At 70.2% G+C, this 57,118-nt stretch carries 47 protein-coding genes and 2 tRNA genes (1 of these 49 running past the window's edge); 30 read left to right on the top strand and 19 right to left on the bottom strand.

Annotated elements, in window-relative coordinates; all coding sequences use genetic code 11:
- Positions 1 to 233 precede the first annotated feature (233 nt).
- The 3 genes from ACIBUY_RS09460 (at position 234) to ACIBUY_RS09450 (ending at position 3,915) form a co-directional block, all read left to right on the top strand.
- Positions 234 to 704 (top strand): NUDIX hydrolase, encoded by a 471-nt coding sequence (locus tag ACIBUY_RS09460; RefSeq protein ID WP_399152254.1) that lies wholly within the window; start codon positions 234 to 236, stop codon positions 702 to 704.
- A 210-nt stretch (positions 705 to 914) separates the two neighbouring features.
- Positions 915 to 2,681 carry a TIGR03767 family metallophosphoesterase gene (locus ACIBUY_RS09455; RefSeq protein WP_399152253.1) on the top strand — a complete coding sequence of 589 codons (1,767 nt, stop codon included), beginning with the start codon at positions 915 to 917 and terminating at the stop codon, positions 2,679 to 2,681.
- Between the two features lie 94 nt (positions 2,682 to 2,775).
- Positions 2,776 to 3,915 (top strand): serine hydrolase domain-containing protein, encoded by a 1,140-nt coding sequence (locus tag ACIBUY_RS09450; protein WP_399152252.1) that lies wholly within the window; start codon positions 2,776 to 2,778, stop codon positions 3,913 to 3,915.
- 118 nt (positions 3,916 to 4,033) lie between these two features.
- Here the strand turns inward: ACIBUY_RS09450 and ACIBUY_RS09445 are convergent, their stop codons facing one another.
- Both ACIBUY_RS09445 and pepN read right to left on the bottom strand, forming a co-directional pair.
- Positions 4,034 to 5,113 carry a hypothetical protein gene (locus ACIBUY_RS09445; RefSeq protein ID WP_399152251.1) on the bottom strand — a complete coding sequence of 360 codons (1,080 nt, stop codon included), beginning with the start codon at positions 5,111 to 5,113 and terminating at the stop codon, positions 4,034 to 4,036.
- Positions 5,114 to 5,313: 200 nt separating this feature from the next.
- Positions 5,314 to 7,893, bottom strand: a complete 2,580-nt coding sequence (gene pepN, locus ACIBUY_RS09440; protein ID WP_399152250.1) for an aminopeptidase N — start codon at positions 7,891 to 7,893, stop codon at positions 5,314 to 5,316.
- A 183-nt stretch (positions 7,894 to 8,076) separates the two neighbouring features.
- Here pepN and ACIBUY_RS09435 point away from each other — a divergent pair, with 183 nt between their 5' ends.
- A complete protein-coding gene (locus ACIBUY_RS09435) occupies positions 8,077 to 8,718 on the top strand; it encodes a DsbA family protein (protein ID WP_365568684.1) in 642 nt (213 codons plus the stop codon).
- A gap of 8 nt (positions 8,719 to 8,726) precedes the next feature.
- Here the strand turns inward: ACIBUY_RS09435 and ACIBUY_RS09430 are convergent, their stop codons facing one another.
- The 4 genes from ACIBUY_RS09430 to ACIBUY_RS09415 form a co-directional block, all read right to left on the bottom strand.
- Positions 8,727 to 8,942 (bottom strand): hypothetical protein, encoded by a 216-nt coding sequence (locus ACIBUY_RS09430; RefSeq protein WP_365568681.1) that lies wholly within the window; start codon positions 8,940 to 8,942, stop codon positions 8,727 to 8,729.
- 148 nt (positions 8,943 to 9,090) lie between these two features.
- Positions 9,091 to 9,732 carry a superoxide dismutase gene (locus ACIBUY_RS09425; protein WP_365568678.1) on the bottom strand — a complete coding sequence of 214 codons (642 nt, stop codon included), beginning with the start codon at positions 9,730 to 9,732 and terminating at the stop codon, positions 9,091 to 9,093.
- A 153-nt stretch (positions 9,733 to 9,885) separates the two neighbouring features.
- Positions 9,886 to 11,301, bottom strand: a complete 1,416-nt coding sequence (locus ACIBUY_RS09420; RefSeq protein WP_365568675.1) for an amino acid permease — start codon at positions 11,299 to 11,301, stop codon at positions 9,886 to 9,888.
- 131 nt (positions 11,302 to 11,432) lie between these two features.
- Entirely contained in the window at positions 11,433 to 12,821 is a 1,389-nt protein-coding gene (locus tag ACIBUY_RS09415) for an amino acid permease (RefSeq protein WP_365568672.1), read from the bottom strand.
- A 279-nt stretch (positions 12,822 to 13,100) separates the two neighbouring features.
- Between ACIBUY_RS09415 and ACIBUY_RS09410 the strand changes: the two genes are divergently transcribed.
- A complete protein-coding gene (locus ACIBUY_RS09410; protein ID WP_365568669.1) occupies positions 13,101 to 13,697 on the top strand; it encodes a biotin transporter BioY in 597 nt (198 codons plus the stop codon).
- Between the two features lie 25 nt (positions 13,698 to 13,722).
- Here the strand turns inward: ACIBUY_RS09410 and ACIBUY_RS09405 are convergent, their stop codons facing one another.
- Together ACIBUY_RS09405 and ACIBUY_RS09400 are read right to left on the bottom strand one after the other, a co-directional pair.
- On the bottom strand, positions 13,723 to 15,051 hold the full coding sequence (locus tag ACIBUY_RS09405) for an FAD-binding oxidoreductase (protein ID WP_399152249.1): 1,329 nt from the start codon (positions 15,049 to 15,051) through the stop codon (positions 13,723 to 13,725).
- A 36-nt stretch (positions 15,052 to 15,087) separates the two neighbouring features.
- Positions 15,088 to 15,723: an LPXTG cell wall anchor domain-containing protein gene (locus ACIBUY_RS09400; RefSeq protein ID WP_399152248.1), complete on the bottom strand. Its 636-nt coding sequence runs from the start codon at positions 15,721 to 15,723 to the stop codon at positions 15,088 to 15,090.
- A 303-nt stretch (positions 15,724 to 16,026) separates the two neighbouring features.
- Here ACIBUY_RS09400 and ACIBUY_RS09395 point away from each other — a divergent pair, with 303 nt between their 5' ends.
- Positions 16,027 to 17,613: a serine/threonine-protein kinase gene (locus ACIBUY_RS09395; protein ID WP_399152247.1), complete on the top strand. Its 1,587-nt coding sequence runs from the start codon at positions 16,027 to 16,029 to the stop codon at positions 17,611 to 17,613.
- Between the two features lie 94 nt (positions 17,614 to 17,707).
- On the opposite strand, the gene ACIBUY_RS09390 is transcribed toward ACIBUY_RS09395, so the two are convergent.
- Positions 17,708 to 19,141 (bottom strand): amino acid permease, encoded by a 1,434-nt coding sequence (locus tag ACIBUY_RS09390; protein WP_365568657.1) that lies wholly within the window; start codon positions 19,139 to 19,141, stop codon positions 17,708 to 17,710.
- A 175-nt stretch (positions 19,142 to 19,316) separates the two neighbouring features.
- Between ACIBUY_RS09390 and ACIBUY_RS09385 the strand changes: the two genes are divergently transcribed.
- Both ACIBUY_RS09385 and ACIBUY_RS09380 read left to right on the top strand, forming a co-directional pair.
- Positions 19,317 to 19,802, top strand: a complete 486-nt coding sequence (locus tag ACIBUY_RS09385; RefSeq protein WP_365568654.1) for a ribose-5-phosphate isomerase — start codon at positions 19,317 to 19,319, stop codon at positions 19,800 to 19,802.
- A gap of 122 nt (positions 19,803 to 19,924) precedes the next feature.
- Positions 19,925 to 20,752 (top strand): Fpg/Nei family DNA glycosylase, encoded by an 828-nt coding sequence (locus tag ACIBUY_RS09380; RefSeq protein WP_399152246.1) that lies wholly within the window; start codon positions 19,925 to 19,927, stop codon positions 20,750 to 20,752.
- 1 nt (position 20,753) lies between these two features.
- Here ACIBUY_RS09380 and ACIBUY_RS09375 read toward each other — a convergent pair whose 3' ends face one another.
- The gene (locus ACIBUY_RS09375; protein ID WP_365568648.1) at positions 20,754 to 21,983 is read right to left on the bottom strand and encodes a GNAT family N-acetyltransferase; all 1,230 of its coding nucleotides are present in this window, start codon (positions 21,981 to 21,983) and stop codon (positions 20,754 to 20,756) included.
- 139 nt (positions 21,984 to 22,122) lie between these two features.
- Here ACIBUY_RS09375 and ACIBUY_RS09370 point away from each other — a divergent pair, with 139 nt between their 5' ends.
- Positions 22,123 to 23,295, top strand: coding sequence for a PP2C family protein-serine/threonine phosphatase (locus ACIBUY_RS09370; RefSeq protein ID WP_365568645.1), 1,173 nt, complete (start codon positions 22,123 to 22,125; stop codon positions 23,293 to 23,295).
- Between the two features lie 94 nt (positions 23,296 to 23,389).
- Here ACIBUY_RS09370 and ACIBUY_RS09365 read toward each other — a convergent pair whose 3' ends face one another.
- The gene (locus tag ACIBUY_RS09365; protein WP_365568642.1) at positions 23,390 to 24,547 is read right to left on the bottom strand and encodes a cation:proton antiporter; all 1,158 of its coding nucleotides are present in this window, start codon (positions 24,545 to 24,547) and stop codon (positions 23,390 to 23,392) included.
- Between the two features lie 224 nt (positions 24,548 to 24,771).
- Between ACIBUY_RS09365 and ACIBUY_RS09360 the strand changes: the two genes are divergently transcribed.
- Genes ACIBUY_RS09360 through ACIBUY_RS09350 form a run of 3 tightly spaced genes read left to right on the top strand, consistent with a single transcriptional unit; the run spans position 24,772 to position 28,489 of the window.
- Positions 24,772 to 25,572, top strand: a complete 801-nt coding sequence (locus ACIBUY_RS09360; protein ID WP_399152245.1) for an ABC transporter ATP-binding protein — start codon at positions 24,772 to 24,774, stop codon at positions 25,570 to 25,572.
- Positions 25,572 to 28,025 carry an FtsX-like permease family protein gene (locus tag ACIBUY_RS09355; protein ID WP_399152244.1) on the top strand — a complete coding sequence of 818 codons (2,454 nt, stop codon included), beginning with the start codon at positions 25,572 to 25,574 and terminating at the stop codon, positions 28,023 to 28,025. Before ACIBUY_RS09360 ends, ACIBUY_RS09355 begins: the two co-directional genes overlap by 1 nt.
- Positions 28,026 to 28,048: 23 nt before the next feature.
- Positions 28,049 to 28,489, top strand: coding sequence for an HD domain-containing protein (locus ACIBUY_RS09350; RefSeq protein ID WP_365568634.1), 441 nt, complete (start codon positions 28,049 to 28,051; stop codon positions 28,487 to 28,489).
- Positions 28,490 to 28,497: 8 nt separating this feature from the next.
- On the opposite strand, the gene ACIBUY_RS09345 is transcribed toward ACIBUY_RS09350, so the two are convergent.
- Positions 28,498 to 29,664, bottom strand: coding sequence for an acyltransferase family protein (locus ACIBUY_RS09345; RefSeq protein WP_399152243.1), 1,167 nt, complete (start codon positions 29,662 to 29,664; stop codon positions 28,498 to 28,500).
- Between the two features lie 624 nt (positions 29,665 to 30,288).
- On the opposite strand from ACIBUY_RS09345, the gene ACIBUY_RS09340 reads away from it, so the two are divergent.
- Positions 30,289 to 30,483: a hypothetical protein gene (locus ACIBUY_RS09340; RefSeq protein WP_207822950.1), complete on the top strand. Its 195-nt coding sequence runs from the start codon at positions 30,289 to 30,291 to the stop codon at positions 30,481 to 30,483.
- A 90-nt stretch (positions 30,484 to 30,573) separates the two neighbouring features.
- Here the strand turns inward: ACIBUY_RS09340 and ACIBUY_RS09335 are convergent.
- Positions 30,574 to 30,644 (bottom strand) — tRNA-Gly (locus ACIBUY_RS09335).
- A 164-nt stretch (positions 30,645 to 30,808) separates the two neighbouring features.
- Here ACIBUY_RS09335 and ACIBUY_RS09330 point away from each other — a divergent pair.
- The 5 genes from ACIBUY_RS09330 to clpX all read left to right on the top strand — a co-directional run bounded on the left by ACIBUY_RS09330 (position 30,809) and on the right by clpX (position 35,452).
- Positions 30,809 to 30,885, top strand: a tRNA-Pro gene (locus tag ACIBUY_RS09330).
- Positions 30,886 to 31,036: 151 nt separating this feature from the next.
- On the top strand, positions 31,037 to 32,422 hold the full coding sequence (gene tig, locus ACIBUY_RS09325; RefSeq protein WP_365568627.1) for a trigger factor: 1,386 nt from the start codon (positions 31,037 to 31,039) through the stop codon (positions 32,420 to 32,422).
- Between the two features lie 264 nt (positions 32,423 to 32,686).
- On the top strand, positions 32,687 to 33,292 hold the full coding sequence (locus ACIBUY_RS09320) for an ATP-dependent Clp protease proteolytic subunit (protein ID WP_365568735.1): 606 nt from the start codon (positions 32,687 to 32,689) through the stop codon (positions 33,290 to 33,292).
- Between the two features lie 58 nt (positions 33,293 to 33,350).
- Positions 33,351 to 34,010 (top strand): ATP-dependent Clp protease proteolytic subunit, encoded by a 660-nt coding sequence (locus ACIBUY_RS09315; protein ID WP_365568624.1) that lies wholly within the window; start codon positions 33,351 to 33,353, stop codon positions 34,008 to 34,010.
- A 155-nt stretch (positions 34,011 to 34,165) separates the two neighbouring features.
- A complete protein-coding gene (gene clpX / locus ACIBUY_RS09310; protein ID WP_365568621.1) occupies positions 34,166 to 35,452 on the top strand; it encodes an ATP-dependent Clp protease ATP-binding subunit ClpX in 1,287 nt (428 codons plus the stop codon).
- Between the two features lie 73 nt (positions 35,453 to 35,525).
- On the opposite strand, the gene ACIBUY_RS09305 is transcribed toward clpX, so the two are convergent.
- On the bottom strand, positions 35,526 to 36,512 hold the full coding sequence (locus ACIBUY_RS09305) for a hypothetical protein (RefSeq protein ID WP_399152242.1): 987 nt from the start codon (positions 36,510 to 36,512) through the stop codon (positions 35,526 to 35,528).
- A 115-nt stretch (positions 36,513 to 36,627) separates the two neighbouring features.
- Between ACIBUY_RS09305 and ACIBUY_RS09300 the strand changes: the two genes are divergently transcribed.
- On the top strand, positions 36,628 to 39,249 hold the full coding sequence (locus ACIBUY_RS09300; RefSeq protein ID WP_365568615.1) for a valine--tRNA ligase: 2,622 nt from the start codon (positions 36,628 to 36,630) through the stop codon (positions 39,247 to 39,249).
- Between the two features lie 73 nt (positions 39,250 to 39,322).
- Here the strand turns inward: ACIBUY_RS09300 and ACIBUY_RS09295 are convergent, their stop codons facing one another.
- The 4 genes from ACIBUY_RS09295 to ACIBUY_RS09280 form a co-directional block, all read right to left on the bottom strand.
- Positions 39,323 to 39,484 (bottom strand): peptidase, encoded by a 162-nt coding sequence (locus ACIBUY_RS09295; RefSeq protein ID WP_365568612.1) that lies wholly within the window; start codon positions 39,482 to 39,484, stop codon positions 39,323 to 39,325.
- Positions 39,485 to 39,512: 28 nt separating this feature from the next.
- Positions 39,513 to 40,556 (bottom strand): glycosyltransferase, encoded by a 1,044-nt coding sequence (locus tag ACIBUY_RS09290; RefSeq protein ID WP_399152241.1) that lies wholly within the window; start codon positions 40,554 to 40,556, stop codon positions 39,513 to 39,515.
- A gap of 185 nt (positions 40,557 to 40,741) precedes the next feature.
- On the bottom strand, positions 40,742 to 41,455 hold the full coding sequence (locus tag ACIBUY_RS09285) for a winged helix-turn-helix domain-containing protein (protein WP_365568606.1): 714 nt from the start codon (positions 41,453 to 41,455) through the stop codon (positions 40,742 to 40,744).
- A complete protein-coding gene (locus ACIBUY_RS09280) occupies positions 41,452 to 42,015 on the bottom strand; it encodes a hypothetical protein (RefSeq protein ID WP_399152240.1) in 564 nt (187 codons plus the stop codon). Before ACIBUY_RS09280 ends, ACIBUY_RS09285 begins: the two co-directional genes overlap by 4 nt.
- A gap of 201 nt (positions 42,016 to 42,216) precedes the next feature.
- On the opposite strand from ACIBUY_RS09280, the gene ACIBUY_RS09275 reads away from it, so the two are divergent.
- Complete coding sequence (locus tag ACIBUY_RS09275; protein ID WP_399152239.1) at positions 42,217 to 43,407, top strand: sensor histidine kinase; 1,191 nt, start codon at positions 42,217 to 42,219, stop codon at positions 43,405 to 43,407.
- Between the two features lie 63 nt (positions 43,408 to 43,470).
- Here ACIBUY_RS09275 and ACIBUY_RS09270 read toward each other — a convergent pair whose 3' ends face one another.
- Positions 43,471 to 44,481 (bottom strand): rod shape-determining protein, encoded by a 1,011-nt coding sequence (locus tag ACIBUY_RS09270; protein WP_365568598.1) that lies wholly within the window; start codon positions 44,479 to 44,481, stop codon positions 43,471 to 43,473.
- A 133-nt stretch (positions 44,482 to 44,614) separates the two neighbouring features.
- Here ACIBUY_RS09270 and ACIBUY_RS09265 point away from each other — a divergent pair, with 133 nt between their 5' ends.
- The 10 genes from ACIBUY_RS09265 to ACIBUY_RS09220 all read left to right on the top strand — a co-directional run.
- Positions 44,615 to 46,147 carry a folylpolyglutamate synthase/dihydrofolate synthase family protein gene (locus tag ACIBUY_RS09265; RefSeq protein ID WP_365568595.1) on the top strand — a complete coding sequence of 511 codons (1,533 nt, stop codon included), beginning with the start codon at positions 44,615 to 44,617 and terminating at the stop codon, positions 46,145 to 46,147.
- Positions 46,148 to 46,153: 6 nt separating this feature from the next.
- Entirely contained in the window at positions 46,154 to 46,498 is a 345-nt protein-coding gene (locus ACIBUY_RS09260) for a DUF4233 domain-containing protein (RefSeq protein ID WP_399152238.1), read from the top strand.
- 152 nt (positions 46,499 to 46,650) lie between these two features.
- The gene (ndk, locus tag ACIBUY_RS09255) at positions 46,651 to 47,067 is read left to right on the top strand and encodes a nucleoside-diphosphate kinase (RefSeq protein ID WP_365568589.1); all 417 of its coding nucleotides are present in this window, start codon (positions 46,651 to 46,653) and stop codon (positions 47,065 to 47,067) included.
- 306 nt (positions 47,068 to 47,373) lie between these two features.
- A complete protein-coding gene (locus ACIBUY_RS09250) occupies positions 47,374 to 48,393 on the top strand; it encodes a rod shape-determining protein (RefSeq protein WP_018531437.1) in 1,020 nt (339 codons plus the stop codon).
- A gap of 155 nt (positions 48,394 to 48,548) precedes the next feature.
- Positions 48,549 to 49,499, top strand: coding sequence for a rod shape-determining protein MreC (gene mreC, locus ACIBUY_RS09245; RefSeq protein ID WP_365568586.1), 951 nt, complete (start codon positions 48,549 to 48,551; stop codon positions 49,497 to 49,499).
- A gap of 17 nt (positions 49,500 to 49,516) precedes the next feature.
- On the top strand, positions 49,517 to 50,197 hold the full coding sequence (gene mreD, locus ACIBUY_RS09240; RefSeq protein ID WP_365568584.1) for a rod shape-determining protein MreD: 681 nt from the start codon (positions 49,517 to 49,519) through the stop codon (positions 50,195 to 50,197).
- A 119-nt stretch (positions 50,198 to 50,316) separates the two neighbouring features.
- The gene (gene mrdA, locus ACIBUY_RS09235; protein ID WP_365568582.1) at positions 50,317 to 52,497 is read left to right on the top strand and encodes a penicillin-binding protein 2; all 2,181 of its coding nucleotides are present in this window, start codon (positions 50,317 to 50,319) and stop codon (positions 52,495 to 52,497) included.
- Positions 52,498 to 52,500: 3 nt separating this feature from the next.
- Positions 52,501 to 53,700: a rod shape-determining protein RodA gene (gene rodA, locus ACIBUY_RS09230; RefSeq protein ID WP_365568580.1), complete on the top strand. Its 1,200-nt coding sequence runs from the start codon at positions 52,501 to 52,503 to the stop codon at positions 53,698 to 53,700.
- Positions 53,701 to 53,759: 59 nt separating this feature from the next.
- On the top strand, positions 53,760 to 55,283 hold the full coding sequence (locus ACIBUY_RS09225; RefSeq protein WP_399152237.1) for a CHAD domain-containing protein: 1,524 nt from the start codon (positions 53,760 to 53,762) through the stop codon (positions 55,281 to 55,283).
- Between the two features lie 84 nt (positions 55,284 to 55,367).
- A protein-coding gene (locus ACIBUY_RS09220) for a TIGR03960 family B12-binding radical SAM protein (protein ID WP_365568574.1) crosses the window boundary here: on the top strand, positions 55,368 to 57,118 show its 5' portion. The gene runs 175 nt beyond the window's last position; 1,751 of the gene's 1,926 nt are visible here — the first part of the coding sequence; it begins with the start codon at positions 55,368 to 55,370; the stop codon falls past the right edge of the window.

Genomic DNA, 57,118 nt, shown 5'->3' with positions numbered 1-57,118 from the left:
TGGGGGTGTTTCGAAAGGGCTCCGGATTTCGGTGCCGGATGACCGCTCAGCTTTACGTAAGTGACCACAGTTTGGGGAGAGTTGTCCGAGGCGGGATCAGGCCGTGGCGTACTTCCGCCACCCGCCATCCGGCGCGAACGGGATCTAACCAGGGTTTATCGGACGGGTTCTTGAACTTCTCGTGGTTGCTCGTGGTTGCTCCGTGGTGAAGCTGTTTGCCGTAACGTCAGGGAATGCACAAAGAGCTGCGGGTGGCGGCCTACGCCGTGTGCGTGCGGGACGGGCAGGTGCTGCTCGCCCGGTGGGTCGCCGGGGACGGGACGAAGCGCTGGACGCTGCCCGGCGGCGGCATGGACCACGGCGAGGACCCGTACGACACCGTCATCCGCGAGGTCGACGAGGAGACGGGATACACCGTCGAGCCCACCGCCCTGCTCGGCGTGCACTCCGTCCTGCGCCGCTACCCCCGCAAGCTCGGCAAGGTCGCCGACTTCCACGGACTGCGCATCGTCTACGAGGGCCTCATCACCGCGGGCACCCTGCGCCACGAACAGGACGGCTCGACGGACATGGCCGCCTGGCACGCACTCGACGCGGTCGCCGACCTGCCGCGCGTCGAACTCGTCGACGTGGGACTGCGCCTGTGGCGCGAACGCCCGCCCCAAGGGCACGTCGACAAGGGGCTTTCGTTCCCCGAAAGGTGAACACAGAGTGACGGGCACCTCGCGGTTCTCCTCCTCGCACATGACAACCCGGACCCGCCGGTGATCCACGTACGGTGATCGGCGTTGCACGTTGCGTCGCCGTTCACGCGCAGGTCATCCCCGATGCCAACGATCCAGTACGGAAGGGCAGTTCGTCGCCGAGCCGCCCGCCGTCACTGTCGACGCGTTCGCACCCGGGGAGACCGCGCCATGTCGCGCATACGTTCCGTCACCAACGCCGCCGCTGGACTCGACCGCCGTACGCTCCTGGCCGCGACCGGCGCGGCGACGCTGACCGCCGGCCTCGGCTACGCCCTCGGCCGCAGCGGGCCGGCCGCCGCCGCGGACCCCGCCGCCGTCCCCGCCACCCGGATCCGCTCCCGCGGGGCGCCCGCGGCACCGCTCGCCCCCTACACCCGCGGCACCACCCTCGCCTCGGTCGCCGCCGCCCGCAGCCGTGACGGATACCGCCGCCTCGGCGACGGGCCCGGCTGGCGGCGCGTCGTCCGCGCCGACCTCGCGGCGCCCCGCTCGGGCCGCGCGGCGCGCCGCACCGCGCTCGCCGCGTTCGTCCAGTTCACCGACCTGCACCTGGTCGACGTCCAACACCCGCTCCGCTACGAGTACTTGAGGTCACGGACCGCCAGCGCCTGGCGCCCCCAGGAGGCGCTGTCCGTCGCGGGCGCCGTCTCCCTCGTGGAGCGCGTCAACGCCCTGCGCGGCGCCCCCGTCACCGCCTCCCCCCTCCACTTCGTCATGACGACGGGCGACAACACCGACAACAACGCCCGCTCCGAACTCGACTGGTTCCTCAAGACGATGAGCGGCGGCCGCATCACCCCCAACACCGGCGACCCGCGCCACTACGAAGGCGTACAGAACAGCGGCCTGCCCCTGTACTGGCACCCGGACGCGGCCCTGCGCGACGCCGACAAGCAGAAGCGTCACTTCCCCCGCATCCCCGGCTTCCTCGAGGCGGCGATCCGCGAACTGCGCAGCCCCGGCCTGAACCTGCCCTGGTACTCCACCGTCGGCAACCACGACTTCCTGCCCGGCGGCTGCTACGCCCCCGGTGACTCCTACTTCGCCGAATTCGCCGTGGGCGGAAGGAAGTTGATGGAACTCCCCGCCGCTGACGCGAAGCAGATCTGGGCCAACGTGCAGAGCGGCGGCGACCCCAGGGGCACGGCCTTCAAGGAACTCCTGCGCGCCCAGGCCCGGCACCTGCGCGCGGTCACGCCCGACGAGGCCCGCGCCCCGTTCACCCCCGCCGAGTACCTCGCCGCCCACCTCGACCCGGCGCACACAGGGCCGGGCCCCGTCGGCCACGGCTACACGCAGACCAACCTGGCCTCGCTCACCCAGTACTACGCCTTCCGCATCTCCGGCGATGTCCTCGGCATCAGCCTCGACACCACCGACCCCGGCGGCCACTACGAGGGATCGATCGGATCAAGCCAACTCGCCTGGCTCACACGCCAGTTGAAGTCCGCGGCGCGCAACGGCGACCACGTCATCGTCTTCTCGCACCACACCAGCACATCCATGCGCAACCTGCGCGAGGACCCGAACCACCCCGGCGAACGCCGCCACGGCGGCAAGGAACTCGCCGCCCTCCTCGCCCGCCACCGCCCGGTCCTGGCCTGGGTCAACGGCCACAGCCACCGCAACGAGATCACCGCACACCCCGGCTCGGACGGCTCGCGCGGCTACTGGGAGATCAACACCGCCTCTCACGTCGACTTCCCGCAACTGGCCCGCATCATCGAGATCGCCGACAACCACGACGGCACGCTCTCCCTGTTCACCACCCTCGTCGAATCGGCGGCCCCGCACGCCACGGACTTCACCGACCTCACGCAGACGGGCCTCGCCGCGCTCTACCGGGAACTGGCCCTGAACGCGGCGGGCGCCCGCTCGACCCTCTCCGGCACGCCCGGCGACCGCAACACCGAACTCGTCCTCCGCAAGGGCTGATTACCGCTCAACCGGCTGACCCCGATCAACCCCGGCCCGTACGTCCGAGGTCACTCCGGCCGAACGCACGACACCACGACGGGGAGACGCGGACATGCGCAAGAGCACCGGCCTGCTGGCAGCGGCAGCGGCACTGACGATCACCACGGGGGCACTCGCCGCCCCCGCCCTGGCGACACCCGGAGAGGCATCCTCGGCTCGCCAGGACCACCGGGCCACCCAGCGGGCCCTGGACGCCGCCGTACGCGACGGAGTCCCCGGAGCGACGGCGCAGGCAGTCGTCAACGGGCGTACGTGGAACGGCACTTCGGGCGACCGGGGTGCCCGCGACCACTACCGCGTCGGCTCCCTCACCAAGACGTTCGTCGCCACCGTCCTGCTCCAGCTGGAGGCCGAGGGGAAGCTGAGCCTCGACGACACGCTCGACCACTGGCTGCCGGGCCTGGTCCAGGGCAACGGCTACGACCCCACGAAGATCACGATCCGCCGGCTCCTGAACCACACGAGCGGCATCTTCAACATCACCGAGGACGAGGGCTTCCGACGGCTGGTCTTCCTGAAGGAAGGCTTCCTCGCCCACCGCTACGACACGTGGACGCCGACCCGGATGGTCCGCATCGCCACCACCCACAAGCCGGACTTCGCGCCCGGCAAGGGCTGGCACTACTCCAACACGAACTACCTCCTGGCGGGCATGGTCATCCAGAAGGTCACGGGCCACACGTACGGAGACGAGATCCGCTCCCGTGTCATCAACCCCCTCCACCTGAAGGGCACTTCGGTCCCCGGCACCAGCTCATCGGTACCGCGCCCGGCGTCCCGCGCGTACTCCAAACTCACCAGGGACGGCAGCGGAGACCCGGTCGACGTCACGGAACTCAACCCGTCGATGGCCGGTTCGGCCGGCGAGGTGATCTCCACCTCGAAGGACCTGAACACCTTCTACTCGGCACTGCTGCGCGGAAAGCTGCTGCCGTCCCGCCAGTTGACCGAGATGAAGACGACGGTCTCCACGGGTGACGACGACCCCGACAGCCGCTACGGCCTCGCCCTCATGGAACTCAAACTCCCCTGCGGGGGCACGGTCTGGGGCCACGACGGCGGCATCCACGGCTCCTCGACCCTGGCCCTGACCACGGAGGACGGCCGCCACACGCTGGCGTTCAACTTCAACGGGGACTGGGCGGGGGACGGGAACGCGGTGGGTCTGGCGGAGTTCTGCCCGAAGGCATAGAGCAGTTTGAGACAGAGGCGCTTCAGGCGCAGGCTGTTCAGGCACAGGTGAAGGGGAGGGGACCCATCACCGGGGTCCCCTCCCCTTCACTCCCCTCCTAGCCCTCCCCCGTCACCTGTCACCGGGGGAGGACTACGACATACGCGGCCGGATCCCGGTCGCCGGACGCCATCAGGGCGGTCCGGACGACGGCGGCCTGCTGCTGAACGGATTCGCGCAGCTTCTTCGGCGTGATGTGCACGACGGTGATCCCGAGCCGCTCCAAGTACTCGCGCTTACGGGCATACTCGCTCCACAGCGCGTCCTCGTCCTGCCGCGGAGCCCGCGTGTCCAGTTCCACGGCGACGGCCTGATCGGGCCAGTAAGCGTCGACGCCCCCGATATGCGGCCCACCGGGCAACCGCAGATCAACATTCCACAGCGGGTCGGGCAGCCCGTGCTCGCGCACCATCGCGTACAGCCGTTCCTCGGCGATGGCCCGCCCCTCAGCGAGCAGCGAGTCCACGGCGTCGACGACGTGCGGCCGACTGAGCAGCCGAGCCTGCGTCAACTCTCTTACGACGGCGGCAGGTTCGCAGTGCCCACCCCGCACCGCTTCCGTGAGCAGCCGCCGCACGGCCCCGGCGTCGGCGAGCTGGGCGACCGCGTCGGCGATGGCCCGCGGCACCGGCGCGACGGGAACTCCCGCCACCTGTACGGGAGTCGGCATCCCCATGGTCCGTACGAGCCGGACGAACTCGGTGGACCGCAGCCGCCGCGTCCTCGGTACGAGCACCTCGACGTGGTCGAGCGCGAGCAGCGGGGGAGTGGACGAGAACCCGTGCAGGGTCAGCGCCGCGAGCCCGGTGACCATGGCGTCGGCGTACGGGACGGCGGGCACGCCATGGGCCTCGCCCGGAGCGGGCTGGGCGGGAACCCCTGCCGCCGGCCGGTGCCGATCCTGGACCCGCCCCGCGTACAACAACGCGGCGTGCAACCGCTCTTCGCCGGTCGCGGGCCCGGGGTGGAGGAGGTAGACCCCCGGCAGCACCTGCTGCCAGGGCCCACCGTCCCGGCACTGGTCCTGGGCCGCGGCGGCACTGACCCCGTGCGCCTTGAGCTGCGCGCCGCTCATGACGCGCCGCTGGGTCTCGATGAGGTGGCGCAGGGGCCGGGGGGTCTGACGGGGGGACAGGGGCGCGGGGGTGTTGTGGTTCATGACGGGGCTGTTCCCGCCGGGATCACCCCCGCTAACCGCTGTTACAGTCCCGTCGACAAAACCGGACAAGCTCGTCCTAAAGTCCGGCCGTCGAATTGCCGAAAGGGGCTGGCGGGGCGGGGGGTTACGGCCCTGCACGCCCGCATTCGGTAACACCCGGGATTCCGGAAGTCCCCGCCCGCCCCGGGCGACAGCCCGGACTACCCGGCAGCCCCCGCGTCACACGCCTGCCCCCGAAGTGCCCGGGCAAGATCGTCCCGGGCCTCAAGCACCAGACGCCGCAGCGCAGGAGCCGCCTCGGCCCGGTCGGACAGCCACGCATCCGTCGCGTCCAGCGTCGCCTGCGAGTCCTGCAGGCCGGGGAAGAGGCCGCGTACGACATCCATGCCGATCTGGATCGAACGGTCCTCCCACACCCGCTCGATCGCCGCGAAGTACTTCTCCGCGTACGGCGCCGTCAGGCCCCGCTGCGACGGCTGCTGGAAACCGGCGATCGTCGCCTCCACCAGCGCATTGCTCAGCGCGTCCGACTCGACGACCTGCGCCCACGCCTGCGCCTTGACCGCCTCCGACGGGCGCGACGCCAGGCAGCGGACCTGGTGCCGCTTGCCGGAAGCCGTGTCGTCGCGGGCCAGCTCCGCCGCCAGCGCCGCCTCGTCCGCCGCGCCGTACGTGGCGAGCGTGTCGAGGAACGCCCAGCGCAGCTCCTGGTCGACGTCAAGCCCGTCGATCTTCGCGCCGCCCTCCAACAGGCCCTGGAGGAGCTGGAGATCAGCTTCGCTCGACGCCACCGACGCGAAGAAGCGGGCCCACGTCAGCTGGTGCTGGCTGCCCGGCTCGGCCTGGCGCAGCTCGCGCAGCGCGCCCTCGGCGAGCAGTCGGCCGCCCTCCTCGCGCCACTCGGGCGCCACGTAGTTGACCAGGGACGAGCGCGCCCACGCGTGCAGCATCTGGAGGACCCCGATGTCGGACTCGCGTCCGGCGAAGCGGAGCACCAGGTCGATGAAGTCCCGGGCGGGCATCAGCGCGTCCCGCGTCATGTTCCACAGCGCCGACCAGCACAGGGCGCGCGCCAGGGGGTCGGTCACCTCGCCGAGGCGCTCCCGCAGCGTGGCCAGCGACTCCGCGTCGAAGCGGATCTTGCAGTACGTGAGGTCGTCGTCGTTCACGAGCACGAGCTCGGGGGCCTCGGCCCCCGCCAATTCAGTCACCACACTCCGCGGCCCGTCCACGTCCACCTCGGCCCGCGCGTACCGCTCGAGGGAACCGGAATCCGTACGACGGTAGAGGCCCACCGCCACCCGGTGCGGGCGCAGTTCGGGGTGCGAGGCCGCCGCCTCCTGGAGTACCGCCAGCTCCGTGATCCGGCCCTCCGCGCTCAAAGTGACCTGAGGCGTCAGAGAGTTGACCCCGGCCGTCTGGAGCCAGGAGCGCGACCAGGACGCCAGGTCGCGCCCGCTGGTCTCCTCCAACGCCGAGAGCAGATCGCCGAGTTGCGTGTTCCCGTACGCGTGCCGCTTGAAGTACCGGCGGGCGCCTTCGAGGAACGCGTCCCGGCCGACGTACGCCACCAACTGCTTGAGTACCGAAGCCCCCTTGGCGTACGTGATGCCGTCGAAGTTCAGCTTCGCGTCCTCCAGGTCACGGATGTCGGCCGTGATCGGGTGGGTGCTGGGGAGTTGGTCTGCGCGGTACGCCCAGGACTTGCGGTTGTTGGCGAAGGTGATCCAGCCGTTCGTGAAGCGGGTCGCCTCCACCATCGAGAACGAGCCCATGAAGTCCGCGAACGACTCCTTCAGCCACAGGTCGTCCCACCACTGCATGGTGACGAGGTCGCCGAACCACATGTGGGCCATCTCGTGCAGGATGACGTTCGCGCGCCGCTCGTACGACGCCGTCGTCACCTTGCCGCGGAAGATGAACTCCTCGCGGAAGGTCACCATCCCCGGGTTCTCCATCGCGCCGAGGTTGTACTCGGGCACGAACGCCTGGTCGTACTTCCCGAAGGGGTACGGGTAGTCGAAGTTGTCGTGGAAGAAGTCCAGTCCCTGCTTGGTGACTTCGAAGACGTCGTCGGCGTCGAAGTACGGGGCGAGGCCCTTCCTGCACATCGCGCCGAGCGGCACGACGAGCTTCGAGCCGTCCTCCAGCTCCCGCTCGTAGGAGTCGGACACGTAGTGGTAGGGACCGGCGACCACGGCCGTGATGTACGTCGAGATCGGCTTCGTCTCGGCGAACTGCCATACCCCGTCGACCAGTTCACCCGCACCGTTGGACCACGCGGTCCACCCGTCCGGCACCTGGACGCCGAACCGGTAGGGCGCCTTCAGGTCCGGCTGCTCGAAGTTGGCGTAGACGCGGCGCGCGTCGGCCGGCTCGTACTGGGTGTAGAGGTAGACCTCGCCGTCCTCGGGGTCGACGAAGCGGTGCATGCCCTCGCCCGTACGCGAGTACGCGCACTGGGCGTCGACGACGAGCTCGTTGTCCTCGGCCAGGTTCTCCAGCTGGATGCGGCTGCCGTCGAACACGGCGGCCGGGTCCAGGTCCTCGCCGTTGAGCGACACGGCGGTCACGGACGGGGCGATCAGGTCGACGAAGGTGCTCGCCCCCGCCTCGTTCGCCCGGAACCGGATCGTGGTCACGGAGCGGAAGGTGCGCGGCCCCTCGCCGGCCGCATCGCCGATCGCCGAGCGCAGGTCGAGGGCGACCTCGTACCCGTCGACGGACAGCAGCCCTGCCCGCTCGCGGGCCTCGTCGCGGGACAGATTCTCACCGGGCACGGGCGGCACTCCTTCGTGACGTTACGACATGTCTCGTTCAGGTCTTCGTGGGACCGTTCGAACGCCTACGATCCTCGCACGCGGCCCCGGGCCCGGACATCCGGGAATGCCCGCACCGCGGGTCGCGTTGGCGCAGGCGAGAACCACACCTCATGACTGTTCTGGCGACTCCCTAGGAGAACCATGTCCGCTACGGATGCGAAGACCCCCGTCGACTTCTGGTTCGACCCCCTGTGCCCGTGGGCCTGGATGACGTCGCGCTGGGTCCTCGAGGTCGAGAAGGTCCGTGACATCAAGGTCAACTGGCACCTGATGAGCCTCGCCGTCCTGAACGAGGACAAGCTCGACGACCTTCCCCCCGAGTACCGCGAGCTCCTGGAGACCAAGGCCTGGGGCCCGGTGCGCGTCGTCATCGCCGCGCAGGAGGAGCACGGCCCCGAGGTGCTCGGCGACCTCTACACGGCGCTCGGCACCCGTATCCACAACCAGGGCGAGGGCCCCACGAAGGAGGCCGTCGCCGCCGCGCTCGACGAGGTCGGCCTCCCGGCGTCCCTGATGGACCACTGGGACGGCACGAAGTACGAGCCCGAGCTGCGCGCCTCCCACAAGGAAGGCATCGACAAGGTCGGCCAGGAGGTCGGCACGCCGGTCATCGCGGTCCCGGGCGCCGACGGCAACCAGGTCGCCTTCTTCGGCCCGGTCGTCACCCCCACCCCCCGCGGCGAGGACGCGGCCAAGCTCTGGGACGGCACCCTGCTCGTCGCCTCGGTCCCGGGCTTCTACGAGATCAAGCGCACCCGGACCCAGGGCCCGATCTTCGACTGACGTCGGGCTCAGGCGATCCCCGGCGGGAACTGCACGCTGTTGGCCTCGCTGGCGAAGGGCCGGGCGGTGAGGCAGCCGACCTCGGCGCACTTCCACCAGTCGCCCGTGTACTTCACGCCCTTGTTCCGGCGCAGCCAGTCCTTCTGGTCCCCGGTGAGGGGGTTGTGCGGCCGGGACCGATGCGGCACGCACGTCTTGCACGGCAGATTTATCGAATTGGGCATGTCCGACACGGTCCACCGGAACCCCGCATACCGACAGACCCCCGTGAGTCACGTCCTCACGGGGGTCTGTCCCTTTTCCGCCCACCCGCGTGAAGGTTGAGAAGACGATCACGAGGCGGGACGACTCAGGCGTGCAAGGGCAACGGACTCAGGGAACCAGCAGCAGGTTGTACGCCCGCTCCTTCGCGGCCGCGTAACGCTTCGCCACGTCCTGCCAGTTGACCACCGCCCACATCGCCTCGATGAAGTCGACCTTCTGGTTCTTGTACTGCAGATAGAAGGCGTGCTCCCAGGCGTCGAAGACGAGGATCGGGGTCGAGCCCTGCCCCACGTTGCCCTGGTGGTCGTAGATCTGCTCGACGATGAGCCGCCCGCTCACCGGCTCGTACGCGAGCACGCCCCACCCGGAGCCCTGCGTCGTCGCCGCGGCCTTCGTCAGCTGCGCCTTGAACCCGGCGAACGAGCCGAAGGACTCGGCGATCGCGTCCGCCAGGTCACCGACCCCGTCCGCGGCCAGCGGCTCGCCGCCGCCGTCGCCGGTCATGTTGTGCCAGTAGATGCTGTGCAGGATGTGGCCGGAGAGGTGGAAGGCCAGATTCTTCTCCAGGCCGTTGATCGAACCCCACTGCTCCTTGTCGCGGGCCTCCGCGAGCTGCTCCAGGGTGTCGTTCGCACCCTTCACGTACGCCGCGTGGTGCTTGTCGTGGTGCAGCTCGACGATCTGCGGGTTGATGACCGGTTCGAGCGCCGCGTAGTCGTACGGAAGTTCCGGGAGTGTGTACGTGGCCATGTGCGTCCGTGCCCTCCGACTGCTCTGCTTATTGCAACTTATGTGCAACTGCAGGCTAGCAGCAAGAGTGGCGCATGCGGCCAGGGGCCACAACGACAGGGACCCCCGGGCCAGTTGGTCTGGCCCGGGGGTCCTCGAGGGGAGCGGAGTGTGTCAGTCCTGCCGTGCCTCGCGGCGGCGCTGGCTCGCGTACCCCGCGGCGGCCAGTACGGCGACCAGGATCGCCGAGACGTACAGCTGGTCACGGCCGGAGTCGGTCGTGCCCATCGCGACGAAGACGCCGATGATGGCGACGAACGCGATCCACGTCAGGTACGGGAAGCCCCACATCTTCACGGTCAGCAGCTCGGGCGCCTCGCGGTCCAGGCGGCGGCGCATCTTCAGCTGCGTGAGGCAGATGAAGGACCAGACGACCAGCACGGCGCAGCCGGTGGTGTTCATCAGCCAGGTGAAGACGGTGTCGGGCCAGTAGATCCCGGCGAGCACGGCGAGGAAGCCGAAGACGCAGGAGCCGATGACGGCCGGCATGGGAACGCCCTTGACCACCTTGCCGAGGAAGCGGGGGCCCTGGCCGCGCTGCACGAGCGAGTAGGCCATGCGCGAGGCGCCGTAGATGTTGGCGTTCATCGCGGACAGGAGGGCGATGAGGACGACGACCTGCATGATCGTGCCGGCGGCCGGGACGCCCAGTTCGTCGAGGACGGTGACGTACGGGCCGTCGCTGACGACCTGCGGGTCGTTCCACGGGACCAGGGTGACGATGACGGCCATCGAGCCGATGTAGAAGATCGCGATGCGCCACACGGCGGTGCGCACGGCACGCGCCACGTTCTTGCGCGGGTCGTCGGACTCGGCGGCCGCGATGGTCACCGTCTCCAGACCGCCGTACGCGAACACTGCCGTCAGCAGACCGGCGATCAGGCCGGCTGTGCCGGTCGGGAAGAAGCCGCCGTCACCGGTCAGGTTCGCCAGGCCGGGCGGGGCCGAGGACTTGAAGACACCGCAGATGCCGAGCACGCCGAGCACCAGGAAGGCCGAGATGGCCAGGACCTTGATGCCGGAGAAGACGAACTCGAACTCGCCGAAGTTCTTCACCGCGGCCAGGTTCGTGAAGCAGAAGAAGGCCATGAAGATGGCGACCCAGCCGTACGCCGGGATGAACCCGACCCAGCCGTGCATGATCGTGCCGGCCGCCGTGGCCTCGGCCGCGACACCGCAGCAGAGCATCACCCAGTACATCCAGCCCGAGGTGACCCCGGCCCAGACGCCGATCTCCTTCTCGGCGTGCACCGAGAACGAGCCGGTGGCCGGACGTGCCGCCGACATCTCGCCGAGCATGCGCATGATGAGCATGACGACCGCGCCGGCGCCCGCGAAGAGCAGCACGATGGCCGGGCCCGAAGCGGCGATGCCCGCGCCCGACCCTACGAAGAGCCCGGCGCCGATGACGCCGCCGAGGGCGATCATCGACAGGTGGCGGCGCTTGAGGCCGTGCGTCAACTGGGAGCCGGAATCGCCGTCGGCAGGCGACGGCGCCTGCGACTTCTCCGGAGCGGTGGTGCTGGTCATGGGGGCACCCTGTTCAGTACGTGAGACGGTTACCGCCCCCGTCGGTTCACCTGGTGAGACGGAGGCGTCCCGGAAGTGTGCGGGCGGCATCCGCTCAGGAGAAGTGGGCGACCGCTATGCGGACACCCGGCTCACGCAGTGTGACGGTCGCGCCACTCCCGTACGCCCGCCGTCAGGAGCACGATCGCAGTAGCCCCTGTCGACCACAGCAACTGCGGCCGCGCCGTGTCATCCGTCAGCATCAACCCGAAGACCACCGCCATCGCCGCGAGCGCCGCCCAGGTCAGCCACGGGAACGCCCACATCTTCAGGACCAGCCGCTCGGGCGCTTCGGCCTCGATGCGCCTGCGCAGCCGCAGCTGCGACGCCGCGATCAGCGCCCACACGAACAGCAGCACCGCGCCGACCGAGTTGAGCATGTAGAGGAAGACGGTGTCGGGCCACTTCAGATTGAGCAGCACCGAGACGAAGCCGAAGGCCACGGATGCCAGGACCGCGCGGCGCGGCACGCCGCCCCCGCTCACCTTGAGCAGCCCCTTCGGCGCCTCGGCGCGCTCGGCCAGTGAGAAGACCATGCGGGACGAGCCGTAGAGGTTGGCGTTCAGCGCGGAGAGCAGCGCCACGAACACGACGATGTTCATGATCTGGCCCGCCGACGGTACGCCGATGGAGTCCAGGACGGTGACGTACGGACTGATGCCCGCCTTCTGCTCCGTCCAGGGCAGCACCGTCACGATGACCAGCATCGAACCGACGTAGAAGAAGAGGATCCGGAACACCGCGCTGCGCACCGCCCGCGCCACCGAGCGCACCGGGTCGTCGGACTCGGCGGCCGCGATGGTGACGACCTCCAGGCCGCCGAACGCGAAGATCACGGCGAGGACGCCGGAGACGACGCCCTGCCAGCCGTTCGGCAGGAAGCCGCCGTCGCCGGTGAGGTGGGTCAGGCCGACCGGGTCGGTGTCGGGGAGCAGACCGAAGATCGCGAGCGTGCCGAGGACCAGGAACGCGATGATCGCGACGACCTTCAGCGTCGCGAACCAGAACTCGAACTCGCCGAAGTTCTTCACGGCCGCCAGGTTCGTGGCCGTGAAGACCAGCATGAACAGCAGGACCCAGGCCCACTGGGGGATGCCCGGCACCCAGCCGTTCGCGATCTGTGCGGCGCCCGTCGCCTCCACGGCGAGCACGACGACCAGCAGGAACCAGTAGAGCCAGCCGACGCTGAACCCGGCCCAGCGCCCGAGCGCCCGCTCCGCGTGCACGGAGAAGGAACCCGAGGCGGGCATCGCCGCCGACATCTCGCCGAGCATCCGCATCACGCACATCGCGATCGCGCCCGCGATCAGGTACGAGACGACGATCCCGGGCCCGGCCACCTCGATGCCGGCGCCCGAGCCGACGAAGAGCCCGGCGCCGATGACACCGCCGAGGCCGAGCATCGTGAGGTGGCGCTGCTTGAGCCCGCCCGCGAGGGGCTCGGCCGGAACGGCCGATGAAGGCGGTGCGTCGTCGTGCATGGGGTGGTTCAGCCGATCTGGGGACGGGCGCGCTATTGGCGGGAACCTACAGTCTCCCGTCGCAGCGCCCCTGGGCGCAAAACGGGACACGCACCTCTGGCCTCCGTGACGAGCATCACCCCGGACGAGGTGTACACGCGTTCCTTTGTACGGAGCCCACCAACACCGGCCTCCAGCCTTTGTCGACCGGCGACCGTGATCGGCTCAACCGCCCTGGGATAGCGTCACGGAGTCCCTCCCTGCCCGACCGCAAGGTCCCCCGAACACCGCGGAGTCCCCATGTCCACCGCCGCTGTCACCGCCCGTCCGGGCAAGGTCCTTGCCGACCTGCTGCCCGCCTCCCGCACCAAGTCCGCTGTTGTTGCGAGGAACGCGGCGCTGGTCCTCGGCGGCGCCGCCCTCACCGGCATCGCCGCGCAGATCGCGGTCCCCGTGCCGGGCTCGCCGGTGCCGGTCACCGGGCAGACCTTCGCCGCGCTGCTGGTGGGCACCGCGCTCGGCGCCCGCCGCGGCTTCCTCGCGCTCGCCGTGTACGCGCTCGCGGGCATGGCCGGCATGCCGTGGTTCGCCGAGGGCGGCTCGGGCTTCTCGATGCCCTCGTTCGGCTACGTCATCGGCCTGATGCTGGCCTCCGCGGCCGTCGGCGCCCTGGCCCGCCGCGGCGCCGACCGCTCGGTGTGGCGCACGGCCGTGACGTTCCTGATCGGCGAGGCCGTCGTCTACGCGGTCGGCGTGCCGTACCTGGCGCTGTCCACCGGCATGAGCGCGTCGGCCGCGATCGCCGCGGGCCTGACCCCGTTCCTGCTCGGCGACGTGCTGAAGGCGGCGCTGGCGATGGGCGCGCTGCCCACCGCCTGGAAGTTCGCCAACAAGTAAGCGCCGACGAGCAAGTGGCTTGTCCTTATTGGACGTTGTAGTTCCTCCGGAAGAGGTTCGCCGGGTCGTACGCGGCCTTCAGATCGGCGAGCCTCTTTCGCGTGTCCGGGTCGTAGAGCCCTTCCGTACGGTCCGCGCCGCCGAACGCGAAGTTCAGCGAGCGGCCGACGGCCTGGCCCTCGACGGCACCGAACGCCCGCGCGTGATGGGCCCGCGCGGCCTCCCTGCCGCCGTCCCCGAGCGGCGACAGCACCCGCACCAGCCACCCGGCCTCCCGGTAGGGCACCGCGTTCGGCGCGGGCCGCGACAGCGCGCCGCCCAGGTGGTTGAGCTGCACGACGTGCATCGCGTCGGCGGCGGGCCCGGACAGGGTGAACAGCTCGGTGACCGCGGCCAGGTCGAGCGCGCCGAGGAACGCGCTGTCCCCGTAGTACGCGTGCGGGAACTCCGGGTCGTTGTGGATGGTGTGGCTCTCGCCGTACGGCATCTCGCGCAGCGTGTCCGTGACGGCAGGACCGAGCGCGGCCCGCAGCGGCGCCACCAGCCGCTCGCCCTCCTCGGCGCTCCCCGTGAAGCCGATCCGCACCGAGACCACGTACTGCCCGCGCAGGTGCGGCGGCAGCTGCTCCATGTTCGGGTAGACGAGCGCGGCGATCGAGGAGGTCAGCGTGGACGGGACGGTCGCCGTCCAGTCGGTGTACGCGCGCAGGAGCCCGGCCGGGTCGCTCACCCGCCCGTCGTGGGCGAGGAAGCCGCCGTACAGGCGGGTCAGCGGCACCAGGTCCACGTCGAGCGAGGTCACCACGCCGAGGTTGGCGCCGCCGCCGAGCAGGCCCCAGTACAGCTCCGGGTCGCTGTCGGCCGTGACGGTGCGCAGGGCGCCGTCGGCGGTCACCACGTCCACGGCCCGCACGTGGTCCGCGGTGTAGCCGAACTCCCTTGCCAGGATGCCGAGTCCACCGCCCAGGGTGTAGCCGACGGCGCCCACGCTCGGCGCCGACCCGTTCAGCGGGGCCAGGCCGTGCTCCGCGGCCGCCTCGGCGACGGCGCCCCAGCGGGCCCCGGCGCCGACGCGCACCGTGCGGGCCGCCGGGTCCACGGTGATGTCCGTCATCCGCCGCGTGCTGATCAGGACGCCGCCCTCGGCGGCGCCGGGCAGTCCGTGCCCGGTGGCCTGGACGCCGACGGGCAGGTCCGCGGCCGCCGCGTACCGCACGGCGGCCACCACGTCGTCCGCGGTGGCCGCCGCGAAGATCACGTCGGGCCGCTGGGCGAACCCGGTCTGGAATCCGGCGAGTTCGGCGTCGTAACCGGCGTCGTCGGGGTGGAGCGTGTGCGTGTCATCGATAGCCATGACACGCACTGTGCCCGCCTAACCTGACAACTGCCGTCAGCTATTGGATTTTCCCGCCACGTGGCGCGCGGGCCTCCGGGTCGCCCACCACAGGCCCGCCCCGCCGGCGGCGAGCAGCGCGGCCCCGGCGGCGCCGAGCGGCAGCACGTCGGTGCCGACGCCGGTCGACGGCAGGTTCCCCTTGTCGCTGCCGCCGCCCTTGTCCCCGGCGGGCGCCGCGGGCTTGTTCTCCGTGCCGAGCAGCAGCGGGGTCACCGGCGCGTTCGGCGAGGGGCTCGTCGTGCCGAACGGCACGGGGCCCTGCTGCCAGAACGTCTTCTTGCCGTCCCCGCTCGACACCGGCAGACAGATCTTTCCGGTCTTCGCGACGTCGAAGGTTGCGCCGATCTTGTACGACTGTGATTTCCCGGCGGCCAGATTCTTGATCGCGCAGCTGAATCCGCTGTTGGATCCCTTCGGGAGTTTGTTCGTGGGAATGGCCGTGCAGTTCGGGACGTCCTTGATCGCCATTCCGTCGAAACCGACGATCGCGAGAACGATCGGCCCGCTGTCCTTGGTTCCTTGATTGCTCACGCTGGCGACGAGACCGCTGGTTTCCTTGGTCGAATTGTCGACGGAGATCTTTTTGGGCAGACCCGTGGTCAGTTTGACGCCCGACGGCGCCGCTTCCATGGCCTTGCCCCCCTGGCTGCTGCCGGGACCCGGTCCGTCGTCCGCGACAGCCGTGAAGGGCAGGACCGCGACGGCCGAGACGGTCGCCGCCAGCAGCGACCCGGCGATTTTCACCTGACGCCTTGAACTCATGTTCGTCCCCCTGTGTCTCCCCAACTGCGTCCGAATTCGCAGTACTTGAAGAGGTACCACAAGATTTCTCCCCACTATGCTGGGACGGCGCGAAGTGTCGATTTTGTGTTTCTGGGGATTCGGGGGTGCAGTCGATTGCCAGGGAATACGAGTGGAGGCGTCCGGGGATTAGTGGTGGCAGAGCGCTACCGTCTGGGCGAACTCATAGGCCAGGGCGGCATGGGGCGCGTGTGGCGCGCGGTCGACGAAATGCTCGACCGGCCCGTCGCCGTGAAGGAGATGCGCATCGACGGGCTCGACCCCGAGGACGCCCGCACCCGCCGCGAGCGCACCCTGCGCGAGGCCCGCGCGACGGCCCGCATCGACCACCCGAACGTGGTGCGCGTCTACGACGTCGTCGACCAGGGCGAACGCCTGTGGATCGTCATGGAGTTGGTCGACGGCCGCTCCCTGGAGCAGGTCCTCGTCGAGGAGGGACCGCTGGGCGTGGAGGAGGTCGCGGCGATCGGCCGGGGCCTGGCGGAGGCGCTGCGCCCGGTGCACGCGGGCGGCGTCCTGCACCGCGACATCAAGCCCGGCAACGTACTGATGGAGCGGGCCGGGCGGCGCCGCGTCATGCTCACCGACTTCGGCATCGCCGCGATCCAGGACACCAAGGCGCTGACCATGGTCGGCATGCTCGTCGGCTCGCCCGACTACATGGCGCCCGAGCGCGTCTCGGGCCGCCCGCAGGGCCCGCCCTCCGACCTGTGGTCGCTCGGCGCGACGCTGTGCGCGGCGCTCGGCGGCCGCTCCCCGTTCAGCCGTGACACGACCCTCGCGACGCTGCACGCCGTGCTGTACGAGGAGCCCCAACTGCCGCCGGACGCGGGCAGGTTGACCCCGCTGCTCGCGCACCTCCTGGCGAAGGAGCCCCAGGACCGCCCGCACCTGGACACGGTCCTCGAAGCGCTGGCCGCCCCCGCGCCGGAGCCACCGGCCCACCCCAGGACCCACACGCTCGACATAGGAGTACGCCGACCGGTCCCGCTGCCGCCGCCGCCCGCCGAAGCGCCCACGGAGTGCGCGGTGCCGCCCCGCAGGAACGGCGGCGGTGACGGCAGGGGCGACGTGCTGGGCCCGCCGGCTCCGGCCGCGGCCCGGCCGAGGCGCCGCCGGGGCACGCTGCTCGCCGTCGGGGGAGTGCTGGCCGCGGGCATCGCGACCGCCGTGGTCCTCACGCTGCCGGGCGGCGGTTCGGGCGACGGGGCGAAGGGCGGTGGCACGGCGACGCCGACGTCCCGGCCGCCCACGGTCGAGGGCACCTCACGCCCGCCGGCGACCCCGGCACAGACGCTGCCGCCCGGTTCACGCCGAGAGGTGGGCTTCGCCTGGGTGCCGCCGAGCGGCTGGCAGCGCTCGGTGAAGACGGCCTCCGAGATCCACTACACGTCCCCGGACGGCACGCAGGAACTGGTGGCCCAGTCGGCACTGGCCAAGGACGACCTCCTGGCGACCTGGAAGAAGGCCGAACTGGACGCCCACCAGGGCCAGGACTACCAGAAGATCCGCCTCGCCGACACGACGTTCCGCGGCCGCCCCGCGGTGGTCTGGGAGTACCTGTTCACGCTGAAGGGCAAACGCTGGCACGCGGAACTGCTCGGCTTCGACCAGGGCAACCAGTCGTACCAGATAGGGACGTGGTACCAGCCGCAGGTGGAGGGGCGGGCGCAGCCGGTCTACGAGCAGGTGAAGAAGACGTTCACGGTCCTCAACTGACGGAGCACCTCCGCAGAATCCAGCCTCGCCTCTGTACGAGAGGCAGCGAGGCCCGGGGCAGAGCCCCGGGACCTCACCCAACCCGGCCGCACGATCAACGCGACCGCTGAACCTTCTCCCGTACGAGCGCGAACCCGACCACGAACGCGGCCACCAGCAACGACAGCAGCACCTGCTCCCGCCCGGCGTCGTCCGTGAGCATGTACACGAGCACGAACGAGATCGACGCGATCGTCGCCCACGTCAGGTACGGGAACAGCCACATCTTCACGACGAGCTTCTCCGGCTGCTCGCGCAGGATGATGCCGCGCATCTTCAGCTGCGTGAAGCAGATGACGAGCCATACGAACAGGGCGACGGCGCCGGAGGAGTTGAGCAGGAAGTCGAAGACGGTGTCCGGCCACTGGTAGTTGAACCAGACGGCGAGGAAGCCGAAGACGACGGAGCCGAGGATCGCGGCCCGCGGCACACCGCGCGACGTGGTCTTCGCGAACGCCTTGGGGGCGTCGCCGCGCTGACCGAGGGAGAACGCCATGCGGGAGGCGGTGTACAGGCCGGAGTTGAGGCACGACAGCACAGCCGTCAGCACGATGACGTCCATGACCTGACCGGCGTGCGGGATGCCGATGGAGTTCAGGGCGGCGACGTACGAGCCGTCCTTGACGATCGAGGCGTCGTTCCACGGCAGCAGCGTCAGGACGACGAAGATCGAGCCGAGGTAGAAGATGCCGATGCGCCAGATCACGGAGTTGGTGGCCCGGGTGACGGCCTTCTGCGGGTCCTCGGACTCACCGGCGGCGAGCGTGACGATCTCGGAGCCCATGAAGGAGAAGACGACCATCAGCACACCGGTGAGGATCGCGCCGGGGCCCTCGGGGAAGAAGCCGCCGGAGTCCGTCAGGTGCGCGAAGCCGCTGCCCGGGTTGTCCGAGCCCGGCAGCACGCCGAAGACGGCGAGCAGGCCGACGATCACGAACGCGCCGATGGCGACGACCTTGATCCCGGCGAACCAGAACTCGAACTCGCCGTACGAGCCGACGGCCGCCAGGTTCACGACGGTCAGCACGACCATCACGATCAGTGCCCAGCCCCACTGCGGAACGCCCGGTATCCAGCCGTTCAGGATCTTGGCCCCGGCCGTCGCCTCCACGGCGAGCACCACGACCCAGAAGAACCAGTACAGCCAGCCGATGGAGAACCCGGCCCAGCGGCCGAGCGCCTGATCGGCGTAGGCGGAGAAGGACCCGGACGTCGGCCGGGCCGCGGCCATCTCGCCGAGCATCCGCATCACGAGGACGACCATGGCGCCGACGAGGGCGTACGAGATGAGGATGGCGGGTCCGGCGGCCGCGATCCCGGACCCGGATCCGACGAACAGACCGGCGCCGATGACACCGCCGATGGCGATCATCGACAGGTGCCGGTTCTTCAGCCCGGCCTGCAGGCCGCCACCGTCGGTTCCGCCCGGGGTCCGGTCGGGACCGTCGGGCGGAGTGTCTTCCGTCGCAAGGGATGACTGCGAGGTCATGAACGGATCCTTAGGTTCGTGGGGGACGAGCCCTGGCATTCAAAGCGCAGACGACCATGGGACGGAAGACCTGAATCCGGATTGTTGTCTTGGTTACGTCGGTCCTGCATCCGGATGACCATGGTTCCGCCCCCGGACGCGGCTACCCGGTCCACGGCGTGCCACACTCGGACCCATGCGCGTCTACCTCGGCTCCGATCACGCCGGCTACGAACTCAAGAACCACCTGGTCGAATGGCTGAAGGCCCACGGCCACGAGCCCGTCGACTGCGGGCCCCACATCTACGACGCCCTGGACGACTACCCCCCGTTCTGCCTCCGCGCCGCGGAGAAGACGGCGGCGGACCCGGAGTCCCTCGGCATCGTGATCGGCGGCTCCGGCAACGGTGAGCAGATCGCCGCGAACAAGGTGAAGGGCGTCCGTGCGGCCCTCGCCTGGAGCGAGCAGACCGCCGCCCTCGGCCGCGAGCACAACAACGCGAACGTGATCTCCATCGGCGGCCGCATGCACACGCAGGAGGAGGCGACGAAGTTCGTCGAGATCTTCCTGAGCACCCCGTACTCGAACGAGGAGCGCCACCAGCGCCGCATCGACATGCTGTCGGCGTACGAGGCCACGGGCGAACTCCCGGCGATCCCGCCGCACCACCCGCAGAGCTGAGCTTTCACCCCTGCTCCTCAAGCCAGGGCCGGCAACAATCAGCCCCTCCGGCGCTTGAGGAGCGGGGTCTGGGGCAGAGCCCCAGGACAGCAACCCCCACAGACCCGAGGAGAACGACGGCCGTGCCCGAGGGCCACACGATCCACCGGCTAGCCCAGGACCACGCCGAACGATTCGCGGGCACGAAAACCCGGGCCACCAGCCCCCAGGGCAAGTTCTCCGACGCGGCCGCACTCCTCACCGGCCAGGAACTGACCCGCACCGAGGCCCACGGCAAACACCTCTTCCTCGGCTTCGGCGAAGGCGGCGAGGCGGACACCTGGGTCCACATCCACCTCGGCCTCTTCGGCAAGTACGCGATCGGCGACGCCCCGGCCCCGCCCGCCACGGACACCGTCCGGCTGCGCCTGCTCAACGAGACGGCCTACTCGGACCTGCGCGGCCCCACGACCTGCGCCCTGATCACGGACGCCGAGAAGCAGGCGATACACGACCGCCTCGGCCCCGACCCGCTGCGCCCGGACGACGACCCGTCGAAGGCGTACGCGCGCATCTCCCGCAGCCGTACGACGATCGCCGCGCTCCTCATGGACCAGAAGGTCATCGCGGGCGTCGGCAACGTCTACCGGGCCGAGGTCCTCTTCCGCCACGGCATCGACCCGTACACCCCGGGCAAGGACCTCACCGCGGCCCAACTCGCGTCGATCTGGGACGACTTGGTGACCCTGATGCGCGAGGGGGTCAAGGCGAACCGCATCGACACGGTCCGCCCCGAGCACACCCCCGAGGCGATGAACCGCCCGCCGCGCGTCGACGACCACGGCGGCGAGGTCTACGTCTACCGGCGGGCCACGATGCCCTGCCACCTGTGCGGCACGGAGATCCGCACGGCGGAACTGGCGGCCCGCAACCTCTTCTGGTGCCCCACCTGCCAGCCCGGCACCCCGTGACTCAGAACCCGTGCTGCAGCCACGGCGCGACCGGCGACCCGAACGCCACCGACGCCTCCGCGAGCGCCCCCTGCCGCAGCTCCCGCACCCGCCCGGCCCCGGCCAGCTCGGCCAGTGACGTGTCACCGAAGTAGGCCGCACCCAACTCCCGTACGGACAGGGCGAGATCGGCCTGCTCCCGGGTCCGCTCGCAGGACGCCCCCTTCGCGTCGCCCGACAGCCGCCAACGCCCTTGGTTCCAGGGGCAGAACGCGTCCTCGACCTCGAACACGACGTCCACGGGCGTGAGATACGTACGCGCTTCGAGTGCCGCGCCCACCTCCACCAGACGTACGTGCATCGAGTCCCGCAGTCGCACCCCGCACCGCCGGATGTCGGAGACCAGGGAGAACAGCGGGTCGTCCACCGGCCGGTTGCGCGCGTCCACCCGCTCCGTCAGATCGATCTCGCACAGGAACCGCCACAGCGCCGCGTACGCCCCGGGGTCCAGGGCCGTGACGTCCCGCGCCTGGATCACGCTGTGCGCCACGGCGAACTCGGACTCCGGCTTGTGGTGGAACCGGGCGTAGCCGACGACCTCTCCCGCCCGCTCGGCGAGCACGCACTGCAGCGGCGAGGCCCCGCCGCGCTCCTCCGGCGGATCGAGCAGCGGCAGCCGCTCCCAGCCCGGCTTGCGGGCGAGCATCCCGGGCCGCGAGCCGATCCTCGCCAGGTACACGGCCTCGCACCGCTGCGCGGCCTCCGCCGGATCCACGAACCGAAGGCGCACGTCGTCCGCCCCGGCCGGAGCGGCGATCCGCACCCGCGAGGAGTCGATGCTCACGTACGCCTGCCGCGTGCTGACGCCGTACCCGAACCGCCCGTAGATCGCCGGCTCGGACGCCGTGAGCACCGACAGCGGCTCGCCCCACTCCCGTACGTCGTCGAGCTGGCGCCGCATCATCGACGTGAGGATGCCGCGCCTGCGATGCGTCGCCACGACGCTGACCATGGTCACGCCCGCCGCGTCCACGTACGCCCCGCCGGGCACCGTGACGCGGAACGAGAAGGCGCTCGCGGTGCCCACGCACTCGGCGCCGTCCCAGACCGCGAGCGAGCGGTCGAGCTCGGTCAGCTCGTGCCACAACTGCCGCTCCTGCGGCGCCTCGGCAACCCCGCCGAAGGCCAGCTCGAGCCTGTCGTACCACCGGTCCCACTCGTCGCTGCGCAGCACGCGTACGTCGGTCGTCATGAGTCATCCCTAGCAGGGCAACCGGGACAAGAGCGAGCGAATTTGCGGGGAAATCCACCGCCTCCGGCGTGCCCGGAAAGAGGGACAAGTGGGACCACCCGTGCACAGGTCGAGGCCCGATGGATAAGGTCCACGAGCAATGGCGGTACGACGAGAGCGGCAGGCGCGCGAGCAGCGCGCGGAGGCCGAGACGTTCCCGGCCCGGATGAGGATGCGAGTCCACCGGGTCCGCACCGCCGTGCGCAGAAGCGGGGTCGACTACTTCCGCGGCGACGGCTCGGACTGGATCGCCCTGGTCGGTCTGCTCCTGACGGTCCCGCTGATCGCCTTCGCCACGATCCTCAATCCGGTCTGGTGCTCGCCCTCCGTCCTCGTCCTGCCGATCGTCGCGGGCGGCCTGGTGCTGCGCCCGGCCAGCCTCCTCGGCCTGTACGCGGCGGCGGCCGCGGCCCTGATCGTGGAGTCGGTCCAGCTCGGCCCGTACTCCGAGGGCACGGCCCGGGTCACCCCGGGCACCGTCCTCACGGTCGCGGCCTGCGGCTTCTTCGGCCTGCTCATAGCGCAGTTCCGCAGCCGCGTCGGCGTGCCCTGGCGGCGCGGCGGCACCATGCTCTTCGACCTGCGCGAGCGCATCCGTACGCAGAGCCGCCTGCCGAAGCTCCCGCCCGGCTGGCACCGCGAGATGGCGCTGCGCCCGGCGGGGGGCCAGTCGTTCTCCGGCGACTTCGTGGTGGCGGCCCGCACGAACAACGGCCGCACGCTGGAAGTGGTGTTGACGGACGTCTCCGGCAAGGGCATGGACGCGGCGAGCCGGGCCCTGCTCCTGGCCGGCGCCTTCAGCGGCCTGCTGGGCTCGCTGCCGCCCCACGCCTTCCTCCCGGCGGCCAACGGCTATCTGCTCCGCCAGGACTGGGACGAGGGCTTCGCGACCTCCATCCACCTGGTCCTCGACCTCGAATCCGGCGACTACGAGCTCTACTCGGCGGGCCACCCGCCGGGCCTCCAGCTCAGCGCGGGCACGGGCCGCTGGGAGGAGAAGGCGGCGGAGGGCCCGCTCCTCGGGGTCTACGACGGCGCCGACTTCGACGCGACGAAGGGCACGCTGCGCCCCGGCGATGTCCTGATGCTCTTCACCGACGGCCTGGTGGAGACCTCCGACCGCGACATCGCCGAGGGCATCGACCGCCTCACGGGCGAGGCCGACCGCTACGTCCAGGGCGGCTTCCACGGAGCGGCCTGGCACCTCATCGAGGCGGTCGCCAAGGACGTCAACGACGACCGGGCGCTGCTGCTGATCTGCCGGGATTCATGACCCGGGGCGTTTCGCGTCGTCGGCTGCGGGCCGGAGGCATCTCAGGGGCGCGGGGAACTGTGCGCTCAGCCACGACGAGACCCGCACCCGGCACCTAAGGCACCGAAGCTACGGCGCGTCCCCGGGGCAGGATCCGGGCCAGCAGTGACGCCCGCCCCGCCGCCAGCGGCCCCAACACCGCCAACACCAGCACGTACCCCGCGATGAACGGCGAGAGCCGCGCGTCGAGCCCCGCGCCGGCGGCCATCGTCGCCAGGATCAGCGCGAACTCGCCCCGCGCCAGCAGCGTCGTAGAGATGTTGGCCGCGGGCCCGGCGCCGAACCCGTAGACCCGGGCCGCTCCCAGCCCCGCCAGCACGTTCATCACCAGCGTCACCGCGACAGCGGCAAGCACCGGCCACACCACACTCGGCAGATCCCCGGGATCGATCGACACCCCGAACGCGAAGAAGAAGATCGCGCCGAAGGCGTCCCGCAGCGGATGCACCAGCTTGAGGATCCGCTCGCCGGACGCGGTGGACCCGAGCATCAGGCCGACCATGAACGCCCCGATGGCGTCGGCGACCCCGAACCACTCGGAGACCCCGGCGACGAAGACGGCCGCACCCAGGAACGAGATCACCAGCAGCTCGTCGTCCTTGGTGTGGAAGAGCTTGCCGACGACCCGCGTACCGAAGCGCGCCGCCAGCGCGAGCAGCAGCAGGAACCCGAAGGCCTTCCCGCCGTCCATGACCGCGGCCGAGAGCGAGTCGGCGCCGGACAGGATCGGCTGCAGCGCCGCCAGGTACAGCGCGAGGAAGATGTCCTCGACCACGATGATGCCGAGGATCGGCTTGGTCTCGGGGTTGCCGAGCCGCCCGGTGTCGACGAGCACCTTGGTGACGATGGCGGACGACGAGATGCCGAGCACCCCGGCGAGGACCAGAGCCTCGGAGGTGCCCCAGCCGAGGGCGAATCCGAAACCGAGCCCTGCACCGACGTTCAGCGCGAGGTACGTCCCGCCGGCGAGGGCCATCTTGCGCCCGCCCGCCTTGAGGTCGTCCAGGTGGAACTCGAGGCCGAGGTAGAAGAGCAGCAGCACCAGGCCGAGCGCGGAGAGCATCTCCAGGTCGTGCGGGTCGGCGACGAGCACGATGCCGGGTGTGTGCGGGCCGAGCAGGATCCCGGCCAGGATGAACAGGGGGATGGTGGGCAGTCCGATGCGTCCGCCGAGGCGGGCGAGTACGGCGGCGGCGAGAAAGGCGCCGCCCATGGCTATCAGGGTGTCCGCGTGTCCGATGGGCCCGTTCCTCCTTGGTAAAGGGGGCGTCAAGGAATCGTCAATAGTTAGGTTACCAAAGGACTGGGGAGGGAGGGCCGGAAGTCCCGTGGTGGGGTTCTCCCCACCCTCGTTTCGCCAGCCGCCCTCATGGCTGCGACCACCCCCGGATCCGTACGTTCGATACATCGGCATCACTGACGTACGAGAGGGCGACCATGGGCCTGCGGAAGAAGCGCCACGACAAGCAGGGAGCGGCGGCATCCAGCGGTGACTGGGCTGTCGAACTGCGCGGCGTCCGACGCCAGTACGGCCGCGGCGGGGGAGCCGTGCACGCGCTGCGCGGCATCGAACTCGCCCTGCCCCGCGGCACGTTCACCGCCGTGATGGGCCCCTCCGGCTCCGGCAAGTCGACGTTCCTGCAGTGCGCGGCGGGCCTGGACCGCCCCACCGACGGCACCGTCGCCCTCGGCGGCACGACGATCACCGGCATGAGCGAGAACAGGCTCACCGAACTGCGCCGCACCCGCCTCGGCTTCGTCTTCCAGGCGTTCAACCTCCTGCCCTCGCTCACGGTCGAGCAGAACGTGCTGCTCCCGATGCGCCTCGCCGGCCAGCGCCCCGACAAGCGCCGCGCCGCCGAGGTCCTCGCGCAGGTCGGCCTCGGCGACAAGGGGCGCCGCCGCCCGGGCGAACTCTCCGGCGGCCAACAGCAGCGCGTCGCCATCGCCCGCGCCCTCGTCACCCGGCCCGACGTGATCTTCGCGGACGAGCCGACCGGCGCCCTCGACACCACAACTGCCGCCGAGGTCCTGGGACTTCTGCGCTCCGCCGTCGACCACATGGGCGCCACCGTCGTCATGGTCACGCACGACCCGGCCGCCGCCGCGCACGCCGACCGCGTCCTGTTCCTCGCGGACGGCCTGATCGTCGATCACCTCGAGCGCGCCGGCGCCGACCGCATCGCCGACCGCATGCGCACCCTGACGGCCCGCACCCCGGTCGGAGTGGCAGCCTGATGTCCCGGCCCAACGGCCTCGCCCGTGCCGCCGTCCGCTTCAAGCCCGCCGCCTTCGTCGGCACGTTCGTCGCGCTCATGATGTCGGCCCTGATCGTCACCGCCTGCGGCATCCTCCTGGAGACGGGGCTGCGTGCCTCGGTCCCGCCGGAGCGCTATGCGGGCGCCCCCGTGCTGGTGGCCGCCGACCAGAGCGCCCACCTCGTCACCGGCTCCGGCGAGAACCGCGAGGACGAGTCGATCCCGCTCCCGGACCGCGCCCGCCTCGACAACTCCCTTGTCGCAAAGGCCGCTTCGGCCCCCGGCGCGCGTACGGCGGTCGCGGACGTCACGTTCCCCGTCCAGCGCGCCGGAGCCGCGGTGGACGCGCACAACTGGGGCTCCACCGCCTTCACCGGCGAGAAGCTCACCGCGGGCAGCGCCCCGCGGGCCACCGACGAGGTCGTCACGTCGGGCGCCAAGGTCGGCGACCGGATCACGCTCACCACCCCCGAGGGCAAGCGCACGTACGGCGTCTCGGGCACGACGGCGGCGCCCGGCGTCTGGTTCACCGACTCCGAAGCCGTACGCGTTTCAGGCCACCCCGGACGCATCGACGCGATCGCCGTCCTGCCCAAGGACGGCGTCTCCGCCGCCACCCTCAAGTCCCAGGTGCAGCAGGCGACTTCGGCATCCCCGGCCGCCAAGGTGTACACCGGCGACGCCCGCGGCTCCGTCGAGGACTCCACGCTCGCCTACGCCAAGGAGAACCTGACCGGCATCGGCGGCTCGTTCGGCGGCATCGCCACCGCCGTCGCCGTGTTCACCGCGGCCGGCACCGTCGCCCTCTCCGTCGGCCAACGGGCCCGCGAATACGCCCTGTTGCGTGCCATCGGCACCACCCCGCGCCAGATCCGCCGCACCATCGCCACCGAGACCCTCCTGGTCGCCCCGCTCGCGGGCGCCCTCGGCTGCCTGCCCGGCATCGCGCTCGCCCGCTGGTGGTTCGGTCAGCTCCAGGCCAAGGGCGCGGTCCCCGAAGCGGTCGACCTCTCCATCTCCTGGATCCCGCTGCTCGTCGCGGTCGGCACCGCCGTCCTCACCGGCCTGCTCGCCGGCTACACGGCGGCCCGCCGCCCCTCCCGCATCAAGCCGGGACAGGCCCTGGCCGAGGCCTCCACCGAGCGGCTGCGCGTGGGCTGGATCCGCACCCCGCTCGGCATCGCGGCGGCGGTCGGCGGCGCGATCCTCACCGGCGTCTCGGCGAACCTCACCGGCGACGACGCGGCCAACACCGCGCTCGGCATCGTCATGTGCTTCATGCTCGCGGTGGCCCTGCTCGGCCCGCTCGTGGCCCGGCTGTGCGCCACGCTCTTCGGCCTCCCGCTGCGCGGCGGCGGCGCCCCGGCCTCGCTCGCGGCCGCCAACTCCCGCGCGAACTCCCGCCGTCTGGCCTCCGCGATCACCCCGATCGTCCTCGCGATGGCGTTCTCCTCGGTCCTGGTCTTCATGCACACCAGCGAGGACCGCGTGGCCGCGGACCAGCAGCAGGCGGGCATCACCGCCGACCACATCGTCACGTCGAAGGAGGGCGCGGCGGGCCTGGCCCCCGGCGCGGTCGCCGAGGCGGCCGGGGCCCCCGGCGTCACGTCCTCCGTGGGCCTGCTCAAGACCTCGGTCCTCGTCCCCATGAACTCCTGGCTGGAGACGGCGTCGACGCAGGCCGTCACCGGCACGGCCAAGGACCTCGCCCGGGTCCAGGACCTGAAGGTCACCAAGGGCGCGATCGACCTCACGGACCCCGGCAAGGTCGCGCTCGACGCCTCCCTGGCCCGCAACGCGCACGTCGACGTCGGCGACCGGCTCACCCTGCGCCTCCCCGACGGGACGAAGACGGCCCCGACGGTCTCGGCGACGTACGAACGCGGCCTCGGACTGTCCCAAGTGACGCTCCCGCGCGCGGCGTTGACGGGCCACGTCACCAACCCGTACGACACGGAACTGTGGACGAAGGGCGGCACGGCGCAGTCCCTGTCGGCCCTCGGCACCCCGCTCGCCCGCGCCGACTACACCACCGCCCAGTCCCTCGACCGAGAACTCAACGCCTGGGCCAACACCACCATGGCCGCGGTCCTCGGCGGCTTCGCGGCCATCGCGGCGGTCAACACCCTGGTGATGACGGTCCTCGACCGCCGCCGCGAACTCGGCACCCTCCGCCTGATCGGCTCCACCCGCAGCCAGGTGCTCCGCATGATCCGCTGGGAGGCACTCCTGGTGGCCTGCGCGGGCATCGCCCTGGGCACGGCCATCGCCCTGGCCACCCTGATCCCGATGATGAACGGTCTCACCGGCCAAGGGCCTTACGTGCCACCGCTGCTGTACGGGGCCTTCGCGGGCGCGGCACTCGTCCTCGGCCTGGCGGCGACCTCGATCCCCGCACGATGGGCCGTGAACGACAGGCGGCGCGGGGCATAGGCCCTGGGCCATAGGCTCACGGCATGCTCACGCTGACGGAGATCGAGGCCCTGGCCCGCAGGGCCCACGCCGACCAGAAGGACAAGGCGGGCCGCCCCTACGCCGAACACCTCCAGGCGGTGGCCGAAGGAGTCGCACGACGGGGCGGCACGGACCGGCAGACAGCGGCCGCGTGGCTGCACGACGCGATCGAGGACGACGCCCTCACCGACCAGTGGCTCACCGAGGCCGCACTGCCCGAGGAGACCAAGGCGATCGTCCGGGCCCTGACGAAGCACCCCGGGGAGGCGCCGGAGGCGTACGCGCGACGCATCCTGGCGACCCCGGGGGCCCGCCTGGTCAAGGAGGCGGACCTGGCCCACAACGCGGACCCGGCCCGCCTCGCGGTCCTGGACGAGGCGACGCGGACCCGCCTGACCGAGAAGTACGCGAAGATGCGCGCGCTCCTGGGCCTGGAGCCGTAGCCCTGGCCCTAGCCCTTGACCGGGACCCCGACCTTCTCGGACTGCTCCTGCTTCGGGTCCTTCTTGAACGCCCACGCCATCTTCGGCTCCATCGCGAACCGGAAGACGCGCTGCACGGGCGGCGTGCACAACAGGGTCACGACGGCCGCGGCGACGAGCGTGACGGCGACCTGACCGTACGGCGTGTGCACCCAGTCCGGGTCGAACCAGCCCCACCAACGGGACCCCTTCGCGAGGAACCCGTGCAGCAGGTACCCGTACAGGGTCCCGGCACCGAGCACCGTGAACCACATCTTCCGCCGCGGCACCCACGCGAAGAAGCACGCGGTGAGCACGATCGAGCAGCCGAACAGGGCGGGCATCATCACGACCCCGGCCCACCACGGAGCGCCCAACTCCTGTGCGCTGTCACGGTGGTAGAACCACGTCGACGTCATCCGCGGAGCGGCCCAGTACGCGAGCAGGACCGCGGCCGCGACGACCGGCACGGACAGGATCCGCACCTCGCGCCGCCGCACCAGCTGGAAGTGCTCCGGCTTCATGCACAGGCCGAGCACGAAGAACGGCAGGAACTGCAGGACGCGCTGCAGGTCCAGATCGTCACCGAGCTCCGGCGAGACCGCCGCGAGCACGGAGATCACGAGGGCGACCGGGATCGGCCACCGGATGACCTTCCACAGCGGGGTGGTCAGCCGCCACACGAACAGGGCGATCAGGAACCAGGTCAGGTACCAGGGATCGAGCAGGCTGATCGGGGCGTCCGGGTTGCCGCCCGCGGTCCGCTGGAAGAGCGTGTACGCGGTCTCGAACAGGATGTAGGGCACGGCGACACCGGTGATCAGCCGCTTGAGCCGGTCCGGCCGCATGTCGAAGCTGCGGGAGAAGTAGCCGGAGATCAGGATGAACGCCGGCATGTGGAACGTGTAGACGACCATGTAGAGCGCTTCGGCGGCACGGCTGCCGTCCGTCAGCGGCTCCCAGGTGTGCCCCATCGCGACGAACACGATGGCCAGGTACTTCGCGTTGTCGAAGAACGCGTCCCGCTGTCTTGGCCGCGGTGCGGCCGCGGCCGGAGCGACGGCCGCAGCGGGGCCGGACTCGGGACCCGGTGGAGCGGTGGCAGTGCGGTGGGACGACGGTATTCCGGCGGCCGGGGGCAGCGGGGTGCGGAACATCTGAGGCACCTTAGCGGCGCCTATGGGATTTCGTAAAACCCTCAACTCGAATCCTCCTCGTTGCCCCCGTGTACCCAGGATTCAAAGAAGTCGACATGACGTCCGAGATGACACACAAGACATCGAATGATTGGCGATCTGTCCGTTATCGCACGGCTAATCCTGCTTAAACAGGGCATAACAACCTCGCCGGACACGGCTACTTTGTCCGGATTCGTCAGGGCCGAACGGCGGCCCGATTAGACCTCGATAGGGGGCCGATATCGGGCCGCTATAGACGCGTAAAAGCGTGGCGATTCCCACAGGTCTTCTGTGTGCACCCCGCGGGGAAAGCGCGACAAAACAGGGAGTGACATGCGAGAGGCATGTGTGGGCCGCATGTGCGCCGATGGAAACGATCAAGCCGATTTCCGCCCCCCGGCGCGCCCCGCCATCACCCCGCCGACGTGCGCCGCTCATGCGCCCCAAGGCCACGCGGCGTCCACGCCCCCGCACGCGCGTGGCCGACGATGCGTCACCGACCGCATACGGAAGGCCCGTTGGTGGCACGATGGTTCTGGCGGGGGGTGTGCGGGGCTGTGCCCCCCGGGCCGGGAGAGCGGACCGACCTAGGGTGTGATCAGTGTGGCCATTTCGCTGTCAGTGGTGCTGTTGTTGGCGATCGTCCTCGTGGTGCTGATGCGCGGCGGCTCGATCAAGGCGGGACCCGCCGTCGTGGCGGTCCTCTTCGGCTTCTTCCTGGCCTCGACCGGAATGGCCCCCGCGATCAACAACTTCCTCAACTCCGTCGCGGACAGCATCAGCGCGATCAAATTCTGAGGTCACGGGCGACCGGCCGGCCGGGGACACGAAAAAGCCCCCGGCCCGGTCCACCGTGGGTGGATCCGGAGCCGGGGGCCCTTTGCCGAGAGCGGGCGACGGGAATCGAACCCGCGTAGCTAGTTTGGAAGACTAGGGCTCTACCATTGAGCTACGCCCGCACAGCGCGCGCCGCAGGTCGGTGACCTCGGCACGAAAGGCATCGTAGCGGGTCCCGGGCCCCGCCCGCACACCCCATTGCCCGGCCCCCGTCACGCACCGCTCGCGCGCCCCGCAATGCGGGCGCTGCACTGCCTGCGGGCATGTACCCTACGTGTCGCACCGACGGGGTGTGGCGCAGCTTGGTAGCGCGTCCGCTTTGGGAGCGGAAGGCCGTGGGTTCAAATCCCGCCACCCCGACCAGCTGCTCAGTCGCGCTGTGGGGCGCTGTGGGGCGGACTTCAAGATCGCATTGTGGGTGTGCTGCGGCGTGCCGTTACTATGCAAGCTGCGTGCCCGTGTGTCTCTAAGCCGGGCAGGAACCCAAGAAGTCAGCCCCCAAGGAGACCGAACCGTGAAGAGCGCCGTGGAGACCCTGAACCCGACCCGGGTTCGGCTCAGCATCGAGGTGCCCTTCGAGGAGCTCAAGGACAGCCTCGACGCGGCGTACAAGAAGATCAACCAGCAGGTCACGGTGAAGGGCTTCCGCAAGGGCAAGATCCCGGCCCGCGTCATCGACCAGCGGTTCGGCCGCGGTGCCGTGCTTGAGGAGGCCGTCAACGACGCGCTTCCCAAGTTCTACACCGAGGCCGTCAACGAGGCGGAGCTCAACGTCCTCGGCCAGCCCGAGGTCGACATCACGGAGCTGAAGGACGGCGAGACGCTGAACTTCACCGCCGAGGTCGACGTCCGCCCGGCCATCGAGATCCCGGACTACTCCGGCATCGAGGTCGAGGTCGACGCCGTCGAGGTCACCGACGAGGACGTCGACAAGTCCGTCGAGCAGCTCCGCGAGCGCTTCGCCTCGACCTCCCCGGTCGAGCGTGCCGCCGAGGACGGCGACGTCGTGACGATCGACCTGGAGGCCAAGGTCGAGGGCGAGGTCCTCGAGGACGGCGTCGCTTCCGGCGTCTCCTACACCATCGGCTCCGGCGAGCTCCTCGACGGCATCGACGACGCCGTGAAGGGCCTGGAGGCCGGTGGCGAGGCCACCTTCACCTCCGAGCTGAAGGGCGGCTCCGCCGAGGGCAAGGAGGCCGAGGTCACCGTCAAGGTCACCCAGGTCGCCGCCCGTGAACTCCCGTCCCTGGACGACGAGTTCGCCCAGCTCGCCTCCGAGTTCGACACCCTCGACGAGCTGAAGGCCGACAGCCGCAAGCGCCTCGAGAACATGAAGCAGTACGACCAGGCCACGCAGGCCCAGGAGCGCGTCCTGGAGAAGCTGCTCGAGCTGGTCGAGGTCCCCGTTCCCGAGAAGCTGCTCGAGGACGAGGTCAACACCCGCAAGCACAACCTCGAGCACCACCAGCTCGGCCAGATGGGCCTGGACATCGAGAAGTACCTCGAGATCCAGGGCAAGACGGTCGAGGAGTTCGACGCCGAGACGCGCGAGCAGGCCGTCAAGGGCATCAAGACGCAGTTCGTCCTCGACGAGCTCGTCAACAAGGAGAAGCTGAACGTGAACCAGGAGGAGCTCACCGAGCACCTCATGCGTCGCGCCGCCTCCTCCGGCATGTCCCCCGACCAGTTCGCCCAGGCCGTCGTCGAGGGCGGCCAGGTCCCGATGCTGGTCGGCGAGGTCGCCCGCGGCAAGGCCCTTGCCGTGGTCGTCGAGGCCGCCACCGTCAAGGACACCAACGGTGAGGTCGTCGACCTCGAGGACGACGAGGAGGAGACCACGGAGGAGGCCACGGAGGCCGCCGCCGAGTCCACCGACTCCGAGGAGAAGACGGAGGCCTGAGCCTCCCTCTGACCCCACGACAGGCCCCCGGGACGGATTCCGTCCCGGGGGCCTGTCGCGCCTCGTCAGGATGGCCCGCGCGGGGTCGGCAACCTGCGCTCACAGCGAACAGTTCCTTCTGCGGGATTCCCCGGAGGGGGCCGCGCGTTAGGGTCCATGAATACGAGGGCAGGGGAGTCCCCAAGCGCGGCTCCCGGCCCCAGCTACAGACGCGAGACGGCGCGTAGCCGTCAGAGACGAGCAGGTGGATACGTGACGATTCTGATGCCTTCCGCCGCTGGCGAGCCGTCCTTCAGTGGTGGCCTCGGCGACCAGGTCTACAGCCGGCTGCTCGGGGAGCGAATCATCTTCCTCGGCCAGCAGGTCGACGACGACATCGCCAACAAGATCACGGCGCAGATGCTCCTCCTTGCCGCCGACCCGGACAAGGACATCTACCTCTACATCAACAGCCCCGGCGGCTCGGTGACGGCCGGCATGGCGATCTACGACACCATGCAGTACATCCCGAACGACGTGATCACGATCGGTATGGGCATGGCGGCCTCGATGGGCCAGTTCCTGCTCACGGGCGGTACGCCGGGCAAGCGCTTCGCGCTGCCGAACACCGACATCCTGATGCACCAGGGCTCCGCCGGCATCGGCGGCACCGCCTCCGACGTGAAGATCCAGGCCGAGTACCTGCTGCGTACGAAGAAGCGCATGGCCGAGATCACGGCCCGGCACTCCGGCCAGACCGTGGAGACGATCATCCGCGACGGTGACCGCGACCGCTGGTACACCGCCGAGGAGGCCAAGGCCTACGGCCTCATCGACGAGATCATCACTGCCGCTACGGGTGTTCCGGGCGGCGGCGGCACCGGCGCCTGAGCGCCGGCCGACGATCGAAGCCCACTGCCTCCCTCACCAGGACGGAACACCGACCATCATGAACAACTTCCCCGGCAGCGGCCTCTACACGGGCCCGCAGGTCGACAACCGCTACGTGATCCCGCGCTTCGTCGAGCGCACCTCGCAGGGCGTGCGTGAGTACGACCCGTACGCGAAGCTCTTCGAGGAGCGCATCATCTTCCTCGGCGTGCAGATCGACGACGCGTCCGCCAACGACGTCATGGCGCAGCTGCTGTGCCTGGAGTCGATGGACCCGGACCGCGACATCTACCTCTACATCAACAGCCCCGGTGGCTCGTTCACCGCGCTCACGGCCATCTACGACACGATGCAGTTCGTGAAGCCCGAGATCCAGACGGTCTGCATGGGCCAGGCGGCCTCCGCCGCCGCGGTCCTGCTCGCCGCCGGCACCCCGGGCAAGCGCATGGCCCTGCCGAACGCGCGCGTGCTGATCCACCAGCCCTCCGGTGGCACCGGGCGCGAGCAGCTCTCCGACCTGGAGATCGCGGCCAACGAGATCCTCCGCATGCGCACGCAGCTGGAAGAGATGCTGGCCAAGCACTCGACGACCCCGCTGGAGAAGATCAGCGAGGACATCGAGCGCGACAAGATCCTCACGGCCGAGGACGCCCTCGCGTACGGCCTGATCGACCAGATCATCTCGACGCGCAAGATGAACAACGCGACGATCGCCTGACAAGGCGTTGTATCGTCTGCCCTTCCCCGGCACGGTTCACTTCAAAGTGAACCGTGCCAAGGGGGGCCCGAACGGGGGGCCCGGCAAGGTACCGTCGGATACAGGCACCAGGAGCCGCTGAACGTGGCGTCTCCCAGGCGAAGGGGAAGCACCTCGTGGCACGCATCGGTGACGGCGGCGATCTGCTCAAGTGCTCGTTCTGTGGAAAGAGCCAGAAGCAGGTCAAGAAGCTCATCGCAGGTCCCGGTGTATACATCTGCGACGAGTGCATCGACCTCTGCAACGAGATCATCGAGGAAGAGCTCGCGGAGACGAGCGAAGTGCGCTGGGAAGAACTTCCCAAGCCGCGCGAGATCTACGAGTTCCTCGAGGGTTACGTCGTGGGCCAGGAGGCCGCCAAGAAGGCGCTCTCCGTGGCGGTCTACAACCACTACAAGCGCGTCCAGGCCGGTGAGAACGGCGGCGGGACCGGCCGTGACGACGCCATCGAACTGGCGAAGTCCAACATCCTGTTGCTCGGCCCGACCGGCTCCGGCAAGACGCTGCTCGCGCAGACGCTGGCGCGCATGCTGAACGTCCCGTTCGCGATCGCGGACGCCACGGCGCTCACGGAGGCGGGCTACGTCGGCGAGGACGTCGAGAACATCCTCCTGAAGCTCATCCAGGCCGCCGACTACGACGTCAAGAAGGCCGAGACGGGCATCATCTACATCGACGAGATCGACAAGGTGGCCCGCAAGTCGGAGAACCCGTCGATCACGCGCGACGTCAGCGGCGAAGGCGTCCAGCAGGCGCTGTTGAAGATCCTCGAAGGCACGACGGCCTCGGTCCCGCCGCAGGGCGGCCGCAAGCACCCGCACCAGGAGTTCATCCAGATCGACACGACGAACGTCCTGTTCATCGTGGGCGGTGCCTTCGCGGGCCTGGAGAAGATCATCGAGGCGCGGGCCGGCGCCAAGGGCATCGGCTTCGGCGCGACGATCCACTCCAAGCGCGAGCTGGAGGAGAAGGACCAGTTCCAGGAGGTCATGCCGGAGGACCTGGTGAAGTTCGGGATGATCCCGGAGTTCATCGGCCGTCTCCCCGTGATCACGAGCGTGCACAACCTCGACCGCGAGGCGCTGCTCCAGATCCTGGTGGAACCGCGCAACGCGCTCGTCAAGCAGTACCAGCGCCTCTTCGAACTCGACGGCGTGGAGCTGGACTTCGAGCGCGAGGCCCTCGAGGCCATCGCCGACCAGGCGATCCTGCGCCGCACGGGCGCGCGCGGCCTGCGCGCCATCATGGAGGAGGTCCTCCAGTCGGTGATGTACGAGGTCCCGTCCCGCAAGGACGTGGCCCGTGTGGTCATCACCGCGGAGGCCGTCCACTCGAACGTGAACCCGACGCTGATCCCGCGGGACGTGCGGGGCAGCGGCAGCGGCGAGCAGAAGTCGGCGTAGTCGTAAGGCAGTTGACGTGAGAGGGGCCCCGGTCGGATGTCCGACCGGGGCCCCTCTCACGTCGTCGCGGCCGTCAGGCCTTGACGCGGACTTCCTGGCGGAACTTCGCGGTGAGCTCCGAAGAAGCCTTCAGGTCCGGGCTCTTGCTGGCCATCATGTCCGCGATCGTGATCGGAATGGTCATGCCGACGGTGCTGTGGTCGCCCCAGATGCAGACCGGCGCGTGCATCTCCTTGGGGGTTCCGGCACTGCTGGACGACGTGTCCGTGTTCTCGATCTTCACTTCCTGGCACTTCAGGACGTAGTCGTCCGTGCTGTAGTCGGTGGGGCTGCCGATGAGCGAACCCTTGGTCTTGTCGTCTTCGCCGTCGCCCTTGACCGCTTCAGCCGCTGCCTTGGTGAACATGCCGTCGACGAGCTTGCCGGGGTCGGCGATCTCGCCGTACGCGCCCTGGAACTGAAGCAGTTTGCCCGCGAGGGGGTTGGCCTCGTCCTTGACCTCGTAACCGGCGTTGACCGGCTTGCCGTTCTTGAGGCCGTCCTTCTCGGCGTCCTTCATGTCCTGCTCGTCGAAGCCGTCGCCGGAGTCGTCGGCGCTCTTCTTGTACTCGCCGAGCACCGTCGCCGGAGTCGTCAGCTTGTGCGCCCCGTCGTCCGCGACCGAGGCGCTGCCGCCGCTGCTCCCGCCGAACACGAAGTACGCGCCCACGCCGATCGCCGCCACCACGGCGACCGCCGCGATGATGAGGCCCGTCTTCTTCTTGCCGCCCTGCGGCGGAGCCGGCGGGTACTGGCCGTACTGGTCCTGCTGCGGCTGGCCGTAGGGGCCCGGCTGCTGGGGCTGGCTGTAGGGCTGCTGCGGCGGGACCCCGGGCGGGCCCTGCTGCGGGTAGCCGTAGCCGGGCTGCTGCGGAGCCTGCTGCGGGTACCCGTAGCCGGGCTGCGGGGCCTGGGGCTGCTGGCCGTAGGGGCCCGGCTGCGGCGGCTGCTGGCCGTACGGTCCGGGCTGCTGGGGCTGCTGCGGCTGGCCTCCGTATGGGCCCGGCTGGTTGTAGCTCATTACTGGGGTTCCCTCCCGAGGTTTATGTGCTCCCGACATCCTGACGTACGCGCGTACGGATCGGTCCCCCGGATTCGGTTTCAGTACGGGACTGTGACCCCTCTAAACTGGGCCCGTGACCGAGAACTCTCAGCAGCAGACTCCAGCGCCCACCTCCGAACTGCCGACCCAGTACGCGCCGGCCGAGGTAGAGGGGCCGCTGTACGAGCGCTGGGTAGAACGCGGGTACTTCACCGCCGACGCGAAGAGCGACAAGCCCGCGTACACCATCGTCATCCCGCCGCCGAACGTCACCGGCAGCCTGCACCTGGGCCACGCCTTCGAGCACACGCTGATCGACGCCCTCACCCGCCGCAAGCGCATGCAGGGCTTCGAGACGCTGTGGCAGCCGGGCATGGACCACGCGGGCATCGCCACGCAGAACGTCGTGGAGCGCGAGCTCGCCAAGGACGGCAAGTCCCGCCACGACCTGGGCCGCGAGGCGTTCGTCGAGCGCGTCTGGCAGTGGAAGGAAGAGTCCGGCGGACAGATCTCCGGCCAGATGCGCCGCCTCGGCGACGGCGTCGCCTGGGACCGCGAGCGCTTCACCATGGACGAGGGCCTGTCGGTCGCCGTCCAGACCATCTTCAAGAGGATGTTCGACGACGGTCTGATCTACCGCGCCGAGCGCATCATCAACTGGTGCCCGCGCTGTCTGACGGCCATCTCCGACATCGAGGTCGACTACCAGGACGACGACGGCGAGCTCGTCTCCATGACGTACGGCGAGGGCGAGGACACCATCGTCGTCGCCACCACGCGCGCCGAGACGATGCTCGGCGACACCGCCGTCGCCGTCCACCCCGACGACGAGCGCTACGCCCGTCTCATCGGCAAGCAGATCAAGCTGCCGCTGACCGACCGCAGCATCCCCGTCGTCGCGGACACCCACGTCGACCCGGAGTTCGGCACCGGCGCCGTCAAGGTGACCCCGGCGCACGACCCGAACGACTTCGCCATCGGCCAGCGCCACGACCTGGAGACCATCCAGGTCCTCGACGAGCGCGGCATCATCATCACCCCCGGCCCCTTCCAGGGTCTGGACCGCTTCGAGGCCCGCTCCGCGATCGTCGCCGCCCTGCGCGCCGACGGCCGGATCGTCGCCGAGAAGCGCCCGTACGTGCACTCGGTCGGCCACTGCTCCCGCTGCAAGACGACGCTGGAGCCGCGCCTTTCGATGCAGTGGTGGGTCAAGGTCGAGACGCTCGCCAAGGCCGCCGGTGACGCCGTCCGCGACGGCCGCGTCAACATCCACCCCGCCGACCTGACCCCGCGCTACTTCGACTGGGTCGACAACCTCAACGACTGGTGCATCTCGCGCCAGCTGTGGTGGGGCCACCGCATCCCCGTCTGGCACGGCCCGAACGGCGAGATGGTCTGCGTCGGCCCGAACGACGAGGCGCCCACCGGCGAGGGCTGGCACCAGGACACCGATGTCCTCGACACCTGGTTCTCCTCCGGCCTGTGGCCGTTCTCGACCATGGGCTGGCCGGAGCAGACGGAGTCGCTGGAGAAGTTCTATCCGAACTCCGTCCTGGTCACCGGCTACGACCTGATGTTCTTCTGGGTCGCCCGGATGATGATGTTCGGCCTGTACGCCATGGGCGACGTCCCGTTCCGCACCATCGCCTTCCACGGCATGGTCCGCGACGAGACCGGCAAGAAGATGTCGAAGTCCAAGGGCAACGTCGTCAACCCGCTGGACTGGATGGACAAGTACGGCTCCGACGCCGTCCGCTTCACCCTGGCCCGCGGCGCCAACCCGGGCGTCGACGTGCCCATCGGCGAGGACTGGGTCCAGGGCTCCCGCAACTTCGCCAACAAGATCTGGAACGCCACCCGCTTCGCGCTGATGAACGGCGCGACCGTCGAGGGCGAGCTCCCGGCCCCCGAGCGGATGACGGCGACCGACCGCTGGATCCTGTCCCGCCTCAACACGGTCGTCGCCCAGGTCGACGCGCTCTACGACGACTACCAGTTCGCCAAGCTCTCCGACGCCCTCTTCCACTTCGCGTGGGACGAGGTCTTCGACTGGTACGTCGAGCTGTCGAAGACGACGTTCATGGCGGGCGGCGAGCCGGCCAAGGTCTCGGGCCGCGTCCTCGGCGAGGTCCTCGACGTCACGCTGCGCCTCCTGCACCCGGTCGTGCCGTTCGTCACGGAGACGCTGTGGACCACGCTGACCGGCGGCGAGTCCGTCGTCGTCGCCGACTGGCCCAAGGACAGTGGCTTCCGGGACGCCGCCGCCGAGCGGGAGATCGAGACGATCCAGCAGGTCGTCACCGAGGTCCGCCGGTTCAAGGGCGAGCAGGGTCTGAAGCCGGGGCAGCGCGTTCCGGCCCGGCTGTCCCTGGACGGCACGGACCTGGCCGCGCACGAGCCGGCCATCCGTCAGCTCCTGAAGCTGCAGGACGCGGGCGAGGACTTCACGGCCACCGCGACGCTCCCGGTCGCCGGTGCCGAGGTGGCGCTCGACCTGTCCGGTGCCATCGACGTGGCCGCCGAGCGCAAGCGCCTCGCCAAGGACCTCGCGGTCGCCGAGAAGGACAAGGCGCAGGCCGAGGGCAAGCTGGGCAACGAGAAGTTCCTGGGCAAGGCCCCGGACCACGTCGTGGACGGCATCCGCGCCCGCCTGGTGAAGGCGGACGAGGACATCGCCCGTATCCAGGCGCAGTTGGAGCGCCTGCCGCAGGCGTAAGGCGGCCGGAGCAGCAAGCAGGAAGGCCCGGAACCGCGAGGTTCCGGGCCTTCCTGCTGTGTGTGCGGGCGGGCTACTTGTTCCTGCGCGGCACGATCCGCGCCAGCGCCGTACCGACGGCTATCAGTGCGAACGCGGCCAGGAACAGCCACAGGACCTGGGCGCCGGTCGCGGCGAGGGCGCCGCCGGAGGCCGCGGCGCCCGTGCCGGCGGCCGAAGAGACGTTGTTGTACATGAGGAGGGCTCCTTGTGACGGGGGGAGTTCACCAGGCGCGGCGACGGCGCAGCAGCGCGTCCGCGTACGCCTTGCCGTGGCAGGCCTGGAGGAAGAAGTCGAGGATCAGCTCGTACATGGACGCGGAGACGAGCATCTGGCGCCAGCCGCGCAGCCGTACGGTCACCACGCGCTCGACGACGAAGACGCCGGTGATCGCCAGCCAGAACGGCTGCATGTGCATCCCGTCCGTGGACAGCGCCCAGACGATCGTGCCGAGGTAGACGAACGTCACCAACACGCCCAGGAACGTGAGGAGTTGGCGGCCCCAGTAGCGCCAGGTGACGCGGGTCAGGCCGTACTGGAAGCAGTTCTCCACCGCGCCGCGCTTCCAGCGCAGGCGCTGGCGCCACAGGTCGCGCCAGGTCGGCATGACCTCGGTGACCAGGGTGCAACGGGCCGGGGAGATCACGTCGTGGCCCAAGTGCTTGATGGCGAAGGTGAGTTCGTTGTCCTCGGTGAGGACCGTGGTGTCGTAGATGCCGCCCGCGCCGTCGCCCGTCGGCAGGGTTCCGGCCAGCCGGGAGCGGGATATCTCGCGCAGGACGCGGACCGGGAAGACGGCGGCGGTGCCGGTGAGGACGAGGCACTTGCCCTGGAGGCGGGCGACGTCGCGGGCGTAGCGGGCGTACTCGTTGCGCTGCAGGTGGCCGACGAAGCCGCCGCCCTCGTCGCCGCGGAAGACGCCGCCGACCCCGCCGTAGCCGAGCGTGATGTGGTCGAGGGCGACCTGGAGGAATACGGGGTCCAGGGCGCAGTCGGCGTCGGTGACGAGCACCGCGTCGTCGTCGGCGAGCGTCGGCAGCAGGGTCGCGAGCGCCTGGTTGAGGGCGCCGGCCTTCTTGTGCCGGTTGCCTTCGGTGACGTACACCTCGGCGCCTGCCGCGCGCGCCAACTCCACGGTGTCGTCCGTGCAGTTGTCGGCGACCACCAGGATGCGGTCGGGGCGGTGGGTCTGCCGCAGCAGACCGCCGACCGCCGCCTGTATGTGGTCCCGTTCGTCGTGCGCGGGGATCACCGCGACCAGTGCCATTGCCGAGCCTGTCCCTTGCCCAGTCGGTCCGTTCCGTACGGGGGTTCCGTACGACGAGTCGACTGTGCGGGGGCTGCATGGCAGCCGGGTTTGTGCAATGTTGTACGAATGTGGCAGGCGCCGACATGTGAGGAAACCGAGGCTTTTGTCCTGGACTTAGGGCCCTTAGGGCCCTTAGGGCCCGGTCAGGTGGGTGGGCGGTAGCGGTAGCCGACGCCGCGGACCGTCTCGATCGGGGCGGGGGCGCCGGTGGCCTCCTCGAAGCGGCGGCGCAGGCGCAGGACGACGTAGCGGACGTTGGCCGGGCTGGCGGCGGCCGGGTCGCGCCAGGCCCGCTGGATGAGCTGGTCCGGGCTGAGCACCTGGCCGGGGTTGCGGGCCAGGGCGTACAGCACCTCGAACTCCAGCGGGGTCAGCGGCAGATAGGCGGTGTCGACCGCTGCCTCGCGGGTCGCGATGTCGAGGCTGAGGCGGCCGTCGTCGAGCAGCTGGCTCGCCGGGGCCGGCGGGCGGGCGCGGCGCAGGCGCGCGCCGACCAGGGCCCTGCACAGGGCGTGCGGCACGCCCAGGTGCAGGTAGTCGTCGGCGCCTTCGTGCAGGGCGCGGAGCGCCGCCGACTCCCGGTAGCGCCGGTCGAGCGCGACGATGTGGAGCTCCTCGGTCATCTCGCGGACGCGGCGCAGCACTTCCCAGCCGCCGGGGTCGCGCAGTCGCAGGCTGAGCAGCAGCAGGTCCGGCTGGTACCGGTACAGGTCGCGCAGGGCCTCGCGGCCGGTCGACACCAGGTGGTAGGTGAACCGGGGGTCCTCAAGGTCGGCGAGGAAGAGCCGGTGGGCCTCCCGCGGGACGGCGACGAGGAGCAGCGGCAGCGCCCGCCCGCCGGCTGCGCCACGCGTCACGCGGAGCGCAGCCCGAGCCGGACCAGTTCCGCCTCGGCGAGCGCGTCGAGGGTCTCCGGGTCGCCCTCGCGCCAGCCCTCGGCGAGGCTGCCCGGTGTGGTGTCGGGGAGGGCGTCGGCGGTGCGGCCGACCTCGTCGAGGGGCCTCAACAGGGCGCGCAGCGCGAGGAGTTCGCGGCCGTCCTCGGTGGCGGCCAGGTCGCGGGCGGCGGCGGCCTGCCGCACCCAGCGAAGGCGGCGCGGCAGCCACAGCGCGAGCAGCAGCCCGACGGGCACGACGAACAGGGCGACGGCCGCGAGCAGGGCGAGGGCCTGCGTCGGGCCCGCCCCGGAGGGTGCGGCGCCGGCGAGGCGGTCGCCGGCGCGGGCGACGTCGTGCAGGGTGCCGTTCATCCGCGGACCGAGCAGCGGGATGCGGGGCCGGGCGTGCAGTCCCGCGGACAGCGTGATGAGCCGGTGCGCGACGACCGCGGTGGCGGCCCAGCCGCCGACCCACAGCAGGGCCGCGCCGTCGCCGAGGGCCTGCCGGGTGCGGCGGCCGGGTTGGTGTGCGTACCACATGGTCCGATTGGAACCCTGGGTGAGCGGCCCGGGCCGCTTACCGCGCCGAACGGGCTCGCCGTTTACGGCAGATGGACGCGCGGCGCGGTGCCGCGCCGTGTCGGGGGCGTTCGCCCGACTGCTGCCGAGAGTGCCCCATATCACTCATTTAAGGACCTAAGCGGGTCGAATCGGGTACTTGGACCTTGGATGATGGACCTCATGCACGACCAGGCCGCCGCACCCCCGATGCGCCGGGCGGCAGCCGCGGGCCGCCGTCTGGGCCGGCTGTGGTCGCTGATGGAGCGCTGGCGCGGCACCCCGCTCGCCGTCGACCTGCTGACGGCCGCGGGCTGCTTCGCCCTGATGAGCCTGGACATCCCCGGTCTGGCCCAGGCGGACAACGCGCTGAACGGTGCGGCCGCCACGGCCGTCCTCGCCCTCGGCGCCGCCACGTTGCTGCTGCGCCGTCGCGTCCCGTGGGGGCCCTGGCTCCCGTACGCCGTCTCGCTGGTGTTCATCGGCTGGCTGCACGAGCTGACGCTGGTCCAGTTCGCCCTGTACTCCGTGGCCCGCTACCGGGGCAGGGCGGCGGGCGTCCTGGCCTGCGGCGGCTATCTGGCGGTGTGCGCCGTCGCGTACGCGATGCCCGACTGGCCCGCCCACCGCGGCGAGTCCGTCAGCCAGTTCCTCGCTCTGGTGGTGCCCGTCGGGGTGCTCGCCACCGGCGTCGGCATCGCCGCGAACCGGGTCGACCTGGTCCGCGCCCTGGAGGCCAAGGGCGCCGAGACCGCGCTGCTCCAGGCCGTGCAGGACGAGCGCACCAGCGTCGCCGGCGACGTGCACGACTTCGTGGGCCGGGAGCTGACGATGCTCGCGGTGCGCGCCGAGGTCCTGTCCCGCCGGGCCCGCGGCGAGCGCTGGGGCCAGGACTTCGACGAGCTGTCCGAGACGGCCCGCCGCGCCCACCTCCTCCTGAACGAGATCGTGGTCCGCCGCGGCAGCGGGGGAGGCGCCCCCACCCCCGGCCTGGAGGCCCTGCCCCGCCTCGCGGAGGAGAGCGCCGGGGCGGGCAACGAGGTCGAGGTCTCGGTCGACGACACGGCGTACAACCAGTCCCCGCTGCGCCAGGCGGCGATCTACCGCGTGGTCCAGGAGTGCCTCACGAACGCGGCGAAGCACGCCCCGGGCCAGCCGGTCCGGGTGACGGTACGCCTGACCCCGGACCGCCTGCGCGTGACGGTGACCAACCCGCTCCCGCCCGCGAGACCCACGGTGCCCCCGGTGTCGGCGGGCACGGGCACGGCGGGGATGGAGGAGCGGGTGCGGACCATGGGGGGCGAGTTCTGGGCGGGCCGGGGTGAGGACTCCTACGAGGTCCGGGCCGAGCTGCCACGGTCCAGCCCCACATGAATCAAGCTCACGGGGCTCCGCCCCGGACCCCGCTCCTCAAACGCCGGAGGGGCTGGTTCTTGTCTAGGCCGCACTCATGACCCGCTGAAGCGCATCGAAGTCGTCCACGCACTTCCCGCACCCCACGGCGACGCTGTCCAGCGGATCCTCGGCGACGAAGACGGGAATCCCGGTCGCGGACGCGAGCCGCAGGTCGAGCCCCGGCAGCATCGCACCCCCACCCGTCACCACGATCCCGTGCTCCATGACGTCCCCCGACAGCTCCGGCGGACACTCCTCGAGGGTCGCCTTCACCGCCGCGATGATCGCCTCGACCGGCTCGTCGAGCGCGGCCCGCACCTCCCGCACCGTCAGCTCGACCGTCTTCGGCAGCCCCGCGACCTTCTCCCGTCCCCGCACGGTGAACGCCCGCATCTCGAACGCGTCGTCCCCGGGCACCGGCCACGCCGACCCGATCGCGATCTTGATGTCCTCGGCGGTCCGCTCCCCGATGAGCAGCCCGTGCTCCTTGCGCACGTGATCGGTGATGGCCTCGTCGAGCCGGTCGCCGCCCACCCGCAGGGACTGCGAAGTGACCACGCCGCCAAGGGAGATGACGGCGACCTCGGTGGTGCCGCCGCCGATGTCGACGACCATCGACCCGCGCGGCTCCGCCACCGGCAGGCCCGCCCCGATCGCCGCCGCCATCGGCTCCTCGATCAGGTGCACGGCCTTGGCCCCCGACCGCTGGGCGGCGTGCACGATGGCCCGCCGCTCGACGGGCGTGACCCCGCTCGGCACGCACACGACCATGCGGGTACGGGGCCGTCGCCCGGGCACGACCTTGCGCACGAAGTGCCGGATCATCTCCTCGGCCGCCTCGTAGTCGCTGATGACACCGTCGCGCAGCGGCCGGATCGCGGTGATGGAACCCGGGGTGCGCCCGATGGTCTCCTTCGCCTCGGTCCCCACGGCGAGCACGCCCCCGCGCCCGCCCTCCTTCACCGCGACCACCGAGGGTTCGTTCAGCACGATCCCCTGACCGCGCACGTAGAGAAGGGTGTTGGCGGTGCCGAGATCGATGCCTATGTCCATGATCGCCAAGTTTGCAGGGCGATGCTGTGATCCGGTGGGACCAAGGTCCCGAAACGGACAGGTCCAAGGTCCCGATTCGCGGTGGCGGGTGGCATCCGCGCCGCTGTCGGTGGGGCTCCGTAGACTGGCGTGCGTGAGTGACCTCCCTCCGCGCGACAGCAGCGAGTACGAGCCCGACGACGCCTCCGGTGACGCCTTCGACGACATCGTGGACGCCGAGACCGACCGTGACCCCGACCTCGCGGTGATCGAGGCGGGCAGCCGCACCCTGCGCACCCAGGGCGGCGCCCCGCAGGGCGACGGGATCCCCGCGCGCCCCGAGGACCCGGAGGTGGAGAAGGCGCTGCGCGCGGTCGAGGCGGACCTCGCCACGCGCTGGGGCGAGACGAAGCTGGAGCCGTCGGTCAGCCGCATCGCGGCCCTGATGGACGTCCTCGGCGAGCCGCAGAAGGCGTACCCCTCGATCCACATCACGGGGACGAACGGAAAGACGTCGACGGCCCGCATGATCGAGGCGCTCCTCGCCGCCTTCGACCTGCGCACCGGGCGGTACACGTCGCCGCACGTCCAGTCGGTCACCGAGCGCATCAGCCTGGACGGCGCCCCGATCCCGTACGAGCGCTTCATCGAGACGTTCGAGGACATCAAGCCGTACGTCGAGATGGTCGACTCCCAGCAGGAGTTCCGGCTGTCCTTCTTCGAGGTCCTGACGGGCATGGCGTACGCGGCCTTCGCCGACGCCCCCGTGGACGTCGCGGTCGTCGAGGTCGGCATGGGCGGCACCTGGGACGCGACGAACGTGATCGACGGCTCGGTCGCCGTCATCACCCCCATCGACCTCGACCACACCGACCGGCTCGGCACGACGCCCGGCGAGATCGCCACCGAGAAGTCCGGGATCATCAAGCAGGACGCGACCGTGATCATGGCGCAGCAGCCGGTGGACGCGGCGCAGGTGATCCTGAAGAAGGCCGTCGACGTGGACGCCACGGTCGCACGGGAGGGCCTGGAGTTCGGCGTCGTCGCCCGCCAGGTCGCGGTCGGCGGCCAGTTGGTGACCCTGCGCGGGCTCGGCGGCGAGTACGAGGAGGTCTTCCTCCCGCTGCACGGCGCGCACCAGGCGCACAACGCGGCGGTGGCGCTGGCCGCCGTCGAGGCGTTCTTCGGCATCGGCTCGCAGCACGCGCGCCCGCTCGACCTCGACACGATCCGCACGGCGTTCGCCTCGGTCACCTCGCCGGGCCGCCTGGAGGTCGTCCGCCGCTCGCCCACCATCGTGCTCGACGCCGCGCACAACCCGGCGGGCGCCCGCGTCACCGCCGAGGCGATCAGCGAGGTCTTCGACTTCAGCCGGCTCATCGGCGTGGTCGGTGCCAGCGGCGACAAGAACGTACGAGGACTGCTCGAGGCCTTCGAGCCGATCTTCGCCGAAGTCGTCGTCACGCAGAACTCGAGCCACCGCGCCATGGACGCCGACGAGCTGGCGGCCATCGCGGTCGAGGTCTTCGGCGACGACCGCGTCCAGGTCGAACCGCGCCTGGACGACGCGCTCGAAGCCGCCATCACGCTCGCCGAGGAAGAGGGCGAGTACGCGGGCGGGGGAGTGCTCGTCACCGGTTCCGTCATCACGGTCGGCGAAGCCCGGCTGCTTCTGGGGAGGGGCTGATCCACCGTGCGTACCTTGTGTGCCTCGACGCTGATCGGCGAGTTCTTCGTCATCGGCTTCGCCGGGCTCGTCGCGATGAAGGACGACAGCCTGTCGAACGGAGTCGTCTGGACGGTGTGCGGCCTCGCGATGCTGCTCAGCGTTCTGCTCTGCGGGATGGTCACCCGGCCCGGCGGCGTCCAGCTCGGCTGGGCCCTGCAGGCCGCCCTGCTCGTCAGCGGCATCTGGGTCCCCGTGATGTTCTTCCTCGGCGCGTGCTTCGCCGCCCTGTGGTGGGCCTCGGTCCACTTCGGCCGCAAGGTCGACGAGGCGAAGGCCCGCTGGGCGGAACAGGGATCCAGCGCCGTCTGACCCGGGGAGCGTTGTCGACCGCGGGGAACTGCGCGACCAGCCCCCACCGGCCGTTGGCCGCCCACCCTCCGAACCCCTACGGCGAGCAGGCCCAGCGGCCCCCTGTAGCCTCAGGGACCCGCACACCAAGGCGCACAAGGAGCCCAGCCAACATGACCCAGCGCACCCTCGTCCTGCTCAAGCCCGACGCAGTCCGCCGCGGCCTGATCGGCGAGATCATCGGCCGCATCGAGCGCAAGGCCGGCTGGACGATCAGCGCCCTGGAGCTGCGCAGCCTGAGCCAGGAGACGCTGGAGCAGCACTACGGCGAGCACCAGGGCAAGCCGTTCTACGAGCCGCTGGTCGCGTTCATGTCGTCCGGCCCGGTCGTCGCGCTGGTCGTCGAGGGCGAGCGCGTCATCGAGGGCGTCCGTCAGCTGGCGGGACCGACGGACCCGATCGCCGCCGCCCCGGGCAGCATCCGCGGCGACTTCGGCTCGATCGTCCGGGAGAACCTGATCCACGCCTCCGACTCCGAGGAGTCGGCCGAGCGCGAGCTGAAGATCTTCTTCCCCGGTCTCGCGCAGTGAGACGTGGCGCATCCGATTTCTGACGCCACGTCAGTCACGTAGCGCCACTGACCTGGAGCGGTCCGAGAATTCGGGCCGCTCTTTGGCATATGCGCCCCGATTGGGGGAACGCAACCCTCCGTCGGCACGTCCCCATTAGCGGGGCAGCGATACATCTGCTGACAATGGCGAAGACCCTCGCGCCGTGATCGTGCAGGCGAGACTACGATGGAAGCCTCCACGCCACACGCGTCCACCTCTCGCCTACCTGACAAGCAATCAAACGCTCCACCCGGGAAGGCCAGACGAATCCTGATGGGGAACTCAATGTCGTTCATCGGCCGTGACATGGCTGTCGACCTCGGGACCGCCAACACGCTGGTGTACGTCAGGGGTCGCGGGATCGTACTCAACGAACCGTCCGTGGTCGCGATCAACACCAACACCGGCGGCATCCTCGCGGTCGGCGCCGAAGCCAAGAAGATGATCGGGCGCACCCCCGGCAACATCGTCGCGGTGCGCCCCCTGAAGGACGGCGTGATCGCCGACTTCGAGATCACCGAGCGCATGCTCCGCTACTTCATCCTGAAGATCCACAAGCGGCGCTACCTCGCCCGGCCCCGAGTCGTCGTCTGCGTCCCCTCGGGCATCACCGGCGTCGAGCGCCGCGCGGTCATCGAGGCCTCCTCGCAGGCCGGTGCCCGCCAGGTGCACATCATCGAGGAGCCCATGGCCGCGGCCATCGGCTCCGGCCTCCCGGTCCACGAGGCCACGGGCAACATGGTGGTGGACATCGGCGGCGGCACCACCGAGGTCGCGGTCATCTCGCTCGGCGGAATCGTCACGGCGCAGTCCATCCGCGTCGCGGGCGACGAGCTGGACAACGCGATCATCCAGCACATCAAGAAGGAGTACTCGCTGCTTCTTGGTGAGCGGACCGCCGAGCAGATCAAGATCACGATCGGTTCCGCGTACGACCTCGACTCCGACGAACACACCGAGATCCGCGGCCGCGACCTCGTGTCCGGCCTGCCGAAGACCGTCGTCATCTCGGCGGCCGAAGTCCGCAAGGCCATCGAAGAACCGGTCAACGCGATCGTGGACGCGGTCAAGACGACCCTCGACAAGTGCCCGCCCGAGCTGTCCGGCGACGTGATGGACCGCGGCATCGTCCTCACCGGCGGCGGCGCCCTGCTGCGCGGCCTCGACGAGCGGCTGCGCCGCGAGACCGGCATGCCGATCCACATCGCCGAGGACCCGCTGGACAGCGTGGCGCTCGGCTCCGGGAAGTGCGTCGAGGAGTTCGAGGCGCTGCAGCAGGTCCTGGACGCCTCCCCGCGCAGATGACACGTCGCGGCACCTGAAAGGGTGGGTCCGCCGTACGAGTGCCTGCCACTTCGTGCGGCGGATCGTTGATATAGAGGCAAGGCACAAGAAATCCTCAGCAACAGCTTCAGCAACAAGCTCCGTAGTAACGATTGAGGAAGGCACGGCCGCCGCACGTGAGGGACACACGAGAGAGCCGGCTGCTCCTGGTGCTGCTGATCGCCATCGCGTTCGCACTGATCACGGTGGACATCCGCGGCGGCGAGGACTCGCCGGTCGACGGTGCCCGCCAGGCTGCCGCGAAGGTCTTCGGCCCGGTGGAGAACGGCGTCGCGGGCGCCGTCGACCCCATCGGCAACGCCATAAGCGCGGTCCGCGACTCCGGCAACCGGCACGACCGGATCGGCCAACTGGAGCGTGAGAACGCCGCGTTGAAGGCCGAGCTCGGCAGCGACGACCGCAACCGCAGCAAGATCCGCCAGCTCGACACCATGCTGAAGACGGCCGGTTCCGGGCAGTACGGCATCAAGGGCGCCCAGGTCATCGCCATAGGGTCCGCGCAGGGCTTCTCCTGGACCGTCACCATCGACGCGGGCGCCAGCGACGGCATCAAGCGCGACATGACGGTCCTGAACGGGGACGGCCTCGTCGGCCGCGTCACCACGGTCGGCCCGAACACCGCCACCGTCCTGCTCGCCAACGACCCCGACTTCACCGTCGGCACCCGCATGGAGAAGACCGACGAGCTCGGATTCGCCTCCGGGCAGGGCGACCGCCCGCTGCGCGTCCAGCTGCTCAACGGCAAGGCCAAGGTCAAGCCCGGCGACCGGCTCGTCACCTTCGGCTCGCAGGCCGACAAGCCGTTCGTGCCCGGCGTCCCGGTCGGGAAGATCGTCCGCGTGGACCCGTCCGGCGGCGACCTGACCCGCACCGTCTACGTCGAGCCGTACGTCGGGTTCACCAAGCTCGACATCGTCGGCGTCGTCGTACAGCCGCCGCGCACCGACCCGCGCGACGAGGTGTTGCCCGCCAAGCCCGCCAAGCCCAAGCCGGCCCCGACCGTGACGGTCACCGTCACCCCGTCCCCGCCCGCGAACGGCGTCGTCGACAACGGCTACGAGCAGTAGCAGGAGGAGCAAGAACCATGCGCTTCAACCGAATGCTGCTCTCCACCACCCTCGTCGTCGTCGCCCTGGTCGTCCAGGTCTGCATCCTGGCGAGACTCCAACTCCCGGGCGCCGTCCCGGACTTGCTGCTGCTGACCGTCCTCGGCCTGGCCCTGGTGTACGGACACGTGGGCGGCGCCCTCATCGGCTTCGGGGCGGGCCTGCTCGCCGACCTGGCCCCGCCCGCCGACCACGCCGCGGGCCGCTACGCCCTCGTGCTCTGCGTCATCGGCTACCTGGCGGGCCTCGCCAAGCCCGACAACGGACAGCTCCGCTCGGCCACCGGACCGATGGTCGTGGTCGTCGGCGCCGCGGTCGGCACGACCCTGCTGTACGCCGGTGTGGGCGCCCTCGTCGGAGACACCGCGGCCCGTCACGTCGGCCTGGGGAGCCTGCTGTTCACGGCCGCGCTCTACGACCTGCTGCTCGCCCCGTTCGTCGTGCCCGGCGTCATGGCGCTCGCCAGACGCGCGGACAACGACCCGCTCGCCGAGGCGGGCGGCGGCAGCGGCTCCGCCAAGGCCGCCGACGTCTCCTCCGGCTGGCTCTCCTCCGGCACGGGCCTGCGCATCGGCAACCAGCGGGGCGGCCTGCGCATGAAGTCCGTCAAGGCCCGCGCCGCCCGCGCCGGCCGCATCAAGGGGGTCAAGCGCCTGTGACGACACGGCAGTTGAACCCCGCCACGCACAGCTTCCGCGTGTACACGTACTCGTACTCGCAGACGTACTCGTACACGTACACACGCACGCACTCGCACTGACAGGGGAGCACGGCCACCGTGACCAATATCCCCGAGACCGGACGAACGCCCCGCGTCCAGATCCGGCTCGTCGTCCTCCAGATCCTCGTCCTCTCGCTGCTGCTCACGCTCGGCGGGCGCCTGTGGTACCTCCAGATCCGCAACGGCGACGAGTACGCGAAGGAGGCCTCCGGCAACCACGTGCAGCAGGTCGTCACGCCCGCCGTGCGCGGCTCGATCCTCGACGCCCGCGGCGTGCCCATCGCCGACAACGAGACCCGGCTCGTCGTCTCCGCGTCGCGCACCGACCTGATGAAGATGAAGGACGACGGCAAGGGCGTGCTCACCAAGCTCGCCGGCGTTCTCGGGATGCAGCCCAAGGAGGTCGAGGAGAAGGTCAGGCTGTGCGACGCCAAGACGCCGCAGCCCTGCTGGAACGGCTCGCCGTACCAGCCGATCCCGATCACCGACGAGGCAACTCCCAAGCAGGCGCTGCAGATCCGCGAGCGCGGCGAGGACTTCCCCGGCATCACCGCGGAGCCCACGGCCGTACGCCGCTACGCCGCACCCGGCAAGGCCAACACCGCGCAGGTCCTCGGCTACCTCTCCCCGGTCACCGACGCCGAGATCGAGAAGGCGAAGGACAGCGAATCCCCGTACCTCCGCTCCGACCAGGTCGGACGCAGCGGCCTCGAGCGCACCTACGACAAGGAGCTGCGCGGCAAGGCCGGCGTCACGCGCTACGAGGTGGACAACCTCGGCCGCGTCATCGGCCAGGCCAAGAGCGACAAGGCCGTGCCCGGGGCGAACGTCGTCACGTCGATAGACGCACGGGTGCAGCGCGTCGCCGAGTACGAGCTGAACGACGCCATGAAGGAAGCCCGCAAGGGGTTCGACAAGAACACCGGGACCAACTACAAGGCCGACTCCGGCGCCGTCGTCGTGATGGAGGCCAAGACCGGCCGCGTCGTGGCCATGGCGTCCGCCCCGACCTACGACCCGAACGCCTGGGTCGGCGGCATCTCCGGCAAGGACTACGCCAAGCTGACCGGCAAGAACTCGAACTACCCGCTGCTGAACCGGGCCATCCAGGGCCAGGCGGCGCCCGGCTCGATCTTCAAGGTCATCTCCACGACGGCCTCGGTCAACGCGGGCTACCCGTTCAACGGGCACTACCCCTGCACCAGTTCGTACTCGATCGGCGGCCAGGTCTTCAAGAACTTCGAGTCCGAGAACTTCGGGCCGATCAGCCTCGGCCGCGCCCTCGAGGTCTCCTGCGACACCGTCTTCTACGGCATCGCCCACAACGAGTGGAAGAAGGACGGCGGCCTCAAGGGCAACAAGGACACCCAGGACTGGTTCTACAAGACGGCCCACCAGTTCGGCCTCGGCAAGGAGACCGGCATCGACCTCCCCAACGAGGTCACCGGCCGCGTCCCCGACCGCCAGTGGAAGAAGCGCTTCTGGGCGGCCAACAAGGACTCCTGGTGCAAGTCCGGCAAGAAGGACGGCGACTACGTCCAGCGCCTCAACTACGAGAACTGCCTCGAAGGCAACCTGATGCGCGCCGGTGACTCGGTCAACTACTCCATCGGCCAGGGCGACACCCTCGTCACCCCGATCCAGATGGCGTCGATCTACGCGGCCATCTCCAACGGCGGCACCCTGCACGAGCCCGAGGTCGGCAAGGCCGTCGTCAGCGCCGACGGCAAGCACGTCCAGGAGATCCAGCCGAAGGTCAACGGCAAGCTCCCCTTCAAGGGCAAGACCCGCGACGAGATAGACGAAGCACTGGCGGGAGTGGCGACCCGCGGCACGGCGGCCTGGCGCTTCGGCGGCTGGCCCCAGGACAAGATCCCGATGCACGCCAAGACCGGTACGGCCGAGGTCTACGGCAAGCAGACGACGTCGTGGTTCGCGACGTACACCAAGGACTACTCGATCGTGATGACGATCTCCCAGGGTGGTACGGGTTCCGGCGCCTCGGGTCCGGCGGTCAGGAAGATCTACGACGCCATCTACGGGCTCGACGCGAAGGGCGACCAGGACCTGAAGAAGGCCCTGCTGCCCGAGCCGGAGAAGGCCCTGCCGAAGATCCAGACGGACGGTTCGATCGACGCCCCCACGATCAAGCCGTACGAGCCGAACAAGGAACAGCCGCCCGCGCAGCAGGAGTTGGCAGCGGGCCTGCCCACCTCCACGTACAACAGGAGGGACTGACCGATGGCCGGCAGCAATGGCTTCTCCGTCTCCGGGTACGGGCCGCAGCGCTCGACCATGTCGAAGCTCATGGCCCGTGACTCCGTCATGCGGCGGCTCGACTGGCCGATCATGCTGTCGGCGATCGCGCTCTCCATGATCGGCGCGGCCCTCGTCTACTCGGCGACCCGCAACCGCACCGAGCTCAACCAGGGCGACCCGTACTACTTCCTGTTCCGGCACCTGCTGAACACGGGCATCGGGTTCGCGCTGATGATCGGCACGATCTGGCTCGGCCACCGGACGCTGCGCACGGCGGTCCCGATCCTCTACGGGATCTCCGTCTTCCTCGTGCTGCTCGTCCTCACCCCGCTCGGCGCGACCGTGAACGGCGCGCACGCCTGGATCATCGTCGGCGGCGGCTTCTCGCTGCAGCCCTCGGAGTTCGTGAAGATCACGATCATCCTGGGCATGGCGATGCTGCTCGCGGCGCGCGTCGACGCCGGTGACCGGGAGTTCCCCGACCACCGGACCGTGCTGCAGGCGCTCGGTCTCGCGGCCGTCCCGATGATGGTCGTCATGCTGATGCCGGACCTCGGGTCCGTCATGGTGATGGTGATGATCGTGCTCGGCGTACTGCTGTCGTCGGGCGCCTCCAACCGCTGGGTGCTCGGCCTGATCGGCGTCGGCGCGGCCGGGGCCGTGGCCATCTGGCAGCTCGGGGTCCTCGACGACTACCAGATCGCCCGGTTCGCGGCGTTCGCCAACCCCGCGCTCGACCCGGCGGGCGTCGGCTACAACACCAACCAGGCCCGCATCGCCATCGGTTCGGGCGGCCTGACCGGCTCCGGGCTCTTCCACGGCTCGCAGACCACGGGCCAGTTCGTGCCCGAGCAGCAGACGGACTTCGTGTTCACGGTGGCCGGCGAGGAACTCGGCTTCGTGGGCGCGGGCGCGATCGTCCTGCTGCTCGGCATCCTGCTGTGGCGGGCGTGCCGGATCGCCCGCGAGACGACGGAGCTGTACGGGACGATCGTCGCCGCCGGGATCATCGCCTGGTTCGCGTTCCAGGCGTTCGAGAACATCGGCATGACGCTGGGCATCATGCCGGTGGCCGGTCTCCCGCTGCCGTTCGTGTCGTACGGAGGGTCATCGATGTTCGCCGTGTGGGTGGCGGTGGGGTTGTTGCAGTCGATCCGGGTGCAGAGACCCATGTCGGCGTAGGCCTCCGGGGCGCAGCCCGCGCCCTTGGCGCCGCTGCCGGTCGCGTCTAGATTCAGGTCATGGCGGAGACCAAGCGCGAGATCGAGCGGAAATACGAGGTTACGGGCGCCCCTGCCGAGCACTTCCGGCTGCCTGACCTGCACAAGGTCCCCGGGGTGTCGGCCATCATCGACAAGGGCGTCGTCGAGCTCGACGCCGTCTACTACGACACCGAGGACCAGCGGCTCGCCGCCGATCAGATCACGCTGCGGCGGCGCACCGGCGGCGACGACGCCGGCTGGCACCTGAAGCTGCCCGTCGCGATCAGCGAGGGCGTACGCGACGAGGTGCGCGCGCCGCTGTCCGACGGGGTGCCACGGGCGCTCGCCGGTCTCGTGCGATCCCGGGTGCGGGAGGCCGAACTCCGGCCCGTCGTACGGCTGTTGTCGTCCCGCGACGTGTCCCATCTGACCGGCGCCGACGGGTCGCTGCTCGCCGAGGTGAGCGTCGACGCGGTGCGCGCGGAGCGGCTGGGCGCCGAGCGCGCCGCCGCCTGGACCGAGATCGAGGTGGAGCTGGCCGACGGCGGCGACCCCGAGTTCCTCGGCAAGGTCGAGAAGCGGCTGCGCAAGGCCGGGGTCGAGCGCTCCGCCTCCCACTCCAAGCTGGCCCGCGCCCTCGACGAGACCGGGGTGACCAGGGCGAGGGGCTCCCGGCAGGAGTCCGCGGAGCAGCCCGTCACCGCGGGCGACCACGTCCTCGCGCACCTGCGGGCCCAGCGCGACGCCCTCGTCGAACTCGACCCGGCCGTGCGCCGCGACCTGCCGGACTCCGTGCACCAGATGCGGGTCGCGACCCGGCGGATGCGCGGCGCGTTCAAGACGTACAAGAAGGTCCTGGACGAGGACGTCACGGCGCCCGTGGGCGAGGAGCTGAAGTGGCTCGCCGGTGAGCTGGGGATCGACCGGGACCGCGAGGTGCTCACCGAGCGGCTGACCGGGCGGATCGACGCGCTGCCGCGCACCCTGCTGCTCGGGCCGGTGCGCGGGCGGTTGCGGATCTGGGCCGTCTCCCGACGCCTCGGCTCGCGCCGGCACACGGTCGCCGTGCTCGACGGCAAGCGGTACCTGGCCCTGCTGGAGAGCCTCGACGCGCTGCTCGCGGCGCCGCCGCTGAAGGCCGCGGCCGGGCGCCCCGCGGCGGACGTGCTGAAGAAGGCCGCACTCAAGGACCACGCCCGCCTCGCGGCCCGCATCGAGCACGCCCTCGCCCTGGAACCGGGCGCCGACCGCGATCTGGCGATGCACGAGGCCCGCAAGTCCGCCAAGCGCGCCCGGTACGCCGGTGAGGCGGCCGTGCCCGCGCTCGGCAGGAGCGCCAAGGAGTTCGCGAAGCGGATGAAGGGCGTCCAGTCGCTGCTCGGCGACCACCAGGACAGCGTCGTGGCCCGCGAGGCGCTGCGGGATCTCGCCGTGCAGGCGCATGCCGCGGGGGAGAGCGCGTTCACCTGGGGCCTGCTCTACGGCCAGGAGCAGACGGCCGCGGCGGACCGGGAGCGGGAGCTTCCCGAGGTCTGGGCGGGGGCGGCGGAGCCGGGACTGTAGGGCGGACCATGGTCCGGTGAGACAGGGGCGATCGGCAGGTTAGGCTTGAGGGTCACCCTTGTCAGCTCACCGAAAGTCGCCGAAATGTCTGTCGAGTCGGTCTTTCCGCAACTCGAGGCCTTGCTTCCCCACGTACAGAAGCCCATCCAGTACGTCGGTGGCGAGCTGAACTCCACCGTCAAGGCATGGGACGAGTGCGACGTCCGCTGGGCGCTGATGTACCCGGACGCGTACGAGGTCGGGCTGCCCAACCAGGGCGTCATGATCCTCTACGAGGTGCTGAACGAGCGCGAGGGCGTCCTCGCCGAGCGCACGTACAGCGTCTGGCCGGACCTGGAAGCGCTGATGCGCGAGCACCGGGTGCCCCAGTTCACGGTGGACAGCCACCGCCCGGTGAAGGCCTTCGACGTCTTCGGGCTCAGCTTCTCCACCGAGCTCGGGTACACGAACATGCTGACCGCGCTCGACCTGGCCGGCATCCCGCTGGAGTCGAAGGACCGCACGCTCGACGACCCGATCGTGCTCGCGGGCGGCCATGCCGCGTTCAACCCGGAGCCGATCGCCGACTTCATCGACGCCGCGGTCATCGGCGACGGCGAGCAGGCCGTCCTCGACATGACCGAGATCATCCGCGCGTGGAAGGCCGAGGGCCGCCCCGGCGGCCGCGAGGAGGTCCTGTTCCGTCTCGCGCGGACCGGGAACATCTACGTGCCGGGCTTCTACGACGTCGAGTACCTGCCCGACGGGCGCATCGGCCGCGTCGTGCCGAACAAGTCGGGTGTGCCGTGGCGCGTGTCCAAGCACACCGTCATGGACCTCGACGAGTGGCCGTACCCGAAGCAGCCGCTCGTGCCGCTCGCGGAGACCGTCCACGAGCGCATGTCCGTCGAGATCTTCCGCGGCTGCACCCGCGGCTGCCGCTTCTGCCAGGCCGGCATGATCACGCGCCCCGTGCGGGAGCGAAGCATCACCGGCATCGGCGAGATGGTGGAGAAGGGCCTCAAGGCGACCGGCTTCGAGGAGGTCGGCCTGCTCTCGCTGTCCTCCGCGGACCACACCGAGATCGGCGAGATCGCCAAGGGCCTCGCGGACCGGTACGAGGAAGACAAGATCGGGCTCTCCCTCCCGTCGACCCGCGTCGACGCGTTCAACGTCGACCTGGCCAACGAGCTGACCCGCAACGGCCGCCGCTCGGGCCTCACCTTCGCCCCCGAGGGCGGCAGTGAGCGCATGCGCAAGGTCATCAACAAGATGGTCAGCGAAGAGGACCTCATCCGCACCGTCGCGACCGCGTACGGCAACGGCTGGCGTCAGGTGAAGCTGTACTTCATGTGCGGCCTGCCCACCGAGACGGACGACGACGTCCTGCAGATCGCCGACATGGCGATGAACGTGATCCAGAAGGGCCGCGAGGTCTCCGGCTCGAACGACATCCGCTGCACCGTCTCGATCGGCGGTTTCGTGCCGAAGCCGCACACCCCGTTCCAGTGGGCGCCGCAGCTCAGCGCCGAGGAGACGGACGCGCGCCTGACCAAGCTGCGCGACAAGATCCGCGGCGACAAGAAGTACGGCCGCTCCATCGGCTTCCGCTACCACGACGGCAAGCCCGGCATCGTCGAGGGCCTGCTCTCGCGCGGTGACCGCCGCATCGGTCACGTCATCCGCGCCGTGTACGAGGACGGCGGCCGCTTCGACGGCTGGCGCGAGTACTTCAGCTACGACCGCTGGATGGAGCAGGCCGCCAAGACGCTGCCCGCGCACGGCGTGGACGTCGACTGGTACACGACGCGCGAGCGCACCTACGAAGAGGTCCTGCCCTGGGACCACCTGGACTC

Origin of the sequence: Streptomyces sp. NPDC050085, from assembly GCF_044460595.1 — a bacterium.
Taxonomy (GTDB): Bacteria; Actinomycetota; Actinomycetes; order Streptomycetales; family Streptomycetaceae; genus Streptomyces.
This window is presented reverse-complemented; position numbering and strand designations above follow the sequence as displayed.

What these genes read in the sequence shown, in the direction of transcription:
- ACIBUY_RS09460 (WP_399152254.1), top strand. Translation starts at nt 234, where the DNA reads ATGCACAAAGAGCTGCGGGTGGCGGCCTACGCCGTGTGCGTGCGGGAC.
- ACIBUY_RS09455 (WP_399152253.1), top strand. Translation starts at nt 915, where the DNA reads ATGTCGCGCATACGTTCCGTCACCAACGCCGCCGCTGGACTCGACCGC.
- ACIBUY_RS09450 (WP_399152252.1), top strand. Translation starts at nt 2,776, where the DNA reads ATGCGCAAGAGCACCGGCCTGCTGGCAGCGGCAGCGGCACTGACGATC.
- ACIBUY_RS09445 (WP_399152251.1), bottom strand. Translation starts at nt 5,113, where the DNA reads ATGAACCACAACACCCCCGCGCCCCTGTCCCCCCGTCAGACCCCCCGG.
- ACIBUY_RS09435 (WP_365568684.1), top strand. Translation starts at nt 8,077, where the DNA reads ATGTCCGCTACGGATGCGAAGACCCCCGTCGACTTCTGGTTCGACCCC.
- ACIBUY_RS09430 (WP_365568681.1), bottom strand. Translation starts at nt 8,942, where the DNA reads ATGCCCAATTCGATAAATCTGCCGTGCAAGACGTGCGTGCCGCATCGG.
- ACIBUY_RS09425 (WP_365568678.1), bottom strand. Translation starts at nt 9,732, where the DNA reads ATGGCCACGTACACACTCCCGGAACTTCCGTACGACTACGCGGCGCTC.
- ACIBUY_RS09420 (WP_365568675.1), bottom strand. Translation starts at nt 11,301, where the DNA reads ATGACCAGCACCACCGCTCCGGAGAAGTCGCAGGCGCCGTCGCCTGCC.
- ACIBUY_RS09415 (WP_365568672.1), bottom strand. Translation starts at nt 12,821, where the DNA reads ATGCACGACGACGCACCGCCTTCATCGGCCGTTCCGGCCGAGCCCCTC.
- ACIBUY_RS09410 (WP_365568669.1), top strand. Translation starts at nt 13,101, where the DNA reads ATGTCCACCGCCGCTGTCACCGCCCGTCCGGGCAAGGTCCTTGCCGAC.
- ACIBUY_RS09405 (WP_399152249.1), bottom strand. Translation starts at nt 15,051, where the DNA reads ATGGCTATCGATGACACGCACACGCTCCACCCCGACGACGCCGGTTAC.
- ACIBUY_RS09400 (WP_399152248.1), bottom strand. Translation starts at nt 15,723, where the DNA reads ATGGAAGCGGCGCCGTCGGGCGTCAAACTGACCACGGGTCTGCCCAAA.
- ACIBUY_RS09390 (WP_365568657.1), bottom strand. Translation starts at nt 19,141, where the DNA reads ATGACCTCGCAGTCATCCCTTGCGACGGAAGACACTCCGCCCGACGGT.
- ACIBUY_RS09385 (WP_365568654.1), top strand. Translation starts at nt 19,317, where the DNA reads ATGCGCGTCTACCTCGGCTCCGATCACGCCGGCTACGAACTCAAGAAC.
- ACIBUY_RS09375 (WP_365568648.1), bottom strand. Translation starts at nt 21,983, where the DNA reads ATGACGACCGACGTACGCGTGCTGCGCAGCGACGAGTGGGACCGGTGG.
- ACIBUY_RS09370 (WP_365568645.1), top strand. Translation starts at nt 22,123, where the DNA reads ATGGCGGTACGACGAGAGCGGCAGGCGCGCGAGCAGCGCGCGGAGGCC.
- ACIBUY_RS09365 (WP_365568642.1), bottom strand. Translation starts at nt 24,547, where the DNA reads ATGGGCGGCGCCTTTCTCGCCGCCGCCGTACTCGCCCGCCTCGGCGGA.
- ACIBUY_RS09360 (WP_399152245.1), top strand. Translation starts at nt 24,772, where the DNA reads ATGGGCCTGCGGAAGAAGCGCCACGACAAGCAGGGAGCGGCGGCATCC.
- ACIBUY_RS09355 (WP_399152244.1), top strand. Translation starts at nt 25,572, where the DNA reads ATGTCCCGGCCCAACGGCCTCGCCCGTGCCGCCGTCCGCTTCAAGCCC.
- ACIBUY_RS09350 (WP_365568634.1), top strand. Translation starts at nt 28,049, where the DNA reads ATGCTCACGCTGACGGAGATCGAGGCCCTGGCCCGCAGGGCCCACGCC.
- ACIBUY_RS09345 (WP_399152243.1), bottom strand. Translation starts at nt 29,664, where the DNA reads ATGTTCCGCACCCCGCTGCCCCCGGCCGCCGGAATACCGTCGTCCCAC.
- ACIBUY_RS09320 (WP_365568735.1), top strand. Translation starts at nt 32,687, where the DNA reads ATGCCTTCCGCCGCTGGCGAGCCGTCCTTCAGTGGTGGCCTCGGCGAC.
- ACIBUY_RS09315 (WP_365568624.1), top strand. Translation starts at nt 33,351, where the DNA reads ATGAACAACTTCCCCGGCAGCGGCCTCTACACGGGCCCGCAGGTCGAC.
- ACIBUY_RS09305 (WP_399152242.1), bottom strand. Translation starts at nt 36,512, where the DNA reads ATGAGCTACAACCAGCCGGGCCCATACGGAGGCCAGCCGCAGCAGCCC.
- ACIBUY_RS09295 (WP_365568612.1), bottom strand. Translation starts at nt 39,484, where the DNA reads ATGTACAACAACGTCTCTTCGGCCGCCGGCACGGGCGCCGCGGCCTCC.
- ACIBUY_RS09290 (WP_399152241.1), bottom strand. Translation starts at nt 40,556, where the DNA reads ATGGCACTGGTCGCGGTGATCCCCGCGCACGACGAACGGGACCACATA.
- ACIBUY_RS09280 (WP_399152240.1), bottom strand. Translation starts at nt 42,015, where the DNA reads ATGTGGTACGCACACCAACCCGGCCGCCGCACCCGGCAGGCCCTCGGC.
- ACIBUY_RS09275 (WP_399152239.1), top strand. Translation starts at nt 42,217, where the DNA reads ATGCACGACCAGGCCGCCGCACCCCCGATGCGCCGGGCGGCAGCCGCG.
- ACIBUY_RS09270 (WP_365568598.1), bottom strand. Translation starts at nt 44,481, where the DNA reads ATGGACATAGGCATCGATCTCGGCACCGCCAACACCCTTCTCTACGTG.
- ndk (WP_365568589.1), top strand. Translation starts at nt 46,651, where the DNA reads ATGACCCAGCGCACCCTCGTCCTGCTCAAGCCCGACGCAGTCCGCCGC.
- ACIBUY_RS09250 (WP_018531437.1), top strand. Translation starts at nt 47,374, where the DNA reads ATGTCGTTCATCGGCCGTGACATGGCTGTCGACCTCGGGACCGCCAAC.
- mreD (WP_365568584.1), top strand. Translation starts at nt 49,517, where the DNA reads ATGCGCTTCAACCGAATGCTGCTCTCCACCACCCTCGTCGTCGTCGCC.
- rodA (WP_365568580.1), top strand. Translation starts at nt 52,501, where the DNA reads ATGGCCGGCAGCAATGGCTTCTCCGTCTCCGGGTACGGGCCGCAGCGC.
- ACIBUY_RS09225 (WP_399152237.1), top strand. Translation starts at nt 53,760, where the DNA reads ATGGCGGAGACCAAGCGCGAGATCGAGCGGAAATACGAGGTTACGGGC.